56 protein-coding genes (1 of these 56 running past the window's edge) are annotated in these 56,951 nt (G+C 57.7%); 33 read left to right on the top strand and 23 right to left on the bottom strand.

Annotated elements, in window-relative coordinates; translation table 11 throughout:
- The 3 genes in view from xdhC to xdhA are tightly spaced (each overlapping or abutting the next) and all read right to left on the bottom strand, a layout consistent with a single transcriptional unit that may run on beyond the window.
- A protein-coding gene (xdhC, locus tag B2590_RS17015; protein WP_041334460.1) for a xanthine dehydrogenase accessory protein XdhC crosses the window boundary here: on the bottom strand, positions 1-465 show its 5' portion. The gene continues 414 nt to the left of window position 1, outside the view; the window shows 465 of its 879 coding nt (coding positions 1-465); the start codon lies at positions 463-465; its stop codon lies off the left edge, out of view.
- On the bottom strand, positions 450-2,816 hold the full coding sequence (gene xdhB / locus B2590_RS17010) for a xanthine dehydrogenase molybdopterin binding subunit (RefSeq protein WP_278366711.1): 2,367 nt from the start codon (positions 2,814-2,816) through the stop codon (positions 450-452). The genes xdhC and xdhB overlap by 16 nt, the downstream gene beginning before the upstream one ends.
- Positions 2,809-4,368, bottom strand: coding sequence for a xanthine dehydrogenase small subunit (xdhA, locus tag B2590_RS17005; RefSeq protein WP_286812028.1), 1,560 nt, complete (start codon positions 4,366-4,368; stop codon positions 2,809-2,811). Before xdhA ends, xdhB begins: the two co-directional genes overlap by 8 nt.
- Before the next feature lie 280 nt (positions 4,369-4,648).
- Here xdhA and B2590_RS17000 point away from each other — a divergent pair, with 280 nt between their 5' ends.
- The 13 genes from B2590_RS17000 to B2590_RS16940 all read left to right on the top strand — a co-directional run bounded on the left by B2590_RS17000 (position 4,649) and on the right by B2590_RS16940 (position 18,529).
- Positions 4,649-5,338, top strand: a complete 690-nt coding sequence (locus tag B2590_RS17000) for a TetR/AcrR family transcriptional regulator (protein WP_041334465.1) — start codon at positions 4,649-4,651, stop codon at positions 5,336-5,338.
- 190 nt (positions 5,339-5,528) lie between these two features.
- Positions 5,529-6,830 (top strand): guanine deaminase, encoded by a 1,302-nt coding sequence (guaD, locus tag B2590_RS16995; protein WP_041336680.1) that lies wholly within the window; start codon positions 5,529-5,531, stop codon positions 6,828-6,830.
- A 232-nt stretch (positions 6,831-7,062) separates the two neighbouring features.
- Positions 7,063-8,439 (top strand): NCS2 family permease, encoded by a 1,377-nt coding sequence (locus B2590_RS16990; protein ID WP_414673265.1) that lies wholly within the window; start codon positions 7,063-7,065, stop codon positions 8,437-8,439.
- Positions 8,440-8,506: 67 nt separating this feature from the next.
- On the top strand, positions 8,507-9,265 hold the full coding sequence (locus B2590_RS16985; protein WP_041334467.1) for an outer membrane protein OmpK: 759 nt from the start codon (positions 8,507-8,509) through the stop codon (positions 9,263-9,265).
- 76 nt (positions 9,266-9,341) lie between these two features.
- A complete protein-coding gene (gene uraH / locus B2590_RS16980) occupies positions 9,342-9,695 on the top strand; it encodes a hydroxyisourate hydrolase (protein WP_075195336.1) in 354 nt (117 codons plus the stop codon).
- A gap of 50 nt (positions 9,696-9,745) precedes the next feature.
- Positions 9,746-10,984 carry a urate hydroxylase PuuD gene (locus B2590_RS16975; protein WP_041334470.1) on the top strand — a complete coding sequence of 413 codons (1,239 nt, stop codon included), beginning with the start codon at positions 9,746-9,748 and terminating at the stop codon, positions 10,982-10,984.
- A gap of 110 nt (positions 10,985-11,094) precedes the next feature.
- A complete protein-coding gene (puuE, locus tag B2590_RS16970; protein ID WP_085681758.1) occupies positions 11,095-12,045 on the top strand; it encodes an allantoinase PuuE in 951 nt (316 codons plus the stop codon).
- Positions 12,046-12,056: 11 nt separating this feature from the next.
- Positions 12,057-12,893, top strand: coding sequence for a bifunctional allantoicase/(S)-ureidoglycine aminohydrolase (locus tag B2590_RS16965; protein WP_227517975.1), 837 nt, complete (start codon positions 12,057-12,059; stop codon positions 12,891-12,893).
- A gap of 20 nt (positions 12,894-12,913) precedes the next feature.
- The gene (locus B2590_RS16960; RefSeq protein WP_041334478.1) at positions 12,914-13,411 is read left to right on the top strand and encodes an ureidoglycolate lyase; all 498 of its coding nucleotides are present in this window, start codon (positions 12,914-12,916) and stop codon (positions 13,409-13,411) included.
- A gap of 110 nt (positions 13,412-13,521) precedes the next feature.
- Positions 13,522-15,297 (top strand): glyoxylate carboligase, encoded by a 1,776-nt coding sequence (gene gcl / locus B2590_RS16955; protein WP_213479961.1) that lies wholly within the window; start codon positions 13,522-13,524, stop codon positions 15,295-15,297.
- An 88-nt stretch (positions 15,298-15,385) separates the two neighbouring features.
- Positions 15,386-16,162: a hydroxypyruvate isomerase gene (hyi, locus tag B2590_RS16950; protein WP_085681755.1), complete on the top strand. Its 777-nt coding sequence runs from the start codon at positions 15,386-15,388 to the stop codon at positions 16,160-16,162.
- A 35-nt stretch (positions 16,163-16,197) separates the two neighbouring features.
- A complete protein-coding gene (locus B2590_RS16945) occupies positions 16,198-17,085 on the top strand; it encodes a 2-hydroxy-3-oxopropionate reductase (RefSeq protein ID WP_085681754.1) in 888 nt (295 codons plus the stop codon).
- Between the two features lie 130 nt (positions 17,086-17,215).
- Positions 17,216-18,529: a glycerate kinase type-2 family protein gene (locus B2590_RS16940; protein WP_286812029.1), complete on the top strand. Its 1,314-nt coding sequence runs from the start codon at positions 17,216-17,218 to the stop codon at positions 18,527-18,529.
- A 53-nt stretch (positions 18,530-18,582) separates the two neighbouring features.
- On the opposite strand, the gene B2590_RS16935 is transcribed toward B2590_RS16940, so the two are convergent.
- Positions 18,583-19,338 (bottom strand): GntR family transcriptional regulator, encoded by a 756-nt coding sequence (locus B2590_RS16935; protein WP_286812030.1) that lies wholly within the window; start codon positions 19,336-19,338, stop codon positions 18,583-18,585.
- Between the two features lie 524 nt (positions 19,339-19,862).
- Between B2590_RS16935 and uraD the strand changes: the two genes are divergently transcribed.
- The 4 genes from uraD to B2590_RS16915 all read left to right on the top strand — a co-directional run bounded on the left by uraD (position 19,863) and on the right by B2590_RS16915 (position 27,227).
- Positions 19,863-20,378 (top strand): 2-oxo-4-hydroxy-4-carboxy-5-ureidoimidazoline decarboxylase, encoded by a 516-nt coding sequence (uraD, locus tag B2590_RS16930; protein ID WP_286812031.1) that lies wholly within the window; start codon positions 19,863-19,865, stop codon positions 20,376-20,378.
- Between the two features lie 139 nt (positions 20,379-20,517).
- Positions 20,518-24,129: a CHASE domain-containing protein gene (locus tag B2590_RS16925; RefSeq protein WP_286812032.1), complete on the top strand. Its 3,612-nt coding sequence runs from the start codon at positions 20,518-20,520 to the stop codon at positions 24,127-24,129.
- A complete protein-coding gene (locus tag B2590_RS16920) occupies positions 24,119-25,030 on the top strand; it encodes a diguanylate cyclase (RefSeq protein ID WP_286812033.1) in 912 nt (303 codons plus the stop codon). The genes B2590_RS16925 and B2590_RS16920 overlap by 11 nt, the downstream gene beginning before the upstream one ends.
- A complete protein-coding gene (locus B2590_RS16915) occupies positions 25,011-27,227 on the top strand; it encodes a GGDEF/EAL domain-containing response regulator (protein ID WP_286812034.1) in 2,217 nt (738 codons plus the stop codon). Before B2590_RS16920 ends, B2590_RS16915 begins: the two co-directional genes overlap by 20 nt.
- Before the next feature lie 27 nt (positions 27,228-27,254).
- Here B2590_RS16915 and B2590_RS16910 read toward each other — a convergent pair whose 3' ends face one another.
- On the bottom strand, positions 27,255-28,940 hold the full coding sequence (locus tag B2590_RS16910) for a SulP family inorganic anion transporter (RefSeq protein ID WP_286812035.1): 1,686 nt from the start codon (positions 28,938-28,940) through the stop codon (positions 27,255-27,257).
- A 218-nt stretch (positions 28,941-29,158) separates the two neighbouring features.
- On the opposite strand from B2590_RS16910, the gene B2590_RS16905 reads away from it, so the two are divergent.
- The gene (locus B2590_RS16905; RefSeq protein WP_036202834.1) at positions 29,159-29,698 is read left to right on the top strand and encodes a cytochrome b; all 540 of its coding nucleotides are present in this window, start codon (positions 29,159-29,161) and stop codon (positions 29,696-29,698) included.
- 43 nt (positions 29,699-29,741) lie between these two features.
- Here B2590_RS16905 and B2590_RS16900 read toward each other — a convergent pair whose 3' ends face one another.
- The 9 genes from B2590_RS16900 to B2590_RS16860 form a co-directional block, all read right to left on the bottom strand.
- Entirely contained in the window at positions 29,742-29,996 is a 255-nt protein-coding gene (locus tag B2590_RS16900; protein ID WP_051946750.1) for a sulfurtransferase TusA family protein, read from the bottom strand.
- Positions 29,989-30,114 (bottom strand): hypothetical protein, encoded by a 126-nt coding sequence (locus B2590_RS16895; RefSeq protein WP_036202841.1) that lies wholly within the window; start codon positions 30,112-30,114, stop codon positions 29,989-29,991. The genes B2590_RS16900 and B2590_RS16895 overlap by 8 nt, the downstream gene beginning before the upstream one ends.
- Positions 30,111-31,283, bottom strand: coding sequence for a formate dehydrogenase subunit gamma (locus B2590_RS16890; RefSeq protein WP_126810689.1), 1,173 nt, complete (start codon positions 31,281-31,283; stop codon positions 30,111-30,113). The genes B2590_RS16895 and B2590_RS16890 overlap by 4 nt, the downstream gene beginning before the upstream one ends.
- 85 nt (positions 31,284-31,368) lie before the next feature.
- The gene (gene fdh3B / locus B2590_RS16885) at positions 31,369-31,977 is read right to left on the bottom strand and encodes a formate dehydrogenase FDH3 subunit beta (RefSeq protein ID WP_007153241.1); all 609 of its coding nucleotides are present in this window, start codon (positions 31,975-31,977) and stop codon (positions 31,369-31,371) included.
- A gap of 15 nt (positions 31,978-31,992) precedes the next feature.
- On the bottom strand, positions 31,993-34,878 hold the full coding sequence (locus B2590_RS16880; protein ID WP_286812036.1) for a formate dehydrogenase subunit alpha: 2,886 nt from the start codon (positions 34,876-34,878) through the stop codon (positions 31,993-31,995).
- Between the two features lie 86 nt (positions 34,879-34,964).
- Positions 34,965-35,153, bottom strand: a complete 189-nt coding sequence (locus tag B2590_RS16875; protein ID WP_007153239.1) for a twin-arginine translocation signal domain-containing protein — start codon at positions 35,151-35,153, stop codon at positions 34,965-34,967.
- Between the two features lie 41 nt (positions 35,154-35,194).
- Positions 35,195-35,806: a TorD/DmsD family molecular chaperone gene (locus B2590_RS16870; protein WP_136633200.1), complete on the bottom strand. Its 612-nt coding sequence runs from the start codon at positions 35,804-35,806 to the stop codon at positions 35,195-35,197.
- Positions 35,807-35,913: 107 nt separating this feature from the next.
- A complete protein-coding gene (locus tag B2590_RS16865; protein WP_136632855.1) occupies positions 35,914-36,546 on the bottom strand; it encodes a DUF3306 domain-containing protein in 633 nt (210 codons plus the stop codon).
- A complete protein-coding gene (locus B2590_RS16860; protein ID WP_036202858.1) occupies positions 36,546-37,124 on the bottom strand; it encodes a DUF3305 domain-containing protein in 579 nt (192 codons plus the stop codon). Before B2590_RS16860 ends, B2590_RS16865 begins: the two co-directional genes overlap by 1 nt.
- A gap of 149 nt (positions 37,125-37,273) precedes the next feature.
- Here B2590_RS16860 and B2590_RS16855 point away from each other — a divergent pair, with 149 nt between their 5' ends.
- From B2590_RS16855 to B2590_RS16840, 4 genes are read left to right on the top strand one after another with little or no spacing between them, the layout of a single operon-like run.
- Complete coding sequence (locus B2590_RS16855) at positions 37,274-39,253, top strand: 4Fe-4S binding protein (RefSeq protein WP_286812038.1); 1,980 nt, start codon at positions 37,274-37,276, stop codon at positions 39,251-39,253.
- 19 nt (positions 39,254-39,272) lie between these two features.
- Positions 39,273-40,118 (top strand): Mrp/NBP35 family ATP-binding protein, encoded by an 846-nt coding sequence (locus B2590_RS16850; RefSeq protein WP_075195319.1) that lies wholly within the window; start codon positions 39,273-39,275, stop codon positions 40,116-40,118.
- Complete coding sequence (locus B2590_RS16845; protein ID WP_091644562.1) at positions 40,115-40,819, top strand: biotin/lipoate--protein ligase family protein; 705 nt, start codon at positions 40,115-40,117, stop codon at positions 40,817-40,819. Before B2590_RS16850 ends, B2590_RS16845 begins: the two co-directional genes overlap by 4 nt.
- Complete coding sequence (locus tag B2590_RS16840; protein WP_091644564.1) at positions 40,816-41,292, top strand: DUF6505 family protein; 477 nt, start codon at positions 40,816-40,818, stop codon at positions 41,290-41,292. Before B2590_RS16845 ends, B2590_RS16840 begins: the two co-directional genes overlap by 4 nt.
- On the opposite strand, the gene B2590_RS16835 is transcribed toward B2590_RS16840, so the two are convergent.
- The 7 genes from B2590_RS16835 to B2590_RS16805 all read right to left on the bottom strand — a co-directional run bounded on the left by B2590_RS16835 (position 41,293) and on the right by B2590_RS16805 (position 46,881).
- The gene (locus tag B2590_RS16835) at positions 41,293-42,555 is read right to left on the bottom strand and encodes a molybdopterin-binding protein (protein WP_091644567.1); all 1,263 of its coding nucleotides are present in this window, start codon (positions 42,553-42,555) and stop codon (positions 41,293-41,295) included.
- The gene (gene mobB / locus B2590_RS16830) at positions 42,552-43,055 is read right to left on the bottom strand and encodes a molybdopterin-guanine dinucleotide biosynthesis protein B (RefSeq protein ID WP_091644570.1); all 504 of its coding nucleotides are present in this window, start codon (positions 43,053-43,055) and stop codon (positions 42,552-42,554) included. The genes B2590_RS16835 and mobB overlap by 4 nt, the downstream gene beginning before the upstream one ends.
- Positions 43,052-43,639, bottom strand: coding sequence for a molybdenum cofactor guanylyltransferase MobA (mobA, locus tag B2590_RS16825; RefSeq protein ID WP_036202872.1), 588 nt, complete (start codon positions 43,637-43,639; stop codon positions 43,052-43,054). The genes mobB and mobA overlap by 4 nt, the downstream gene beginning before the upstream one ends.
- Positions 43,632-44,501, bottom strand: coding sequence for a formate dehydrogenase accessory sulfurtransferase FdhD (locus B2590_RS16820; protein WP_036202874.1), 870 nt, complete (start codon positions 44,499-44,501; stop codon positions 43,632-43,634). The genes mobA and B2590_RS16820 overlap by 8 nt, the downstream gene beginning before the upstream one ends.
- Before the next feature lie 65 nt (positions 44,502-44,566).
- On the bottom strand, positions 44,567-45,373 hold the full coding sequence (locus B2590_RS16815) for a substrate-binding domain-containing protein (RefSeq protein WP_041332561.1): 807 nt from the start codon (positions 45,371-45,373) through the stop codon (positions 44,567-44,569).
- Between the two features lie 69 nt (positions 45,374-45,442).
- A complete protein-coding gene (locus B2590_RS16810) occupies positions 45,443-46,186 on the bottom strand; it encodes an ABC transporter ATP-binding protein (protein WP_278366718.1) in 744 nt (247 codons plus the stop codon).
- A complete protein-coding gene (locus tag B2590_RS16805; RefSeq protein WP_041332562.1) occupies positions 46,183-46,881 on the bottom strand; it encodes an ABC transporter permease in 699 nt (232 codons plus the stop codon). Before B2590_RS16805 ends, B2590_RS16810 begins: the two co-directional genes overlap by 4 nt.
- A gap of 116 nt (positions 46,882-46,997) precedes the next feature.
- On the opposite strand from B2590_RS16805, the gene B2590_RS16800 reads away from it, so the two are divergent.
- The 4 genes from B2590_RS16800 (at position 46,998) to B2590_RS16785 (ending at position 48,938) form a co-directional block, all read left to right on the top strand.
- The gene (locus B2590_RS16800) at positions 46,998-47,882 is read left to right on the top strand and encodes a helix-turn-helix transcriptional regulator (RefSeq protein ID WP_041332563.1); all 885 of its coding nucleotides are present in this window, start codon (positions 46,998-47,000) and stop codon (positions 47,880-47,882) included.
- A gap of 51 nt (positions 47,883-47,933) precedes the next feature.
- Positions 47,934-48,293: a putative sulfate/molybdate transporter gene (locus tag B2590_RS16795; protein WP_228301443.1), complete on the top strand. Its 360-nt coding sequence runs from the start codon at positions 47,934-47,936 to the stop codon at positions 48,291-48,293.
- Entirely contained in the window at positions 48,211-48,501 is a 291-nt protein-coding gene (locus tag B2590_RS16790) for a putative sulfate/molybdate transporter (protein WP_228301442.1), read from the top strand. Before B2590_RS16795 ends, B2590_RS16790 begins: the two co-directional genes overlap by 83 nt.
- A 227-nt stretch (positions 48,502-48,728) precedes the next feature.
- Complete coding sequence (locus B2590_RS16785) at positions 48,729-48,938, top strand: DUF3565 domain-containing protein (protein ID WP_041336418.1); 210 nt, start codon at positions 48,729-48,731, stop codon at positions 48,936-48,938.
- 53 nt (positions 48,939-48,991) lie between these two features.
- Here the strand turns inward: B2590_RS16785 and B2590_RS16780 are convergent, their stop codons facing one another.
- Complete coding sequence (locus B2590_RS16780; RefSeq protein WP_213479947.1) at positions 48,992-49,774, bottom strand: AraC family transcriptional regulator; 783 nt, start codon at positions 49,772-49,774, stop codon at positions 48,992-48,994.
- Positions 49,775-50,217: 443 nt separating this feature from the next.
- Here B2590_RS16780 and B2590_RS16775 point away from each other — a divergent pair, with 443 nt between their 5' ends.
- The 6 genes from B2590_RS16775 (at position 50,218) to B2590_RS16750 (ending at position 53,889) form a co-directional block, all read left to right on the top strand.
- The gene (locus B2590_RS16775; RefSeq protein WP_143071184.1) at positions 50,218-50,820 is read left to right on the top strand and encodes a hypothetical protein; all 603 of its coding nucleotides are present in this window, start codon (positions 50,218-50,220) and stop codon (positions 50,818-50,820) included.
- Positions 50,821-50,858: 38 nt separating this feature from the next.
- Positions 50,859-51,179: a hypothetical protein gene (locus tag B2590_RS16770; RefSeq protein ID WP_091644580.1), complete on the top strand. Its 321-nt coding sequence runs from the start codon at positions 50,859-50,861 to the stop codon at positions 51,177-51,179.
- 3 nt (positions 51,180-51,182) lie between these two features.
- A complete protein-coding gene (locus tag B2590_RS16765) occupies positions 51,183-51,623 on the top strand; it encodes a hypothetical protein (protein WP_143071185.1) in 441 nt (146 codons plus the stop codon).
- Positions 51,541-52,080 carry a hypothetical protein gene (locus tag B2590_RS16760; RefSeq protein ID WP_091644586.1) on the top strand — a complete coding sequence of 180 codons (540 nt, stop codon included), beginning with the start codon at positions 51,541-51,543 and terminating at the stop codon, positions 52,078-52,080. Before B2590_RS16765 ends, B2590_RS16760 begins: the two co-directional genes overlap by 83 nt.
- Positions 52,052-52,204, top strand: coding sequence for a hypothetical protein (locus B2590_RS16755; protein WP_158498346.1), 153 nt, complete (start codon positions 52,052-52,054; stop codon positions 52,202-52,204). Before B2590_RS16760 ends, B2590_RS16755 begins: the two co-directional genes overlap by 29 nt.
- Positions 52,205-52,821: 617 nt before the next feature.
- Entirely contained in the window at positions 52,822-53,889 is a 1,068-nt protein-coding gene (locus B2590_RS16750; RefSeq protein ID WP_041332568.1) for a BMP family ABC transporter substrate-binding protein, read from the top strand.
- A gap of 71 nt (positions 53,890-53,960) precedes the next feature.
- Here the strand turns inward: B2590_RS16750 and B2590_RS16745 are convergent, their stop codons facing one another.
- Positions 53,961-55,322 (bottom strand): amidohydrolase family protein, encoded by a 1,362-nt coding sequence (locus B2590_RS16745; protein WP_041332569.1) that lies wholly within the window; start codon positions 55,320-55,322, stop codon positions 53,961-53,963.
- A 532-nt stretch (positions 55,323-55,854) separates the two neighbouring features.
- Between B2590_RS16745 and B2590_RS16740 the strand changes: the two genes are divergently transcribed.
- A complete protein-coding gene (locus tag B2590_RS16740) occupies positions 55,855-56,886 on the top strand; it encodes an isopenicillin N synthase family dioxygenase (protein WP_041332570.1) in 1,032 nt (343 codons plus the stop codon).
- Positions 56,887-56,951 lie beyond the last annotated feature (65 nt).

Here is a 56,951-nt window from a genome sequence, read left to right as displayed (position 1 = left end):
GGTGCAATGAACCGTGGTGTTGTCGGGCGTCCTGTCCGGAAAACATTCCTGCCGGGAGTCGACCCAGGTGATCTGCCAGGGCAAATCACCCACGATACGCATCAGGGCATGGCTGACGTGACCCGCACCAAAGACCACAAGGCGGGCATCGCCGCCGGACTGGGCCTCCAGCAGGACCGCCACGCTACCACCACAGCATTGTCCAAGGCTGGCACCCAGAGGGAAGTGTGCCAGCTCGTAGCTGTATTCGTGGTTTGCCAGGCGCTCGCGGGCGCGGGCGATCACCCGGTATTCCAGGTGGCCGCCGCCGATGGTGTCGTAGCTGTGTTCCCGGGTGACGACCATCTTACTGGCCGGCTCCCGTGGTACCGAGCCTGTTACGCCCAGTACCGTGACCAAAACATAGGGGTGACCGCGACGTTCGCAGTCAGCAACGGCTTGGATCCAGGTCAGGCGTTCTTGCATGACGGTTCCCCCTGCGCTGCTACCCAGCGCTCGGTTGCTGTGACAGCCTGGAGCACCCGCTCTGGTGTCGCAGGCGTGTCCAGGGGCGGGCTGTAGCGATAGTCCGCCACGCTCGAAACAGCGTCACGCAGGGCAGACCATACTGCCATGCCCAGCATGAGTGGCGGTTCGCCCACAGCCTTTGAACGGAATACGGTGGCTTCCCGGTTGGGGCTGTGAGGCAGCAGGGCCACCCGGAAATCCGGTGGCGCGTCTGACACAGCCGGGATTTTGTAGGTCGCCGGGCCGTTGGACAACAGTCGGCCTTCGTCGCTGTATACCAACTCTTCGGTGGTGAGCCAGCCCATGCCCTGAACAAAGCCGCCTTCAATCTGGCCAATGTCCACGGCCGGATTCAGCGACTGCCCCACGTCGTGAAGGATGTCCACCCGCATGGTCTTGTACTCTCCGGTGAGGGTGTCAACCACCACCTCTGCGCAGGCAGCCCCGTTGGCGTAATACAGGAAGGGCCGGCCTTGACCGGTTTCTCGGTCATAGTGAATCTTGGGTGTACTGTAGAAACCGTTGGAAGACAGAGAAACCCGCGCCATGTAAGCCTGCTGCACGAACTCCGCCCAGCCGAACTGCTGCTCACCGACATGGACCTGGTTGTTTTCAAACCGTACCGAGTCCGCGCTCACGCCGTAGGTTTCGGCGGCAAACTCGACCAGGCGCTGCTTGATTTTCTCGCAGGCATCCAGGGCAGCCATGCCGTTCAGGTCAGTGCCCGAGGAGGCAGCCGTTGGTGAAGTGTTGGGCACCTTGTCGGTCCGGGTCGCGGACACTTTTACCCGGTCCAGGTCTACCTGGAAGGCCGCAGCCACGACCTGGGCTACCTTGATGTAAAGCCCCTGGCCCATTTCGGTGCCGCCGTGATTGAGGTGAATGCTGCCATCGGTGTAAACGTGCACCAGTGCGCCAGCCTGGTTGAGGTGCTTCGCGGTGAATGAAATGCCGAACTTCACCGGTGTCAGGGCCAGGCCCCGTTTCAGGACCGAGTTCTCTTTGTTGAACCTGGAAATCTCGGTACGACGCTGACGGTAGTCCGAGCTGGCCTCGAGCGTGTCGATCAGGTCCGGTAAAACGTGTTGCTCGACGGTTTGACCATAGTGGGTTACATCACGGCCAGGCCCGTACAGGTTGCGCTTGCGCACATCCAGCGGGTCCATGCCGAGATGGCGGGCGATATCGTCCATTGCCCGCTCAATGATCATCATGCCCTGGGGGCCACCGAAGCCTCGGAAGGCGGTATTGGACACCGTATGGGTTTTGCAGCGGTGGCCAACAACACGCGCCTGCCCCAGGCTATAGGCGTTGTCGGAATGAAACATGGCGCGGTCGACGATGGCATCGGACAGGTCCGGCGAAAAGCCACAGCGTCCGGCCACCATGATGTCGGCCCCCCGCAGTACACCCTCGTTGTCGAAGCCAATGTCATATGTGTTGAAAAAGTCGTGTCGCTTGCCCGTTTGTACCATGTCGTCGTAGCGCGCCATCCGGTATTTAACAGGCCGCCCGGTGCGTCGGGCAAGCAGGGCCGAGATACAGGCCAGCGGTGCAGCCTGGGTTTCCTTGCCGCCGAAGCCGCCACCCATGCGCCTTACTTCCACCTGGACTTCATGAATGGGGAGGTCAAGGACTTCGGCCACCAGCTTTTGCACCTCGGAGGGGTGCTGGCTGGAGGTATGAACAAACACGCCCGCGTCTTCGGTAGGCTCTACCAGGCACGCTTGTCCTTCCAGGTAGAAATGCTCCTGTCCGCCAACGTGCATCTGGGCCTGTAGGCGATTTGGCGCTTCGGCAAGCGCTTTATCCGGGTCGCCCCTCAGCTGGGTATGGCTGGGGCGCACAAACAACTGCTGATCAAGCGCGGCCTCCGCGGTCAACGCGGCAGGAAGGGGCTCGTAGCTGACTTTCGCAAGTCGGGCCGCCTGGCGGGCCGCGCGATGACTCGTTGCCGCAACGGCAAACAGCGGCTGGCCCACATGTTCGACCACATCTCCGGCCAGAACCGGATCGCCGGGAAAGACCGGCCCGATGTCGGTATGGCCGGGCACGTCCTCGACGGTCATGACCGAAACCACGCCGGGGTAGGCCCAAACCTCGCTGAGATCCATGGCGGTGATACGGGCGTGGGCGTGCGTACTCTGGCCGACGGCCGCGTGCAGGAGTTCTGCGGGCTCGGGGAGGTCGTCTATATAGCGGGCCTGTCCACGAACGTGCTTCCAGGCACTGTCATGAAATGCCTGGGTGCCTGTCAGCCCTTTCGCCGTTGTGGTGGGCCGCGGAATATTGGGAGGTAGTTTACGCATAGTCAGTCACCATGAGGGGCTGGTTTGTTGTTGTGGTGTCTTGAGTGCTCTCCAAAAACGCGCGGCGCAGCAGGTTGCCGGCTACTTGCAGGCGGTAGGCTGCGGACCCCCGCACGTCTGTCATGGGTTCAAATTCGAGTTCCAGTGCGGCAATGGCGGCCGCAACCGTGTCTGCATTCCAGGGCTGGCCTCGAAGCGCCGCTTCAGCACCACTGGCCCGCTTTGGCGTTGCCGCCATCCCGCCAAAGGCCAGTCGGCAGTCCTTGATTGTGTCGCCGTCGCGCTTGAGCCAAAAGGCACCCAGCACTGCGGAAATGTCGTCATCAATGCGCTTGGAGACTTTGTAGATGAACAGCTTTTCGTCAGGTGCCGGGTTGGGGATCCAGGTGCCCCTAATGAATTCGTGAGGCTGGAGGTCGGTCTGCTTGTAGCCGTGGAAGAAGTCCTCAAGGCGCAGGCGCCGGGTACCATCAACGCTGTCCAGGTCGAGCTCTGCGCCCAGTGCAATCAGCGCGGGCGGCATGTCACCGATTGGCGAAGCGTTCCCGATATTGCCCCCAACAGTCCCGCGGTTGCGGATCTGGCGTGAACCCAGGCGCTCCAGCATCGGCCCGAAGTGCGGCCAACGCTCCTCGAGCTTATGGAACATGGCGCGGTAGGTCACCCCGGCTCCGAGATAGATCCCGTCTTCGTCCTCTTGGATCTCCTGCAACTCCTTGATGCCACTCAGACCGATCAGGTGATCAAGGTCTTTGAGCTGTTGGGTGATTTCAAGGGACAGGTCGGTGCCGCCGGCAATCAACCGTGCCTTGGGAAACCGACGGCGCAGCCCACGAAGCGCGTCCAGAGTGACTGGAGCATCGTATCGGTAGCCGTGATCGTCGGTGAGTTCGCCTGCCGTATTCTGCACGCTTAACAGGTCGGCGATCATTTCGGGGTTCTGCAGCCAGGCTATGCCGCTAAGGCCCGGCGCGGGGTTGTTCGGAGCCGCGCCATCCGGGCCGCTGAGCGCACTGCTTCGGCTCAGAACGGCGTTACCGGTGCCGGGCTCCCACGTTTGCACACAAGCCCGACGCCCGGCCTCGATGATTGGCCGGTAACCCGTGCAGCGGCAAAGGTTGCCGGACAGCGCCTCCAATAAGGCGTCGTCGTCGGGCACGGAACCGTTGGCCGCGCTTTCTGTATGCAGGGCGAACAGCGACATGATGATGCCAGGCGTGCAGAAGCCGCACTGGGCTCCGTGACACTCCACCATCTCCTTCTGTACCGGGTGAGCTGGCTCCTGGGTTAGCGCGTCGACGGTCACCAGATGTTTGCCATGCAGGCTTCCGACGAGCGCGATGCAGCTGTTCACGCTGTCGTAGCGGAGTTGCCCGGACTGCTCAGGGTCGGGCGATCCGATCACCACGGTGCAAGCCCCGCAGTCACCCGATGCGCAGCCTTCCTTGGTGCCTGTCAGTCGCTTCCTGGTGCGCAGCCAGTCGAGGATGCTGAGATTCGGGTCGACTTGGTTGAGTTTTTGTAGTTGGCCGTTCAAGTAGAATCTGATCACAAATTTTCCCGCTCTTCTGCACTTGCGCCTGTCTCTTTCTGCTTTTCTCTTTGTTTAAGACTGAGCATCAGAGTCATTGGCGTAAGCCCTTGATTGATTTCAGTAGTTGCACAGGCGATGCCGCATCACGGATGCCAAAAGTCACATGGGCCCGTTATTCTTTTTACAATTTCCTGACCAAATAGTCCAGTTTTTTGTGTAAAGACTATTCCTTTGATTGCCGCACAGAGATCGGCTATCGTCGGAGCCTCGACGTTCCAACCTGAAGCTACTCGACACCATGACCCGTCAAATCGAACCAGACTTCCCCGAAACGAAGCGAGCAACGTCATCAGACAGCAAGCGCAAGAAAGTGCGCCCGGGCCGAATTCGTGAGCGCAATCGTGAGCGTATTCTGATGGCCGCGGAAAAGGAGTTTTCCCAGAACGGCTTCGGAGCAACCACCGTTCAGAAGATTGCGGACAGGGCGGGGCTGCCGAAATCCAACGTGCTTTACTATTTCAGCAATAAAAAGCGCATCTACTACGCGTTGATGGATGACATCATGGGGCGGTGGAACGAGGTGTTTTCGAAGATACAGCCAGAAGATGACCCCGCCACGACCCTGGCCAGTTTTATTCACGCCAAGGTAGAGCTATCCAGGACCCACCCCCTGGCATCGCGCCTGTTTGCGCTGGAAATCATTCAGGGGGCGCCGGTCCTCAAGGAGCATCTGTCCACGACCATGCGGGAGTGGGTGCAGGCGCGAGCGGGTGTGATTCAGCAGTGGATCGACGCGGGGCGAATGGCGCCCGTTGATCCGGTGCAACTCATCCTCCTGATCTGGTCATCCACGCAACACTACGCTGACTTCCAGGTCCAGATCCTCGCGATTGAGGACAAGAGCGAATACACCGAAAGTGACTTTCAGCACGCCGCGGATTTCCTGACGTCTGTCATCCTGCGCGGTTGTGGCCTCGCCGAGCCTTAACGCCTGACTCCGGAATGCCTGGCATACCGCCCGTCGTATGCCTTCGACGGCGCTCGGTTATGAAAATTTCCTGACTTATTGGTCAGTTTTTTATTGACCAGGCTACCAATCCTGTTTAAATTTCCCTGAGACACGCAATCCAATCGTCGCCAACAACACCAATGCGACAACAAGACTGACGAGAGTGACCATGTCCCAGCGCAAAGCCTACCGTGCCTCTGTTTTCCACTGCATCGCCGACCCGGGCGTGGTGGGTGCGGAACGTTCCTACGAGTATTTTGAAGATGGCCTGTTAGTGGTCGAGGACGGCACGGTCGTCGAGATAGGCACGGCGGAGAGCCTGTTGCCATCACTGTCTCCTGAAGTCGAGGTCGTTCACTACGAGGATGCCCTGATAACCCCCGGCTTCGTCGATACCCATATCCATTATCCGCAGGTGGGAATCATCGGCTCCTATGGCGCCCAGTTGCTGGACTGGCTGGAAACCTACACCTTTCCCTGCGAGGGACAGTTTGATGATTCACGGCACGCTCATGCTCAGGCTGAGATCTTCCTCCGTGAACTGTTGAGAAACGGGACAACGACGGCCCTGGTCTTCGGAACCGTCCATAAGCAGTCGGTGGATGCCTTTTTCGAACATGCCTCCAGGCTGAACCTGCGGATGATTGCGGGCAAGGTGTTGATGGACCGTTGCGCGCCTGACTATTTGGTGGATACAGCGGAATCCGGTTATGCGGACAGCAAGGAGCTTATTGAGCGTTGGCATGGAAAGGGCCGTTTGTCCTATGCAGTGACGCCCCGATTTGCGCCGACGAGCTCCGATGAGCAACTTGAGCTGGCGGGTAAGCTCTTCAAGGAATTCCCGGGCTTGTACATGCACACCCACATTTCCGAGAACCGACAGGAGATTGAGTGGGTAAAAGAGCTGTTTCCTGAGCGGGATGGTTACCTTGATGTATACGACCACCATGGCCTGATTGGTGAACGGTCAGTGTTTGCACACGGTGTTCACCTGCATGACGACGAGTGCAGGCGGCTGGGCGACACTGGCTCTGCGGTAGCCTTTTGCCCGACGTCGAACCTCTTCCTTGGCAGTGGTTTGCTTGACCTGGCGCACCTGGAGTCGCATGGGGTTCGCGTTGGCCTGGGCACGGATGTAGGGGCGGGTACCAGTTTTTCCCAGCTTCAAAGCCTTAACGAGGCGTACAAGGTGTTGCAGCTGCAGGGGCAGAAACTGGATCCTTTTAAAGCCTTTTACCTTGCAACACTGGGCGGAGCCCGGTCCCTCTACCTGGATGACAGGATTGGCAGCCTGCAGGCCGGGAAAGAGGCGGACTTTGTTGTACTGGATTACGAAGCCACGCCGCTGATCAGTTACCGCCTGAAGCAATCCAAAAGCCTGGAGGAAACACTGTTTGCCCTCATGATTCTTGGCGATGACCGCGTGGTGAAGGAAACCTTCAGCGCGGGCATGTCCGTTCACCGCCGATAGCGTGCCACTGGTGGGCTGCCCGTTGCCGCTGATGGGCACGCCCACCCTCGGTCCAGAACCTTTCTGCCACACCTCTTCGGGTCCTTCTTTTTTCTTGTGCACAATCGTTATAAGAATTTTGTTGCAATTGTTGTATACAAAAGCATAATCGGAGTTGTGGTTCCTGACCGATAAGTCAGGAAATGCCGATATGGCAAACCAGCCATCACCTGCCTCAAGGGCTCTGCTCTGGGTGATAGAAAACAACAATGATGAGGAATACCTTGTGGAAAACATCGATCAGCAGAAGCGCTCGCTCGGAGCGTTAGCGAGAACGGACTGGCTCGAGCGCATATTCAAGCTCCGTCAGCATGGAAGCTCAGTCAAAGTTGAGCTGATAGCGGGCCTGACCACCTTCGTAACCATGGCCTACATTATCTTCGTTAATCCCAATGTTATGGCTGCGGCCGGCCTTGATCATGGTGCTGCGTTCGTCGCCACCTGTCTGGGGGCGGCACTTGGCTGCCTGCTCATGGGGTTCTACGCCAACTGGCCGGTGGGACTGGCGCCGGGCATGGGGCTCAACGCGTTTTTTACCTACACCGTTGTTGGCGAAATGGGCTATACCTGGCAGGTCGCCCTCGGTGCGGTCTTTCTCTCCGGCATCCTGTTTATGATTATGAGCCTCTCGCGAATCCGCGAATGGCTGCTTAACAGCATTCCGATGAGCCTGCGTTTTGCCATGGGGGCAGGGGTTGGTCTGTTTCTCGGTCTCATTGGCCTGAAGACGGCGGGCATTGTCGTCGACAGCCCCGCGACTCTGGTGACGATGGGGTCTTTTGGTGAACCTTCGGCACTGCTGGCCGCCATCTGCTTTTTGCTGATCGCGGTGCTTAGCCACCGCAACGTGTTTGGCGCCATCCTGCTGAGCATGCTCGTTGTAACGGGGATCGGCTGGAGTATGGGGCTTGTGGAGTATAGTGGGGTTGTGTCGCTCCCTCCCAGCCTGGCGCCAACCTGGCTGGCGATGGATATTGCGGGCGCGTTGAACGTGGGAATGATCAGCGTTGTGCTCGCGTTTCTCTTCGTGAACATGTTCGACACTGCTGGAACACTGATGGGGGTGGCTCATCGTGCAAACCTGGTTGACGAGAACGGCAAGATAGAAAACCTTTCCAAATCCCTTAAAGCGGACAGTACATCCAGTGTCCTGGGCTCGTTTGTGGGTTGCCCGCCGGTAACCAGCTATGTTGAAAGCGCTTCAGGCGTGGCCGCGGGTGGTCGCACTGGTCTGACGGCCGTCACTGTCGGCGTGCTATTCCTGCTGGCAACCTTCTTTGCACCTCTTGCGGGAATGATCCCGGCCTATGCGACCTCAGGCGCGCTGATATACGTCGCTATGCTGATGATGAGTGGAATGGCTCACATCGACTGGAAGGACATCACCGACACCATCCCGGCCATCATTACTGTGGTGATGATGCCGCTGACCTTCTCCATCGCCAATGGCATTGCGCTGGGCTTCGTCACCTATGCCACGTTGAAGCTGCTTACCGGGCAGAGGAAGAAAGTATCCGTCAGCCTGTATGTTCTCTGTGTCATCTTCATCGCCAAGTTCGCCTTCCTGTGATCGAAGGCACACGGTTGACCCGAACCCGAGGTTTTACCCCAAAACAACAAAACGAGAGGTAGTAAAAATGAAACTGTTGCAAAAAATCCTGCTGGCGGCGTGCGTTTTCACCGCGTTTGCTCCGGTTGTTCACGCTGAAAAGTTCTTCGGCAGTTCCAGTGTGTCGCTGCTTTATAGCGATGACTATGAAATCTTTGGCTCTCAGAAAGAGTCCGCGACCGTGTTTACCTTTGAAAACGTGACCGCCCACAACTGGGGGGATACGTTCTTCTTCATTGACCGCTATCAGGTCCAGGGGAATTCCGGTAACGCTGACTCCACCTATGGGGAGTTCGCGCCCCGGCTGAGCCTGAGTTGGCTAAGCGGCCAGGATCTGGGCTTCGGGCCGGTTAATGACGTCTACCTGGCAACCCAGTATGAGTTCGATGGTGGGGTAGAGGCGAACAACTACATGTACGGTCTTGGATTGGGCTGGGACATCCCTGGATTCCAGTACTTCAACACCAATGCCTACTATGTTGAAAACAATACCGCGTTCGACACGCCGGACGACTGGCAGTTGACGGTAACATGGGGTGTGCCGTTCGAGCTGGGCAGCGCGGCGTTTCTCTTTGACGGTTTTATCGACTATTCATCGGGCGTAAGCGGTGCTCAGAGTGCGGAATTGTACATCAACCCGCAGTTCAAACTCGACCTTGGTCATTTCACGGGAGAGGCTGGCGTGTTGTATGCCGGTATAGAGTACTCGTACTGGCGTAATAAATTCGGTAGCCCAAACATAGATACGGAGAACGCTGTTAGCGCACTGGTCAAGTTCCACTTCTGACCCGCGCTATCATCATCGGATCCATTGGGCCGCTGGTTTCAGCGGTCCAGCTGCCATCACATGACAGGAGAACTTTATGGGACGCCTTACCACACACGTACTGGATACTTCGCTGGGACGCCCCGGACAGGGTATTCGTATCGAGGTTTACCGACTGGAGGGTGAATCGCGCACCTTGCTGAAAGAAGTCACCACTAATGATGATGGCCGTTGCGATGCCCCGATACTTGAAGGTGAGGCCTTTACCGAGGGCCAGTTCGAGCTGGTCTTTCACGCTGGAGACTACCTCCGGCGCCAGGGCGTAGAGGCTGACGAACCGCGCTTTCTCGATGTTATCCCATTGCGTTTCGGCGTGGCTGACGCCTCCCAGCACTTTCATGTGCCCCTCCTGCTTTCTCCCTACAGCTACTCCACCTACCGCGGTAGCTGAGTCGAGATGGTCAGTCATCAATACAACAGTGCGAACAAGAGAACAGGTTAATGGAAGCTTACATTCTGGATTTTGTGAATTTCATGTTGCGGTGGCTGCATGTGATTGCGGCGATTGCGTGGATTGGTGAGTCAATCTACTTCGTGATGCTGGATAACAGCCTCAAGCCGCCACAGGCCGAAAACTGCAAAAAGAAGGGGGTTTTTGGTGAGATGTGGGCCGTGCATGGGGGCGGTTTCTATCACAACCAAAAGTACGCCACCAGTCCGGGTACCTTGCCTGCCGACCTGCATTGGTCGTTCTGGAAATCGTACACCACCTGGCTGTCGGGTTTCGCGCTGTTCGTTATTCTCTACATGGTCAACCCAGGCTTCTACCTGGTGAACACCAATAGCAGTTGGCAGTGGGCTGCTGAGTTAAGTGGATGGCAGGCCAACGTTGCGGCGGTGCTTTTCCTGGCATTCGGGTGGGTTGTATACAATGAGCTGTGCAAGCGCATAAGCCCGAACATGGAGCGGGACGGCATTCTGAGTATTGCGGTTGGGGTGCTGCTTGTCATAGTTGCCTATGTAAGCACCCAATTGTTTGCTGGCCGTGCTGCGTTCCTTCTGACCGGTGCTGTCATGGCAACAGCCATGTCCGCGAACGTTTTCTTCTGGATCATTCCGGGCCAGCGCCGCATGGTCGATGCCATGAAGGCGGGCGAGGAGCCCAATCCGATTGATGGCAAGCGCGGTAAACAACGCTCTGTCCACAATACCTACTTCACGCTTCCCGTCGTTCTGTTGATGATCAGTAATCACTACGCCTTCGCCTATACAGAGGCTCAGGCATGGTTGGTCATGTCGCTGCTCATATTTGCCGGCGCCGTTATCCGCCAGTTCTTTGTACTGATGCATGCGGGCAAAACCCAACCTTCCTACCTTCTGGCCGGTGGTGTGCTGATCCTGCTGACGTTCTGGGTGGCCGCGCCCACGGGAGAGTCCCAGGTGGCAACGGCTCAGGCAAACGCCGAGCCCAATACGACGACGCATGAGACAAGTGAATCCCCCCTTGCTGCCAACGTGGGCGCGACCATTGAACAGCACTGTGCGGGATGCCATTCGAAGCAACCTGAGAACCCGGCGTTTTCGGCTCCGCCGGCGGGATTTGCGTTTGATGCGGTTGATCAGATCCTCAGCCATCAGGCCAAGATCCAGGAGGTTGTGGCGAACGGATACATGCCGTTGGGCAACGCCACGAACATGACCGAAGAAGAACGCGAAATCATCAAGAACTGGGGTGAATGAGTGTTGCGTTCATGTTGGATACAATATAGTATATTTAAGTATACAATTCATATTGAGGGCGAGCTGGTACCAACGGCCTGCCAAACGGATTGGAAGAAGGAAGTTGCTTGATGAATCCGGCTAATCCAGACCATTACCCCCGAGACCTGATTGGTTACGGTTCTGAGCCTCCCCATGCAAATTGGCCTGGCCGGGCACGCATTGCCGTGCAGTTCGTTCTCAATTACGAGGAAGGTGCGGAGAACTGCGTCCTGCATGGCGATACGCATTCGGAGCAGTTCCTGTCCGAAATCGCCGGGGCTGAGGCCTACCCAAGCCGGCACATGAGCATGGAGTCAATCTATGAGTACGGCTCGCGGGCAGGGGTATGGCGGGTACTGAAGGAGTTTCAGCGCCGCGGCATGCCGCTGACGGTATTTGGCGTGGCGATGGCCCTTGAGCGGCACCCCGAGCTTGCCCATGCGTTTAAAGAGCTGGGGCATGAGGTTGCCTGTCACGGTTGGCGCTGGATTCACTACCAGAATATTCCGGAAGGTATAGAGCGCGCGCACATGCGCCGGGCCATCGAGATCTTCGAGGCTTTATACGGTGAGAAACCGGCAGGGTGGTATACCGGTCGCGACAGCGAGAACACGCGCCGTCTGGTGCTGGACGAAGGCAGCTTTCTCTACGACAGCGATTACTACGGGGACGATCTGCCGTTCTGGACCCGTCAGTACGATAGTGAGGGCGAAATGCACAACCACCTGGTAGTGCCTTATGCCCTGGACACCAATGACATGCGCTTCGCTTCAGCGCAAGGCTTCGGTACCGGAGAGGACTTTTACCAGTATTTACGGGATGCCTTCGACGTGCTTTATGCCGAGGGTGAGGACTCGCCAAAAATGCTGTCTGTTGGTCTCCACTGTCGGCTGGTTGGCCGGCCGGGACGCTTCCGGGCCCTGCAGCGATTCCTCGATCACATAGAAGCCCATGATCGTGTCTGGGTTACGAGACGTGTGGATATTGCTCGCCATTGGGCCGAGCACCACCACCCGCTCTCATCCAAGGAGCAGCAATGAGCAATCGATCTGTGAACAAACCTACGTATTACGCTCCCGCTGGCGGGCATCCACCTCAGACCCAGTTGTTGTCTGACCGTGCGGTTTTTACCGAAGCCTACGCCATCATTCCCAGGGGCGTGATGCGGGATATCGTCGCCAGTGCCTTGCCGCATTGGGAAAAAACCCGGCTTTGGGTGCTTTCACGCCCGCTGTCTGGATTCGCCGAAACGTTCTCCCAGTACATCATGGAAGTGTCCCCTGGGGGCGGCAGCTCGCGACCAGAGCTGGACGCTTGCGCGGAAGGGGTTCTGTTTGTGGTTGAAGGCGAGATGACCCTGACCATCGCCGGCCAACAACACCGGATGCAAGAGGGCGGCTATGCCTTTATCCCGCCGGGTGCCTCCTGGCAGTTGTTGAACGAGAGCGATGCGCCGCTGCGTTTTCACTGGGTGCGAAAAGCCTACGAGCATGTGGACGGTATTGAGGTGCCTGAAGCTTTTGTCACCAATGAGACGGACATAACGCCCACCGAGATGCCGGGAACTGAGGGGCGCTGGACGACAACACGCTTTGTTGATCCGCAGGACATTCGACATGACATGCACGTCAACATTGTCAATTTCCAGCCCGGCGGAGTCATTCCATTTGCCGAGACCCACGTGATGGAACATGGCCTTTACGTGCTGGAAGGGAAGGCGGTTTATCACCTCAACCAGGATTGGGTTGAAGTGGAGGCGGGTGACTACATGTGGCTTCGCGCCTTCTGCCCACAAGCGTGCTATGCCGGTGGGCCGGGGCCGTTCCGTTACCTGCTTTACAAGGACGTGAACCGGCACATGAAACTCAGCGGATTCGGTTCGCGCTGAGCTGAGACGAGGACATTTTTATGCTGGAACTCAAAGCACAACCGTTGAGCCCGGAGGCATTCGCCGAATTCGGGGATGTTATTGACCGGCGCACGGCTGACTCCTTTCCCATCAATGCGGGGCGCACCCAGCGCCACCATGATCTGGCGAAAGTGGAGCTGCTCGGTGATGAGGCGCGGGTTCTGGTGAGTATTTTTGTCAGCCAGCCGGTGACGTTACCGCTGGAGCTGTCGTTCCTGGAGCGCCACCCGCAAGGCAGCCAGGCCTTTATGCCTCTGCACGAGGAGCGATTCCTGGTTGTTGTCGCACCCCCAGGCGACACGATCAGCCCTGATGAAGTTCGCGCCTTTGTCACCGATGGTTTCCAGGGAGTGAATTACCGCGCGGGTACCTGGCACGCCGTGCAGTCGGTGTTGGATCGGGAAGGTGAATTCCTGGTTATCGATCGCGGCGGCTCGGGGAACAACTGCGACGAGTACGGAATGGAGGTGCGTGTGCTCCTCGACCTATCTGACTGATCTACCGGCTGAATTTCCATTCAACCTTTACCGACGGTGCACATACGTTTCAGGCGCCGGGACGAGCTTCGCCTCGAATACAAGAACAACCTTACTTCGGAGGAAACACCATGACTCGCATGACCGCAGCAGAAGCAGCTGTTCACGTTTTGAAGAAAGAAGGTATCGACATTGCCTTTGGAGTGCCCGGAGCGGCGATTAACCCGTTCTATTCCGCCATGCGCAAGGTTGGAGGAGTTGACCATGTCCTTGCGCGCCACGTGGAGGGGGCCTCTCATATGGCAGAGGGTTACACCCGCACAAAAGCAGGCAACATCGGTGTCTGCATCGGAACGTCAGGGCCTGCCGGCACCGACATGATCACCGGGCTGTACTCTGCCACGGGCGACTCCATACCCATTCTCTGCATCACTGGGCAGGCGCCGCGCAGCAAACTGCACAAGGAAGACTTCCAGGCGGTGAACATCCAGGCCATCGCCGGCCCGGTGACCAAATGGGCGGTTACCGTCCTTGAGCCGGCTCAGGTGCCGCGGGCGTTCCAGCAGGCGTTCCAGTTGATGCGCAGCTCCCGTCCAGGTCCCGTTCTGATTGACCTGCCCATCGATGTACAGATGAGCGAGATCGAATTTGATCCGGACACCTACGAACCGTTGCCTGCCTACAAGCCGTCGGCTTCACGGGCGCAGATCGAGAAAGCACTGAACTTGCTGAACGAGGCTGACAAGCCCTTGCTGGTTGCCGGTGGCGGCGTTATCAACAGTGATGCGAGCGACCTTCTGGTTGAGTTTGCAGAGCTTACGGGTGTTCCCGTTGTTCCGACCTTGATGGGCTGGGGGACGATTCCGGATGACCATCCATTGATGGCCGGCATGGTGGGGCTCCAGACGTCCCATCGCTATGGCAACGCCACCATGCTCGCGTCCGACTTCGTGATGGGCATTGGTAACCGCTGGGCGAACCGGCACACCGGTAGCATCGAGGCCTATACCAAGGACCGGAAGTTTGTTCATGTTGACATCGAGCCCACCCAGATCGGCCGTATCTTCGGGCCGGATTACGGGATTGTCTCTGATGCCAAGGCGGCGCTGGAACTCTTCATTACCGTGGCCAAGGAGTGGCGCGCCGAAGGCAAACTCAAGGATCGCGGAGCCTGGGCCCAGGAATGCCAGGAGCGTAAGCAGACACTGCTGCGCAAGACTCACTTCGACGACGTGCCGGTCAAGCCGCAGCGCGTCTACGAAGAGATGAACAAGGTGTTCGGCAAGAATGTCCGGTACGTGACCGCCATTGGTCTGTCCCAGATCGCCGGAGCCCAGTTCCTGCACGTGTACAAGCCGCGGCACTGGATCAACTGCGGTCAGGCCGGCCCGTTGGGCTGGACCATTCCAGCTGCCCTGGGTGTATGCCGTGCCGATCCCGAGGCCGAGGTCGTCGCTCTCTCCGGGGACTACGACTTCCAGTTCATGGTCGAGGAGTTGGCTGCCGGGGCGCAGTTCAAGCTGCCCTACATCCATGTCCTCGTGAACAACTCGTATCTGGGGCTGATCCGTCAGGCGCAGCGTGGTTTCGACATGGACTACTGCGTGCAGCTGTCGTTCGAGAACGTCAACTGCCCCGAGATTAACGACTATGGCGTTGATCATGTCTCGGTTGTCGAGGGCCTTGGTTGCAAGGCGTTGCGGGTCACCAAGCCTGATGACATTGGCCCGGCGTTTGTACAGGCGAGGCAACTGATGCAGGAACACCGGGTACCGGTTGTGGTTGAGATCATCCTTGAGCGTGTGACCAACATTGCCATGGGGACCGATCTTGACGGCGTTAACGAGTTCGAAGCACTGGTAGAGAACGTCACCGATGCGCCGACCTCAATTGCCAGCCTGACTTAAGCAACGCAATCAATCGCCCCCAAACCTGTGGAAAAACAACAGGTAGAGGGGGCGAAGACCCAAAAATGGACGAGTAGGAGACCCCAAAATGCCTAAGTTTGCAGCGAATCTAAGCATGCTGTTCACCGAGGAGGATTTTCTCGACCGCTTCCAGGCCGCCGCGTCGGCAGGCTTCCAGGGCGTAGAGTACCTCTTCCCCTACGATTTTCCCGCGGCAGACATCAAAAAGCAGTTGGATGCCCATGGCCTCACCCAAGTGCTGCACAACCTTCCCGCAGGGGACTGGGCGGCTGGTGAGCGCGGTATTGCCTGTCACCCGGACCGGGTCGAAGAGTTTCGTGAAGGCGTGGATCTGGCCATTGACTACGCCACCGTGCTCGGGTGTAAGCAACTGAATTGTCTGGCAGGTATCCGGCCTAACACGGTGAGCGAAGAACAGGCCCGTCGCACACTTATCGACAACCTCCGCTTCGCCGCCGAAAAGCTGAAAGCGGCAGGCATCCTGTTGCTCGCCGAGCCCATCAACACCCGGGACATCCCCGGCTTCTTCCTCAACCGGACGGAGCAGGCCTTGGCGCTGTTTGAGGAAGTGGGCAGCGACAACCTGCAACTGCAGTACGACATCTATCACATGCAGATCATGGAGGGCGACCTGGCCCCGACCATCGAAAAGCACCTTTCGAAAATCGGCCATGTGCAGCTGGCGGATAATCCAGGGCGCCACGAACCCGGCACCGGGGAGATCAATTACCCGTTCCTGTTCGGCCATCTTGATCGCCTGGGTTACCAGGGGTGGATCGGCTGCGAGTACAAGCCTGCGACGACGACGCTTGAAGGGCTCGGCTGGCTGGATAACGCACGATAAGGTCATTCAACAAAAAAGTTAGTAAGGAGAGGATTATGAGCAAGATCGGATTTATTGGTCTCGGAATTATGGGGCGGCCCATGGCCGGACACCTGATGGAAGCAGGCCACGAGCTGGTGACCTACGTTAAGTACGGCTCCCTGGACGAAGGCCTGGCGGCCAAGGGCATGAAAGAAGTCGATAGCCCCAAGGCAGTTGCGGAACAGGCCGAGATTATCATCACCATGGTCCCGGATACCCCCGATGTTGAGGAAGTGCTGATTGGTGAGGGCGGCATCGTTGAAGGTCTCCAGCCCGGTACGCTGGTTATCGATATGAGCTCGATTGCGCCGATCCCCACCCAGGCATTTGCCAAGCGCATCACCGAGGCTGGTGGTGAGTACGTCGATGCCCCGGTATCTGGTGGCGAGGGTGGCGCTGTTAACGCAACCCTGACCATTATGGTAGGTGGTACCAATGAAGGCTTTAACCGGGCTCTGCCCGTTCTTGAGGTCATGGGTAAGACCATCACCCATATTGGCGATCACGGCGCCGGTCAGATCTGCAAAGTTGCCAACCAGATCGTGGTAGCACTGACCATCCAGGCCGCGGCTGAGGGTCTGCTTTTCGCGTCGAAAGCCGGAGCGGATGTAACGAAAGTGCGTGAGGCCCTGCTGGGTGGTCTGGCCCAGTCGAAGATCCTCGATGTCCACGGAGAGCGCATGATCAAGCGTACCTTTGACCCTGGCTTCCGTATTCGCCTGCACCAGAAGGACCTCAACCTGGCCCTGGAAAGTGCACGCAGCCTGAACCTGTCGCTGCCTGGCACCGCCAACGCCCAGCAACTGTTCCAGGCCTGCGCCGCGAACAATGGCGCGGATTGGGATCACGCAGGCATTGTGAAGGCCCTGGAAAAACTGGCAGACCACGAGATTGGTGCCTAGTTAAGCAGCCGGCGCTGCACTCAAACCCAGTGGCCGGTGTCGATTCGGCACCGGTCATTAGGGCGCGATTGGGGGCGCGCCGGCGTACCACGTCGTTTCTTTAATTTCTATCCGTTGCGAGGAGCCGCAGATGCACGCCTTGTCCAATTCGCTGTCCTTTGATCATCCGACAGAAGTGAATGTCTGGCTCAGGCAGCTTGCCGCAACGGCGGTCTCCGCCGTGCATCCCGATACGCTGCTTTCGGCTGGCCAGCTACCGCCGCGCCCGGCCGGACGCACCGTCGTGATTGGGGCTGGCAAAGCGGCGGCGGCAATGGCTGCGGCCTTCGAGCGCACGTGGGCTGATACCTACGATGACGCCGACCTTTCCGGCCTCGTTGTTACCCGGTATGGACACGGTGCGGAATGTCGTCACATCGAGGTATTGGAAGCTTCTCATCCCATGCCGGACGAATTGGGCGAGAAGGCTGCCCAGCGGATGCTCGAGTCGGTGGCCGGGCTGACCGGGAATGATCTTGTTGTCGCTTTGATTTCCGGTGGCGGTTCCGCACTCATGACGCTGCCGGCGCCAGGGCTGACACTGCAGCAAAAGCAGGCCATCAACAAGACGTTGTTGCGTTGCGGGGCCCCGATCCGGGAGATCAACACGGTGCGGCGCCACCTTTCGCGCATCAAGGGTGGGCGCCTGGCTGTCGCAGCCCATCCGGCGAGGGTGATTACCTACCTGATTTCCGATGTGCCCGGCGACGATCCTGCGCTCATCGCCTCAGGACCAACCATTCCAGACGCGACAACGCCACTGGATGCCCTGGAAATACTGGAGCGGTACTCCATTGATATTCCAGAGGCTGTGCGTAGCCACCTGGTCAGCGACGATACCGCCCCCAAGCCGCATTCACCCGAATTTGGGCTTGACCGCACGATTGTTCAGGCCAGGGCCTGTGATGCACTTCGAGCCGCCGAAGCGTCCGCCAACCTGGCCGGTGTAGACGTTCGTGTGTTGGGTGACGATCTTGAAGGAGAGGCGAGGGAGCTCGGAGGTGAGCACGCGACAATGGCGTTGACGCTGCAAAAAGACCTCAAAGAACCTCTGTTGATCCTTTCAGGCGGCGAGACCAGCGTTACGGTGTCCGGTGAGGGGCGAGGAGGTCGCAACGTCGAATACCTCCTGGGCGCCATCTCGGTCCTTCAGGGAGCGTCCAATATTCACGCTTTGGCCATCGACACGGACGGTATTGATGGCTCCGAGGATAACGCCGGGGCCATTTTCGGACCTAATGACTGGTCGCGGGTCCAGGCCCTGAAGCTTGACCCTGCAACCTATCTCGCCCGCAACGACGCCTACAGCTTTTTTGAAGCACTCGATGGCTTGATCATCACGGGTCCGACTCGCACCAATGTTAATGATTTCCGCGCCATTCTGGTGCTTCCGAAGTCCATGTGAGTAAAGCACCGAGCACTAACATCGGGCCTGTACGCGGATACCCTGGCAGGACCTTATTGTTTGGTGCCGGCTTTTTTGCGGGCAAAGCCAATGTGTGAAAACACCGCATGCAGGTCATCGGTTGTGCTTTCGTTATCAAAGTTCAGTTTCGCATCGATATGATCCATGTGATGCATCATCAACGAAACGGCTTTGTCGGTGTCACGGGCGGATATCGCATCCAGTAGCTGGTTGTGCTCATCATAGGAACAGTGCGAACGGGTTCCTTTTTCGTATTGGGCGATGATCAGTGAGGTCTGCGAAACCAGGCTGCGCTGGAAGCCAACGAAGGGGGCGTTGTTCGCCGCCTCGGCCAGTTTCAGGTGGAACTCGCCAGACAAGCGAATTCCGGCGCCCCGATCCCCGCGGGCGAAGCAATCATGCTCCTCTGTCACCATCCCCCGCAGCTCATCGATCTGTTCTTCAGTAGCGTGCTGAACCGCAAGCTCTGTGATGGCACGTTCGACCAAGCGCCGTGCGTAGAGAATCTGGCGGGCTTCCTCCACGCTTGGGCTGGCCACCATCGCGCCCCGATTGGGGCGAATGGAAACGACACCCTCATGTGCCAACTGTGACAGCTCCCGCCGGATAATCGTGCGGCTGACTCCAAAAATTTCTCCCAGTGCCTCTTCGCTCAACTTGGTTCCCGGAGCCAGGCGATGCTCAAGAATAGCGTCGAACATGTGGGCGTATATGGTGTCGCTTGTCGCCCCCGTCCGTTTTTTCTCGGCTCGGTTCGGGCTTTTGGTGGGCTGGGCTTGTTTGCTCATAATGTCTCGCGAATGAGGTGGTGGAAGTACGGAATCCGGTAGTGGGATAGTATACGAGAAATGACCCCGTTTAGCCGAGCCTGATCCAATCATGTGCCGCCTTTCGGAGCTCCCGGCCATCACTGGGGTTTGGGAAAGGGTAAAAAAAACCCGCCAGAAGGCGGGTAAAAACACACTGAGGCAAGTCGAGTGTGTTGCAGGAGGGCGGGTGAGGTTCGCAGATCGAATGTCACAAAACCTCCCCGCCGTGGCCACGATGACCTGATCAAAGAGTAACATAATTCAATCATAACTGAATACACAATTTGTATATATTGTATCCCATAAATTGATATATTTCGTATTTTTAGATCTATTATGGATTAAGGGTAGTGAGTGAGAGCCATGTTGAAGCCAGAGATATCGCCGACCTGCAAAAAGAATTGCCTCACATTGGCGCCTATGTTAATTGTATACGATGTATATGGCATGGTGTTTTATAACGCGGGCACCGGCCGCATTCAATAAGGTATCAGGAGCAAACAATGAGCCGTTTTCGAACCCTGACTCCGTCCAGCCTTGGGCGCGAGGAATTTGTGGCCGCATTTGCGGACATCTATGAGCATTCACCGTGGGTAGCGGATAAAGCCTATGAGATGGGCATCGATGAAACATGTGATGAGATCGAAAGCCTGCATGAGCGGATGGCCAACATCCTTCTCAGTGCGGATCGCGACACCCAGTTGGCCTTGATCAATGCCCACCCTGACCTTGCAGGAAAAGCCGCAATGCGTGGAGAGCTGACGGCCTCCAGTACGTCCGAGCAGGCCGGTGCCGGTATTCAGGATTGCAGCCCGGAAGAGTTTGAACGCTTTGTCAGGCTGAATGAGGCATACAAAGCCAAGTTTGGGTTTATTTTTGTCATGGCCGTGCGAGGCAGTAATCGACACCAGATACTGGCGTCGTTCGAAGAGCGCATTCACAATTCTCCCGAGCAGGAATTTCAGCGTGCACTGAGCGAGATCAACAAGATTGCCCTGTTCCGCCTGGAAGCCATGTAGCCGATTGATTACCGAACCGATTTGCTTCAAGTTCCAAGTGTGAATCTTTTAGGCGTTTGAGACGTATATCCCTTCGTTCTCCCTCCGAAACTGAACTACACTAGCCGGTGTAGTTCGCTAACAGGATGTGGGCCGAGATATGTTCAACGCATGGAAATCCTTTCAGTCACTGTCCGTACTCCATTGGGTAGTGATTTCCCTCTCGTTACTTCTTACCCTCACCGCCTGGCAGGTTTCGTCTCGTATTGCCGAGGAGAAGGCCAGGGAGCAGTTTGATCACCAGGTTGAGCAGCTTAACGAACTCCTGCGGGACCGGATGCAGAAATACGAGTTTGCATTGATGTCCGGTGCAGGCGCTATCCGGGCTTCAGAGGGCAATGTGAATCTGGAGATGTGGAAGCGCTTCAGCGAAGTGCTGGCGCTTCAGGAGCGTCTGCCCGGCATTAATGGTATCGGGGTTATTGAGCGTGTTACCGCGGAGAATCTGGACGACTATATCGCGGAAAAACAACAGGAGCGGTCCTACTTCCGGGTGCACCCTTCCCATGGCGGCGATGATTTCTGGCCCATTGTCTATATTGAGCCGGAAGCATCCAATTGGGCGGCGGTCGGGCTCGACATGGCTCATGAGTCGAATCGGTATCAGGCGGCGCTCAAAGCGATGCGAACTGGGCAAACCCAGATAACAGGCCCTATTGTATTGGTACAGGATGAGGAAAAAACACCTGGGTTCCTTTTCTACCGGCCTTTTTACCAGTCAGCCGAAGTACCGCCGGCCGATCAACGTGAGTCGTTGTTCAGTGGGCTGGTTTACGCGCCATTCATCATGTCGAAACTGATGGAAGGCACGCTCGCCAACGTCAACCGGCTTGTTCATTTTCGGGTCGTGGATGGTGAATCCCGCCTGTACAGCGAACTCGATGAAACCCGCGGCGATAATTACGACGCGACACCCATGTTCGAGACGTCGTATGCGATGGATATGTATGGTCGTCAGTGGCATTTCGATGTCCAGACCACCCGGCGCTTTGAAGCGTTCAATGGCGGTAAGCAGCCCGTCATCATTCTGGTCAGTGGCCTTGCCATCAATGCTTTGATATTCCTTGTCTTTGTGCTCATGGTCGACGCTCGCCGTCGCGCCGAGAGTGAGGTTGTTGAGAAAACGTCTGAGCTGCGGGAAAGCCTGGATTTCATCAATACGCTGACCGACCACCTGCCGCTGACAGTCTCCGTCTGGGACTCCCGGCTCACGTGCCGTTTTATGAACGCCTACGGAGAACACTGGTTTCCGTTCAGTAAAGACGCAGTCATTGGCCAGAATCTGGAGCAGATGCTTGGCCCCGACCTCGTCAAAGAACGCAATACACTCTATCAGCAAGCGCTGGGTGGAAAGAGCGTTCAGGCCAGTGCTTCGCTTGAAAACCGCGAAGGCGAGATCCGTGATGTTGTGGTCAGTTATCACCCGGTGACGTTGCAGGGCGAGCAATGTTTCATGGCGACCACGATTGATGTGACCGATATCGTGCAGCGTGAAAAGGAGCTGGAAGTTCTGAACGCGGAACTTGAGGAGCAGAAGCAGGAGGCGGAATCGGCGGTGACCGTCAAAACGGCTTTCCTCGCGAATATGAGCCACGAGATCCGCACACCCATGAACGCGATTATCGGTGTGCTGGTGCTGTTGCAGGAAGCTGGGCTGGAGGACCATCCTCGGCGGCTCGTAAAGAAAGCCTTCTCGGCGTCAGAGGCCCTGCTGCAGCTCCTGAATGACATTCTGGATCTCTCCAAGATCGAAGCGGATCACATTGAGCTGGATATCCATTCATTTGACATCGACGCGCTGGTTCATCGCAGCGTCGACCTGTTTGCCATTGTGGCGGAAGAAAAAGGCCTGAAACTCAGGGTGTCCATTGACCCCGCGACACCCAATCGGGTCGCAGGCGACCTGCTGCGTATCTCTCAGATATGCACCAATCTGGTTGGTAATGCTGTCAAATTTACCCACAAGGGCGGCATCGATGTCAGCATTACCTACCGGTCTGAGAGTCATGCTAGGGGGCATTTGTGTATCGAAGTCGAAGATACCGGAATGGGGATCCACCCGGATGATCAGGGCCGGATTTTTGAGAATTTCCGGCAGGCGGATGAATCCACGAGTCGGAATTTTGGGGGAACTGGGCTGGGCCTTGCCATCAGCCGCAGACTGGCACGATTGATGGATGCGGAATTAACCCTGGAGAGCGACGTTGGTAAGGGCTCCACGTTCCGGCTATTGGTACCGGTGGGTGTCTCTCAGGACGATGGCACGGTGAGTTCCGCGAGAACGGGAAGGCCGATTCATGTCTTTCATTACGGTTTTCGCGCCAATCTGGCCTTGCTCGAAGACTATCGGGACCACTGGCGCCTGAGACTTGAAGCCGTCGATGATATCACCCGATGGCCTGGTATCCTTGAACATATCGCGCAGGTTGAAGACGCCGAAGACAGGTTCCTTCTGATTGACCTGGAAGGCATGGAACAGAGCCTGCTGGACAGTTTCGTGACCGAGATCTTATCCGATCCCGACAGGTACCCGCTCTGGGCCCTCCTGATCATTGCCCCTGCCGGTTATTGGCGGGAATGGACCGCGGACCTCGAGCGTTCCGGCGGGCACATTGCCTTTGAACCCCTGACACCGTCAAAACTCTTTGAGCACTTCTCCCAAAGGCATGGAAATACTCAGGATTCGCTGGGAGGGGGGAAGCCCCAGTTCGAGGGACTATCTGCAATGGTCGTTGATGATGTGCCCTTGAATTGTGAGATCGTTGAAAGCTACCTGAGGTCGTTTGGTGTCGATGTGCAGTCTGTCCAGACAGGGGATCAGGCCGTCGAGCGCCTGGGGCAACAGGCCTTCGATCTCATATTGATGGATCTCCACCTGGACGGTGAAACCGGACAAGAGGTCACCGAGCGCATCCATGGGTGCGCCAACGCGGATGATTCGATCATCGTTGCACTCTCGGCCTCTATCTCCGATTATGACCGCATGACAGCCAAGGCTGCGGGAATGCAGGACTATCTCACCAAACCCGTGGTTCCCAAGGATATCCAATTACTGTTGGAAACCTATTTTGAAGAGGGTCGGTCAGTGGTTTACACGCCCAACGCATCCGACGACACAGAGATTACGGCAACGGGCGTGCCGGAGTTTATTTCACGCCAGGCTTACGACCGTCTTTTCAGTGACGACCGTGCTTTGTTCACACGGTGTGTCAGAAGTTTTATCGCCAGTTCTGCGGAGATGGTTGCTGACGTCCGGCAGGCAACGCTGGCGGAAGATGCCCGTCTCATGGCGCACAAGATCAAGGGAGCCGCCGCCAGCATTGCCGACACAGAGCTTGCTCAGGTGGCTGGTCAGGTCGAGAACGCCGAGGAGGACCGTACGTCGCTGTCCATGTTACCCCGACTGCTCAATCTGCTTCTTGATCATAGTCGTCGTTTGGAGCGGCATTTTGAGCTGATCGCTCCTGCGGACAATGCCGATAACTCCGCAGTGGAATTACAGGTAGCACTCTCTCGTGTGAAGACGAAACTGAGTGGCAATCGTATCGCTGAAGATGAAGATCTGAGGGTGATCCTGAATCATCTTATCGCCAGCAGCCAGATGAAACTGGCGAACAGACTGAGGCAAGCGTTGGAGGTCTATGACTTTCAGCAGGCACTCGCACTATTGGATGATGTCCAAACGGAGTACCCACCAGATAATGAGCCATAAAAAACAGCCAGTTGTGCTTGTTGTGGAAGATAACCCTACGGGTATTGCCAGTCTGGTGGGGATATTGGGGGCGGCCTGTGAACTTGTTGTTGCCAAAACGCTGGCAGAGGCAAAGCGCTGCCTCTCACCGGACATGGACCTTGTGCTTCTTGACCTCTATCTGCCCGACGGCAAAGGCATTGAGTTCCTGAAGCGCTTGAAGTCGGCCCCGGCCTACCGGGAACTGCCGGTGATCTGTATTTCGGCTTCCGACCAGAGCAGCGACATTGAGGAGGTGTTCAGAGAAGGTGCTATTGATTATGTCCTCAAACCTTTCAACAAAACCATTCTGAGTGCCAAGGTTTCAACTTTTGTTGATTTCAAGCGAAAAACGGATCTGCTGGCGGCTCAGGCGTTGCGGGATACACTGACCGGGATCGGAAACCGGCGGATGTTTGAGCAGCAATTGGGCATGGAATGGCGGAGGGCACTTCGACAGGAACTTTCCCTCGGCCTTGCACTGGTGGATATGGATCATTTCAAGAACATTAATGATCAATACGGGCACGCCCAGGGTGATAGGTGCCTGCAACTTCTGGCGACGTCCATGGAGAAAGTGTTTGGCCGCGCTGGCGATTTGGTGGCGAGACTCGGCGGCGACGAATTTGTAGCAATGCTGCCCGGTGCCACACTTAACGGTACAGTTCAGGCGGCCAAGCGTCTGGAGCAGGTTCTTGAAGCAGAACACGAGAAGTGCCGACGTAGTGGGCAGGCTTGCCCAAACTTTTCAGCGTCAATCGGTTGCTTCGCTATTGTTCCTCATAAAGAGACGAATTCTTCAGAGTTGAAGGAAACAGCGGATCAGTATCTTTATGAAGCAAAGAGGGAAGGGGGGCGCAACTGTGTCAGACCTGACATCTAAGCTGGAACGGGACGACTCGATAGGAACGCACTTTTCTCAGGTAAAACCCAGAGTCATGGTCGTGGATGACGAGCCCACCAATATACGCGTGTTGTCGGAGGCACTGAAAAACGATCATGACGTTATCGTGGCCACCAGCGCGGAACAGGCGTTGGGTCTTCTCGATAAGGGGGAGCGTCCCCATTTGTTGCTACTGGATATCATGATGCCGGACCTGGATGGTCTGGAAATGTGTCGGCGGCTGAAGAAACGCCAGGAGCTTCAGCATATCCCGGTTATCTTCATCACGGCACTCATTGACACCGACAGCGAGGAAAAGGGGTTTGAGGCAGGAGCTGTGGATTTTATTCGCAAGCCAATCAACATCCCCTCCGTGCGGGCAAGAGTGCGCACGCACATCTCCCTGAAGGGCAAGCTCGATCATATGGTCGAGCTCAATCAAACGTTAAACGAACGATTGCATCAGATGGACCAGTTGAACTGGCGTTTGAGGCAGGAGCAGAAACGGGACCGGGCCGCTGACTCAGGGAACCTCTATGAGCAGGCCTTCATGTCGACCTCGGAAGGTATCGCGGTGCTTGATCATGAGGGCAAGATCACCGCAGTGAATCCCTCCTACAGCCGTATTACCGGTTACTCTGAAGACGAAGCGTTAGGTCGTTATCATGACGTTCTTGATGTGCGCGTGGACAAACGCCATGACAGCACCAGTATCCTGGGTTATTTAGGGGTACATAACCACTGGTCGGGGGAGATCTACAACCGGAGGAGGAATGGCGAGGTTTATCCGGAGCTGAGGACGATCAGCACGATAAGGGCTGATGACGACCAGGTGACCCACTACGTGACGGTCTTTAACGATATCACCAACCTGAAAGAGACCGAACAGCGACTGGAAGAGCTGACCTGGCGCGATCCTGTTACCGGGTTCCCCAATCGGGCTCTTTTCCTGGACCAATTGAGTACCGTATTGAAGTTGTGTCATCACGGTGGCATGGCTACGGCTGTTATTGTTATTGATATCAATAACTTCCGATATATAAATGAGAACTATGGGTTCGACTGCGGTGATATTGTTATTCAAACCTTTGCCGAGAGGCTCAGGAATGCCTGCCATGAAGACGATTCCATCGCTCGTCTGTCGGGCGATGAGTTTGGAATAGTGCTGGCACCAAAGCAGTGGACGTTGGACGAAGCCTACCGGATAGCGCTGCAGTTGTTCGAGCGTATTCAGAGGGCTTTGCGGGAACCCGTACCTTATCGCTCGGAAGGGGCGTTAACGATAGAGGCTACCGGTGGCTTTGCGCTGTACCCAACAGAAAGCTCCGATATGCCATCGCTGGCTTTGCGTCATGCCGAAACAGCGCACCGAAATGCCAAGGACTCGAACCGGGCTATTGCGATGTTTGAAGATTCCATGAGCGAGAATATCCGGCGGCAAATGGCAGTGGAGTCGGAACTGGCCCGAGCGATTACCGAGAACGAAATTGCAATGTATGCTCAATCTCAGCATAGCCCGGACCGGGAACTGGCGGGCATCGAACTTCTGGTTCGCTGGGATCATCCGGAAAGAGGGTTGTTGGGGCCCGGTGAATTTATTCCTTTTGCCGAGCGAACCCGGCAGATTGTCGCCCTGGAGCGCCATATCGTTCGCGTGTGCCTGGGAATGTTGGCTCAGATGAGAGCAGATTCGCGAAAGCTCCGCTGCTCGATCAATATTTCCGCCAAGCACATGGCGGAAGAGGATTTTGCTGAGGCGATCCTCGGGTTGGTTGCAGACTCGGGTTACCCGCCCGCGCTGATTACGTTCGAGCTGACGGAAAGCGTGATGGTGAAAGATGTGGACGCCGTTGTCGAAAAGATGGAGAAGATACGGAACTTTGGCTGCACGTTCTCGCTGGACGATTTCGGAACAGGTTATTCCTCGCTTTCCCAATTGCGCCGATTGCCCATATCGGAAATCAAGATTGACCGGTCGTTTGTGCTTTCGGCGCTAAACGATTCCACGTCCGCCGATATCGTCGATATGGTGAAACGTATAGGTGAATCCATGAATGTTCGAGTTGTGGCGGAGGGAGTGGAAACGCAAGAACATGCTGATTTCCTGAAAACCCACCATCCGGGGGTGTATTTACAGGGGTACTTCTTTGGGCGCCCGGCACCGTTATGGACCTTTTTCGTCGAGAAGTCGCACTGAACGCTGCGTCTGGGATGGCCCCGGCTTTTACGTCAATGCCTCAATCGCTTTCGCGTCGGTCGCGAAAATATTCTCCTCTTTGATCAGTTGGGCCAGCCCTGTCCTTGAAAGGGCCTCCCTCAACGGAAGTTTTGGGCCGGACAGGTAGAGGGTAATGCCTCTTGCATCCAGAAAGGACCAGATGTCCTGCAGGGTATCCAGGCCAGTAGAGTCGACCTGATTCAGGGAGGATGCAGAAATCAGCACGGTTCTCAGATCCGGGGCGGCATCCACTCGCTTGCGGATGGAGCGCTCCAGAACCGGTGCCGTCAGGTAAGTGAGTGAGGCGTCCATACGCACCCCGAGAACCCCTTCGGCAATGGGCGGCAGCTGATAAAGATGTCGGTCACGAAACCCACCTGACTCATGAACCCCCAGTTCAATGATTCGCGGCACGGCATGATGATGAAGGAAGGCGAGCAAAGACGCCGCTATGCCCGCCAGAATTCCCCAGTACAGGTTTGGCACGGTGACCAGTGTCACCACCAGGGTGACGAGAGCTACCATGCCATCCTTGGGGTTTTCACGGCTCAATCGGGTAAGCGAGCGGACATCAATCAGCCGGGTGACGGGCACAATGATGATGGCGGCGAGGATCGCGGTCGGCAGGTGATACAGGAGCTCGGTAAACCCGAAAAGAGAGATCAGCACGAGCAGTGAGGCGATCAGGGACGCCCTCGCGGTTTTGGCGCCACTGTAGGCGTTCAGCGCCGTGCGGGAGAACGAACCGCTGACAGGAAAGGCACCGCTGAAGCCGCTGGCCATTTTGGCCAGACCCTGACCGATTAACTCCTGATTCCGGTCCCACGGTTCTCCTGTTATTCGCGACATGGTGCGGCAACTGGACATCGCTTCGGTAAAGCTGATCAGTGCAATGATCGCAGCGGGCAGCAGAAGCGCCAGGTGCTGGTCAACGGAGAGTGTCAGAGGCAATGAAGGCTGGGGAAGTCCGCTTCCGACCGGACCGATGACCGAGCCGCCAAGCTCTCCAAATCCCAGCAGATAACTGCCGGCGATGCCAATCAGTGTAACGACCATCACCGCAGGCAGGCGCGCGGTCAATTTTCCGAGTAGCAGCAGCGCTGCCACGCCACCGAGGCCGAACCCGGCGGTTGCGACCAGCCGCCAGGGGGCGTGTTGCCATTCCTGCCAGAGAGTGGATAGCCAGTTTTCGCCGGCGCCTGTATCGAAGCCCAGTAGGGCAGGGATCTGTGAAACGATAATGATGACGGCAGCCGCATTCACGAATCCCTGAACGACAGCGTTCGAGATCAGGTTGGCAAGAATGCCCATGCGGAACGCGCCCATAAGAAACTGCATGAGCCCGGAATAGAGGGCGAGCCATATGGCCATCACCACCCATTCCGGGGACCCCGCTTCGGCCAACGGTTGCAGCGCCGCGAAGGTCAGCAGGCTGGTTAATGCCACAGGCCCGACCGCAAGCAGTGACGATGAACCGAACAATGCCCCAACAATGCCCGGCAGCAGTGCCGCGTAGAGACCGGTAACGGGCGGCATCCCCGCGAGTTGGGCGTATGCCAGGGCCTGGGGGATCAGTACCAACCCGACCGTGATGCCGGCAATGGCGTCCGCCCGGTTCTGCCGTCTCGTGGGTCTGGCCCATGTCAGGAAGGGGAAGAGCCTGACGATCAGTTTACTTGAGGATGCCCGCATAACAATTCCAATTGGCAACGTGTCGGTGTAACGCACGTATCCGGTCCGGCTCTCCATTTAAGGGGCTTTGATAACCGTATAGCACATTACCAGCATCGGGATAGAGAAAGTAGAATTCGACTCAATGATCTATGCTGTCATTAGGCTGCATGGCACCGCCTCTGGCCTCTGCTGGCCTCTGGAGAGTGCACGAATAAATTCGCTGATGGAGAAGGCGTATGCAACAGATCCAGAAATACCCCGCGGGCTGGCGGGTACTGCATTGGGTAATGGCGCTGATGGTCCTGACGTTGATACCCGTCGGGCTCTGGATGGCGTCGCGTGCGGAAGCTGATATCTGGGGGGCGCTGACGAATACCTTGTACAGTGGGCACAAAGCCATAGGTTTTACCGTGCTCCTACTGATGATCCTGCGGATCGTGGTTAAGATACGGGTAAAAAGCCCACCCTATCCCGAGAGCATGCCCCGCACATTGCAGATTGCAGCCAAGAGCATGCACCACCTGATCTACGTCATGTTGGTGGTTACGCCTTTGTTTGGCTGGGCCGGTGTGACGGCGTATCCGGCTTTGGGCATCGTGGGCGATGTCAGACTGCCCGCCATGCCTTTTGTGCCGGAGGACAAGGAATTGGCTGGGAGCTTGTTTGCGATACACGGGTGGCTAGCCATAACGCTAGGTGTTCTGGTCGCAGGCCATATCGCGGCGGCCTTTCGCCATATGCTCCGTGGGGATGGTATTTTCCGCCGAATGGTTTGAGTAGGCATGCGAGGACCGCAGCCGGCCTGTTCCGGTGCGATCGCTAAGCCAGACAGATGCGGTACCGAAGCACCCCGGCATCCTCCTCACGGACCCATTCAATCCGGTGCCCGGTCAGCTCGCACAGCACCTGTAAATCCCGACGACCGCTGGGATCATCGGCCAGGAAGTCAACCTGCGTGCCGCTGGGAAGGCCCTGGGTGCGCTTCTTAAAACGCAGAACGGGCAGTGGGCATACCAAACCGATGGCATCGATCTGGTAAACCTCTGTTTCATGCATCTGGGACTGTTCAGTCAAGCCGCACATTCTCACTGCTGGTTTGCGTGGCGGAGGACCACCCGAACTGGTCAAGAACGGGCGGGGCGGCAAAGGCAATCACCAGCGCCGCGACAAACGCTGAAATCATGACTTTCACGATGACCCTCCTTTACCCTGTTTGGCTTCAACCTCGGCCACCCACAGATCGTGGTGCTGGCGTGCCCACTCCACATCAACCTGGCCGTTACCCATGGCATCGAAGGCGCCTTCCATGCCAACCGAGCCAATATAAATGTGGGCAATGATGGCCAGCATCATCACGAATGCGACAATCGAGTGCCAGAGGTTGGCGTATTGCATCTCTTCGTGGGGCGCCAGATCGGTCGGGAAGCTGGTACCCAGAACACTGTTCATGATGCCGAAGGTATCGGCAAACATGGGCATCTGAAACGGGAACAGCAGCGACAGCCCGGAAAGGGACACTGAGACGCCCAGCACCATCACGGTCCAGAAAATGATCTTCTGGCCGGCGTTGAATTTCTTCGCGGACGGATGGCTCTTGGTAAAGATACCGCCGCCGGCCTTGAGCCATTGCCAGTCCAGCTTGTTGGGAATGTTGTGGGCCACCCACATGACAAACGTCATCACCAGCCCCAGCATGAACGCCCATGCAACGTTATTGTGGACCCACTTGGAGCCGGCAGCCAGGGTGGCAAAGGCGTCGGCCCCCATGACCGGGATCAGGAAGCTTCGCCCCATCAGGGTGATCAGCCCCGTCAGGCCCAGGGCGATAAACGAGCCTGCCAGCAGCCAATGGCCGAACCGCTCGACGGCTTTGAACCGTTCAATTGTAGTGCCCGCAGGGCCGCCTTCGATTTTGATCCTGCCGCGAATGAGATAGAACACCACCAGCAATGCGATGAAGCCCAGAATGGCACCGCCGCCGTAGGTGATGACCGGCCCTTCACGCAACTGGTACCAGCGCATGCCGCCGTCCTGGATCAGAACATCGGCCGCCGGGTTGCGAACCTGGGTTTCAATGTCGATGTTGTCGTAGCGAATGCCGCGCCAGGCATCAGCATCGGAACGCCCGCCACGGGTGCCCAGTGGCTCGTTGATCGGCGCCGCATTGGCGGGATTACCTGTTTCTTTGGAACGGGATTCCCCGTCAGCTTTCAGTCTTTCCTGCCGGGCCATGATGTCTTCGAGGGTTTGGCCGCCCCCGGTAGACATCTGGTCAGACTCGGGAACGTCCTGCGCCCACACAGGGTTGAAGACCAATGTCGCCAGCACAAAAACGGCGGCACCGAATAGTTTACAGTTCATGAAAGCACTCCAGCGGAATGAACAAAAAGAATCCGTTGCCTTAACGAATGCCGGGGCCCCAGGGCCCCGGAAACATCCAATGGGCTTACGCGCCCTTCTTCTCGTAGGCTGTGCCCCATCCCCATGCGCCTGAACCAAAACCACGGTTCACCACACGCTGGCGGTAGATGTCCGCTACCTCGTTGCCGTCACCGGCCAACAAGGCTTTGGTGGAGCACATTTCCGCACAGATCGGCAGCTTGCCCTCCGCAATACGGTTGCGCCCGTACTTGGAGAACTCCGCTGTGGAGTTGTCTTCTTCCGGACCGCCCGCACAGAACGTGCATTTGTCCATCTTGCCACGGCTGCCAAAGTTGCCCGCTTGCGGGAACTGAGGGGCGCCGAATGGGCAAGCGTAGAAACAATACCCACAACCAATGCACAGATCCTTGGAGTGCAAAACCACACCGTCTTCGGTCTGGTAGAAGCAATCCACGGGGCAGACGGCCATACAGGGCGCGTCTGAACAGTGCATGCAGGCTACCGAGATCGAACGCTCACCGGGCTTGCCATCTTCAATGGTCACCACGCGTCGACGGTTGATGCCCCAGGGGACTTCATGCTCATTCTTGCAGGCCGTTACGCAGGCATTACACTCGATGCAGCGTTCGGCATCGCAAAGGAATTTCGCTCTTGCTTGTCCTTCAATGGCCATGATCTACACCTCTTGTTATGCCGGCATAATCGAACACAGGGTGCACTTGGTCTCTTGCATCTGTGTGACCGAGTCATACCCGTATGTTTGAACTGTGTTGGTGGATTCACCCAATACGTAGGGGTCGGAGCCTTTCGGATACTTGTCCCTCAGATCCTTGCCCTCCAGGTGTCCGCCGAAGTGGAACGGCATGAAGGCGACGCCCTCGCCGACCCGTTCGGTCACCATGGCCTTGACTTTGATGCGTGCGCCTTCCGGGCCAGACACCCAGACATCCTTACCGTCACGAATGTTCATGTTGTTCGCATCACGCGGATTCACTTCAATGAACATGTCCTGCTGCAATTCCGCCAGCCACGGGTTGGACCGGGTCTCGTCACCACCACCTTCATACTCAACCAATCGGCCTGAGGTCAGAATGATGGGGAAGTCCTTGCTGAAGTCCTTCTTCTGGATGGACTCGTACAGGGTCGGGACACGCCAGAAGGTCTTGTCCTCGTAGGTCGGATAGTCCTCCACCAGGTCTCGGCGGTTGGTATAGAGGGGTTCGCGATGAAGCGGCACGGGGTCCGGGAAGTTCCAGACGATGGCGCGGGCCTTGGCGTTACCAAAGGGCGCGCACTCGTGTTTGATCGCCACACGCTGGATGCCGCCAGACAGGTCGGTTTTCCAGTTGGTTTCGGGGCCGGCAACGGCATCAATGCTGGCCCGCTCTTCGGCCGTCAGGTCGCCATCCCAGCCCAGGTCCATCAGCATCTGCATGGTGAATTCTGGGTATCCGTCCTTGATCTCGGAGTTTTTCGAGTAAACGCCGTCCGCCAGCAGGTTTTCGCCGTTGCGTTCAACGCCAAAGCGGGCACGGAAGGTAAGGCCACCTTTGGACACCGGCAAAGACATGTCATAGAGCACGTGTGTGCCCGGATGGTTCATTTCCGGTGTGCCCCAGGATGGCCATGGCAGGCCGTAGATATCACCATCGCAGGGGCCACCCACCGCACGCAGTGTGGTCTTGTCGAAGTGGTGCTGGTTGGCCATGTGCTTTTTCAGGCGCTCGGGCGACTGACCGGTGTAGCCGATGGTCCACATGCCACGGTTGAATTCACGGGTGATGTCCTCGACGACCGGTTCATTGCCTTCAATGGCAATATTGCGGAACATGCGATCGGTGAAGCCGAACTTGTCCGCGAACAGCTTTATGATTTCGTGATCGACCTTCGACTCGAACAACGGCTCAACGACTTTCTCACGCCACTGCAGCGAACGATTGGAAGCGGTAACTGAACCCGAGGTCTCGAACTGGGTGGTGGCGGGCAACAGGTAGGCGCCGTCCTTGCGATCATGTAGCACCGCTGACACGGTAGGGAAGGGATCCACCACGACCAGCAGGTCGAGCTTTTCCATGGCTTCCTTCATTTCCAGCATCCGGGTCTGCGAGTTGGGCGCGTGGCCCCACAGCACCATGGCCCGGGTATTGTCGGGCTGCTCCAGGTTTTCCTTGGCTTCCAGAACGCCGTCAATCCAGCGCGATACGGGAATGCCTTTCTCGTTCATCATGGCTCTGGATTTGCCATCCTTGTCCCACACGGCAAAGCGCCCCTTGAGCCAATCCAGGTCCTCTTCCCAGACGCGGGCCCAATGAGCCCAGGAGCCAGCGGCCAGGCCATAGTAGCCGGGCAGGGTATCGGCCAATACACCCAGGTCAGTGGCGCCCTGAACGTTGTCATGGCCACGGAAGATATTGGTGCCGCCGCCAGGAGCGCCCATGTTGCCCAGTGCCAGTTGCAGCACACAGTAGGCGCGGGTGTTGTTGTTGCCATTGGTGTGCTGGGTACCACCCATGCACCAGATGACCGTGCCAGGGCGGTTATTCGCCAGGGTACGAGCGACGCGCTCAAGCTGTGCTCCAGGCACACCGGTTACACGCTCGACTTCCTCAGGGTTCCATTTCTTTACTTCCTGCCGGATGTCGTCCATGCCGTACACCCGGGTGCGGATGAACTCCTTGTCTTCCCAGCTGTTCTCAAAGATGTGCCACAACAGGCCCCAGACCAGCGCGACGTCTGAGCCCGGACGAAACCGTACATACTCGTCCGCGTGCGCGGCGGTGCGGGTGAAGCGAGGGTCGCAGACAATCAGCGGCGCGTTGTTTTCTTCCTTGGCTTTGAGAAGATGCAGCAGCGACACCGGGTGCGCTTCCGCAGGGTTACCACCGATCAGGAAGATCGCTTTCGAGTTGTGGATATCGTTGTACGAATTGGTCATCGCACCGTAGCCCCAGGTGTTGGCTACGCCGGCAACCGTGGTCGAATGGCAGATCCGGGCCTGGTGATCAACGTTGTTGGTGCCCCAGTAGGCAGCGAATTTGCGGAAAAGGTAGGATTGCTCATTGTTGAACTTTGCGCTTCCCAGCCAATAGACCGAATCCGGACCGCTTTCCTCGCGGATCTGTAGCATCTTGTCGCCGATCTCGTTGATCGCTTCGTCCCAGGAGATTTTCTGCCACTGTCCGCCGACCATTTTCATCGGGTACTTGAGACGGCGTTCGCCGTGAGCGTGTTCACGTACTGAGGCGCCTTTTGCACAATGCGCACCCAGGTTGAAGGGGCTGTCCCAACCAGGCTCCTGCCCGATCCAGGTGCCATTCTGCACTTCAGCCTCGACCGTGCAGCCAACCGAGCAGTGGGTACACACGGACTTTTTGCGAACAATTTTCCCACCTTCCGTCGATGGGGTGGCGGCCTCAACGCGGCCGGATGTTAGTGACAGAGCTGCCAGACCACCCACTGTGACACCGGAGGCGGCCAGGAAACCACGACGATCCATGGTTTTGGCAGCGAGGGATGAAAGTAAAGAACCAGCACGGGGGCCTTTCGCTACCCCGTTGGTTTTCTTTCTTAACATGTCAATTACCTCTCTCTTTTTATTCTCGTTTTACGGAGGTGTGGCCATTCAAGAGCCTTTCGCAACCTTGAATGACGCACGCTTCCTTAAAAGCGAGCCGATTCGAAGTACTTACGTGTGTGTTCAGTGTCACGCAGACCGCGGCTTTTCGGGGCTTCTTTCACCACCTCGGCTGCGGCGTTGGGGGAAACTGCCAGCGCAACAGCCGCAGGCGCTGCAGCTGCTGCCACCTTCAAGAAACGGCGGCGGCTGTTTTCACGTTTCGGGTTGTCCATTGGACACCTCCACCTGAGTTAAGGGACCAGGCAGGTCCCAGTTATTGAATGGCAAAAGCATCAGCCTCAACGGCCATGAAAGCCCGGCCCAGCGAGCCCACAGGCGCGTAGAAAACCGCGCTTTGCGCTTCTTCCAGATCGGTAAAGAACAGTGCCGCCCACTTCGCCAGGTGTGCGTCGAAAAAGGCTTTTTGAGAAGGCTGGTCACTGTCACACAGGAACTCGCCCGCAATAATGCCGGCCATGATTTCGCACAGCGTGCCCATGTGATCTTCCGGTTCTTTAACGTTGTCTCTTGCCTTGATGCCCCTGGCCATCAGGTCGCTGCGCAGATCCGCAAGGGGCTTCTCGTTGAGAAAGCCGGTCAGGTAATAACTGGTGTAGGGCAGTAATTCCCCACGACCAATGCCAACGAAAAGGTTGTTGAACTCCCGCTCGGCATCCTTGGACGTGGTGCGTTGGGCAAGGGCAGCGAGGTTTCTGGAGGCGGTTCCTATCGGAGTGTCGTCGCCCTTTAAGGTCGCCAGTCCCCGCAGCAACTCACTTGAAGGTGGGCCGCCCAGCAAGACACCCAGCAACTGATACATTTGGGCACGGGCTCGATCTTCGTCGCTGATCGAGCGAGGGCACTGAACTTCTGCAGTGTTGGCCAAGACGTCTCTCTCTTCTTGTCTCTTGTTTATTGTTGTCTAATTTTTAATCACCGATCTACTGTATATAGCTCCGATTTGTGTCGGGCGCAACTACAGTTGCTAACGATTCACGAATCGCCAAAACGCATTCGTGGGCGGTAGCGCGGTGTCGATTCTTCCCCGGTTTTGGTGACCACTGGTTGGGTATGGCCAGCAGTATCTGATGGAACTTCTTCGAAGTCGGACTCGGATTCCTCGATGGCTTCTGCAGGTTCCGGAGGCGCCATCGTTACCGCAGTTTCGGCCTGCTCCGTGTGCTCTGTGATGGAGTCCCCGCGTTCTTTATCAGCCTGCTCCCCCGCCTTTTTGGTTCGGTCGATCAGCCCTTGTCCCACCTTGTAGAGGGTCTTTACGGCCCCGGTCGCGCTAGCCGCGCTGGTGAAATCCTCATCGTAGTCATTGAGCCCGTCCAGCACGGCAAGTACGGGGTTGGATTTCCAAAGTGATCGCAGGGCCCTGCGGCGTAGCAGCTCGGGGATTTCTTTGCGCATGAACCCGGTAATATCGGTACCCAGCTCAATGGCATCAGGATCTGGTAAGCCGTATTTCTCCAATACATCGTGCTCGGGCAAGGTCTGATTGATGGCGAGTTCCTGTTCTTCCGGTGACGGCTCGGACTCGACCGAGGGCGCCGCCGGCTCAGTTTTATTACCGGTTTCTGCTTTCTTGCGCGACCAACGTTGCAGGCGTGACTCAGCCATCACTGAATCCTCGGTTTTTTGATGTTGGCGGGTGCGCGAAAGACGTCGCTCTCCTGACGGATACGCGGATCGCCTTTGGCGTCTTCGATACCATCGACTTGGACACTGTCACGACGCCGTTTCTTGAAGGGCTCTTCGATGTAGTGCATATCGACAAACTCTTTGATCCAGGCCGCCAGAGACTCGGGAATGGGCACAGGCTCGACGATACTTTCGCCACTGTCCTGTGCATCCAATGCCTCATGGGCACTGGCGGTAATGGAACTGACGGCCCACCCTGAGGGAGAGCGACCGGTCTGGTCCTTATCCATGACAATCCAGACGGAGGGAACGGCCATGTTCAGGGATACAAGGTAGCCTTCCACGTCGGCGCGAAAGAGCTCCATGGTCACCGTGCCTGCGTGGTAATCCACGTCATCGCCTTCACGGATCAGTTCTTTCCAGAACGCCTCGGGGGCGCCCGGTATGACCGCCACCGGCTTCCAGATATACCGCGCCCACTGGGTTACGCCAGGGGACTGGCGAACGACGGCACCGACTTGTAACGCGCGTTTCCAATGATCTGTGCGACTGCTCATGGCTGCTCTCTTTTGTTATTCCTTCAAGCTAGCAGGAGGTCAAAAAATATCCAACTTTCCAATTGTCCAAAAACAAACGGCTGTGGCATGCTCGAAGAGCTATAGTGTTTCGTATACGTATAACAACAATGAAAAGAGTCGAGTTCCTGATGACGGCACACAAGACCTTACTGCTATGCAGCTGCGATAAAACACAGTCCTTTGATCCTGAGGCGCTGCGCAAGGCCGCAGCCGCTGAACAGGTAATCGCGGTGGATCAATTGTGCGGCCACGACATGAAGATGGCCGCTGAGCACCTGGGTGGTGATGCAGACGTACTCATTGCCTGTGGCCAGCAGGCTGCCCTGTTTGAGCGTCTGGGCGAGGATGTGCAAGCTGAAATCGGGCACTCCGCGCCGCTGGGCACCATCGACATCCGGGACCGGGCTGGTTGGGGGAGCGCGAGTGCAAACCCCAAACGTCAGCATGCCAAGCAAGCGGCCCTGGTTGCCGCGGCCCAGCTGCCAGCTCCGATTGCGCCTGCGAAAACGATCCGCTCCAGCGGGGTGTGCTGTATCGTTGGCCCCACCGAACAGGCCGTAAGAATGGCCGAGCTGGTACAGGACGAGCTGGGGGTTACCTGTATCGTCAACGATGCCGGCCCCATACAGCTTCCCTCTGCCGCCTACGACGTGGCCAGGGGCCGACTGACGTCAGCCTATGGCGCACTGGGCAATTTCAGAATGGAGTTTGCCCAGTTGCAAACCCTGAATCCCGCCGGCCGTGGTGCACTGGGTTATGGCGAGGTGCAGGCCACCGCTAGTAGCGAATGTGATGTGTTTATCGACCTCCGTGGTGGCGCTCCGGCCTTTCCCAGCCATCAGAAGCGCAACGGTTATTTCTGGGCCGACCCCGCCAAAACCGGGGAATTGGAGCGCATTGCCCTGACAGCCCGGGAGCGGGTTGGTGAGTTCGAGAAAACCGTCTACTTCAGGTTGGAAGAGTCCCTGTGCGCCCACTCCCGGGCCAACAAAACCGGCTGTACCCGCTGCCTGGATGTCTGCCCTACCGAGGCCATTTTTTCGTTCGGTGACCACGTGCAGATTGATTCGGATATCTGTGCCGGTTGTGGCTCCTGCGCGGCTGTTTGCCCGACCTCAGCCATCACCATGAACGAAAGCCCGTTCGAAGCCCTGACCAAAGCCGTGGACGTGATGGCCAGGGTGTATCGTGAACATACCGAAGAATCCCCTCGGCTGGTGTTCCATACCCTGGACGCCGGTGGTGAGGCCATGGCGCACCTGGCACGGTACGGCGATGGGCTGGCGGACGACCTGATTCCGATGGGGCTTGAGCATATCGATCGTATCGGCCATGCCGAGATCCTGGCCGCACTGGGCGCCGGCTATGCGGAAGTCCTGCTGCTGGCGGACAACGAGACTGACCGCCAGGCCGTTGCCGCGGAAGTGGAACTGGCTCAGGCCATGGTGAGCGGTGCCCACCATTCGCCCACCCGGATCCGGGTGGTTGCGACTGACGAGCTCAGTGCAGAAGGGGACAATGCGGGCCGCGTCAGTGAGCCCGTGTTACTGGTTGGCGGCCGCCGTGACATCACACGGGTTACCGTCAGTGCGATGGCGGACGGTGTTGAAGCGCCGATCCCCCTGCCACAGGGCGCGCCCTATGGTGCTATCGAAATCGATTCCGATAAATGCACGCTCTGTCTGGCCTGCGTGTCTCTGTGTCCGACTGGCGCCCTTGGCGACCATCCGGACCGGCCGGAGGTTCAGTTCACGGAAAATGCCTGTGTTCAGTGTGGCATCTGCGACAGCACCTGCCCCGAGACAGCCATCAACCTGAAGCCGCAACTGGATCTGTCCAAGGGGGCGCTAAGCGCCCGGGCACTGCACGGCGAGGAGCCTTTCGAATGCATCAAGTGTGGAAAGCCCTTCGGTGTTGCCAGCACCATCAACCGGATCGTTGAAAAACTGGAGAATCAGCACTGGATGTACAAAAACGCCGATAACGTCCAGCTTATAAAGATGTGTGACGACTGTCGGGTGAAATCTCAGTTCCACGGGGAAAACGCGCCTCTGGCAGGAGGAGAGCGCCCAAGGGTTCGCACCAGAGACGACTACCTGGACAGCTAGAATAAAAACAGGACGCGACATGGTTGAATACACCGAAGTAGGAAAACCGAACCTGATTGGTACCGACGCTCCCCGGCCTCAGGACAAGAACCCTAAAGGCGTTGACCGCATCATTGCCATCGCCTCCGGCAAAGGGGGAGTCGGAAAGTCGACCGTGGCCTCCAACCTGGCGGTTGCACTGGCTTCGAAAGGTCTGAAAGTGGGCCTGTTGGATGCCGATGTGTACGGTCCCAGCCAGCCCCGCATGATGGGTGTTTCAGGTCGGCCGTCCAGCCCTGACGGAAATACCATACTGCCGCTGCGCAATCACGGGGTGACCCTGATGTCCCTGGGCCTGATGGCCTCCGATGATGAAGCCATTGTCTGGCGCGGGCCCATGTTGATGGGCGCCCTGCAACAGATGATGAACCAGGTGGACTGGGGCCGGCTGGATGTCTTGCTGGTGGACTTACCCCCGGGCACCGGTGATGTCCAGATGACCCTGAGCCAGAAATTCTTTGTCGCAGGGGCGGTTGTGGTCTCAACCCCCCAGGACATCGCGTTAATGGACGCGCGCAAAGGCATCGATATGTTCAAACGGATGGATGTGCCCCTGTTCGGCCTGATTGAAAACATGGCCTCTTTTATCTGCGATGGTTGCGGCAAAGAGCACCATCCTTTTGGGCACGGGGGCGCCAGGGCGGAGGCTGAAAAATTGGGCTCGCCCTTCCTGGGCGAGATTCCGCTGGATCTGGACATCCGCGTTGGTTCGGATGGCGGTGTCCCGATTGTGGTATCGAAGCCGGATAGCCCTCAGTCGAGGGCTTTTCAGCGCATCGCCGATGAACTGATCGCCTCCGAAGTGTACGCCGAGGCCATGCGATGAGCGTGTCGCCGCGCTTACCACCGCTGTTTACGGGCGAACGGGTGCCAAACCAGACGGATCCGTTTGATAAGGCCGTCAGCCGTGCCATTGCCGGAGTTGATTCCGGCACGATCTTCTATTCCGACGCGGTGGACGTTTTGCGCGCGGCCCTGGTGCTGGCGCCGGAAACCTCATTGGAAGAGGCTGTCCAGGTGGTCTACGTGGCCCAGATAGGCCTGGCTGAAAGTCTGGGCGCGCTGGCCCCGCCCGAAGTGCCGGTGTTCTTCCAATGGCCCGATCGTATCAAGGTCAATGGCGCGGTGTGCGGCGGTGTCCGTTTTGCTGCGGATGTGTCAGATCCCAGCGCTCATCCAAACTGGCTGGTTGTCGGCATCGATGTGCCTTTTTTGCCGGTGGGCGGCGAGCCGGGCGAGACGCCGAACCAGACCTGTCTGCACGAGGAAGGCTGTGTTGAGATCACGCCCATGGCGCTTCTGGAAAGCTGGTCCAAGCACACATTGTTGTGGCTGACTTACTTCATGGACAGTGGCTTTGAGCGTATACACAATGAGTGGCGGCCACGCTGTGACACCCTGGGTAAAATGATCGACCTGCCAAAGCCCGGGCTCTTTGTGGGCCTGGATGAAAAGGGCCGGATGCTGTTGCGCCAGGATGTCATGACCGAAACAGTGAGTTTGATCGAATTTGCGGAGCACGTATGAAACTGGCCCGAACCCTGCGACTGGATGTATCCGATGACAATGTATTTGACCTGCCGGCTCCCAGCGGTGAATGGGCGATATCCGGCGGGTTTGAGTTTTCCAACTGGACCGAAGCGGACCTGAAGGGCAAGGCCCGGCAGGCCTTCAGCAATGGTTGGTACAGCATCGAGTCAGGCGGTCGTGCCAGTTTTGTGGGCGTGTGCGACATCACCGAAGCGGAGTTGGAGCAGTTACGCCAGACCTTGGCGCAGACGTTTGTTGAGTGTTACGGCGCTCCGGATATCGATGCGGCCTATCCGGTCGCCTGTGAGGAAATCGACCAGATGCGCAGCATGTGTGAGGACTTCGAGGACAACACGCTGTTGATGGTCAGCCGCACGCTCACCGAACTGGGTGTTGAGGAAACCTACCGCTCCCGGGGCCCGCAGGATGCATCGCTGGAGGCCTTTGCCGTACATGGCAGCGTTGACTGATTACAGTCCGAAACTGCCATAGGGAATAAACCGCACCAGGGTGCCCGGTTCTATCTGCTGGGCGCTTTCGTCCAGCTCCACCAAACCCTCGGACCAGGCCAGGCCGGTTACACGTCCAGAGCCCTCAGAGCCAAATACCTCAACCTGCCCATCCCGAACGCGGGCCCGCAACATCTCGCTGCGCCCCGGTTTCTTATTCTTGGAAAAACCAGCGGGCACGAGATAGCCCTGGGGTTCGAACCAGTTCCCTCCTGCCAGCAAGGCCATCGCCGGCGCGCCAAAACGCAGTGCGCAGACCCAGGCGGCGACCGGGTTTCCCGGCAAACCCACCACAGGCGTTCCCTGGAACATGGCCAGCGCCAGCGGGCGGCCCGGTTTGATCGCAATGCGCCAGTTACTGATGTCACCGTGTGCTTTCAGCATTTTCGACACATGATCCTCGTCGCCGGCAGACACGCCGCCGCTGGTGAGGATCAGGTCGCATTGTTCCGAGCCTCGCTCCAGCGCCGCTTTGACTTCTTCGGCCCGGTCGAGCACATGACCAAGGTCCACCAGCTCATAGCCCAGTTGTGCCACCAGAGCATTCAGCATTGGCCGGTTGGCGTCATAGATCTGCCAGTCGGTGACGGCTGAGCCGACGGGCTTTACTTCATCCCCCGTGGATAAAACGCCGACGCGCAGGCGGTGATAGACGTCGACCGAGTCGACACCCACGCTGGCAAGTACTGAAATCTGGGTTGGCGTCAGGCGGGTGCCTGCCGTGAGGATTTGATCCTGTGCCTTGATGTCCTCGCCGGCTTTGCGCGCGTTGGCGCCGGCTTTTAACGTGCCGTTCAACTGCAGTTGGCCATCTCGGACTTCGCAGTCTTCCTCGAGGACCACGGTATCCGTGCCGGCCGGAATCACCGCGCCGGTCAGAATCCGGATGGCGTGGCCCGCAGGCACGTTCCCCATATACGGTTCCCCGGCGGCGCTGCGGCCCTCAATCAGGGGCAGGCTGCAGGGTACGTCCGTTAGCGGCCCTGCGAAGGCATAGCCGTCGACCGCGGAATTGTTGCTTGGGGGATGAGCGCGAGGCGCAGAGACGTCGCTTGCCAGGATTCGCCCATTGATCTGCGACAGCGAAACGGCGTGTTCCACCTCCACTACCGGATGTAGGCGTGAGCGCAGCCGCTCCAGTGCCTCTTCCACCGGCGTCCAGTTCACCCCGGGGGGCAGGGCGAAACAATCGTTACGAAGTGGAGTCGTTGTTTTCCCGTTCATGATGTCCCTGGGCTCAGAATAAAGTCAGCGATGGCGGGTACATTGTTTACATCGAAAACGGGGCCCGGGAAATCCGCAGCGTAGTCCACTACATAGTCCGCCACCAGGGCAATGATACTGTCGTCCTCCGGGTAGAGGGGCGCACGGGCGCTTTCCTGCCTGTGCACTTCAATCTTGGGATGCGGGTGGGTTTTAAAGCCCTCGACCACCACCCAGTCGCAGGGGCCCAGCCGCGCCAGCAATTCATCCAGCGTTGGCTCTTCAGCGCCGCGCAGTTCGTGCATGATGGCAAAGCGTCGCCCGCCCGCCAGGATAACCTCGCGAGCGCCGGCATCGCGGTGCTTGAAGCTGTCGGTACCGGGTTGGTCGACATCCACCCCGTGATGGGCGTGCTTGATCGAGTTAACCGTTAACCCCCTGCTGGACAGCTCGCGAATCAAGGCTGCTGCCAGCGTGGTTTTTCCGCTGTTCTTCCAGCCCACAATGCCGATGACATTCACTTCAGGTGCTTCTCCGCCCAGGCCAGGTCTTCCGGTGTGTTGATGTTGAAAAAGTCGTCCTCGCCGAACACCACCAGGGTTTCACCCTGGGCTTGTGTCCACTGGCGGATTTTGCGCACGCCGTCGTTCAGGGCGGCTCGAAGATCATCCCGCAACGCGACCCGCCAGCGGCCAAACGTTGGCTGGGGCAGGCGACCACGTTCCGGATCCGGTGTCGCTGCGAGCACCACGGGCGTGTCATGCCCGGCCAACCGTGCAGCGAGGTCCCGGGGGAACGAGGGGGTGTCCGCAGCGACGCTGATCAGCCATTCATGCCCTTGTTCGGCCGCCCAATCCATGCCCGCCAGAACACCTGCCAGCGGGCCTGGAAAATCAGCGATTGAATCAGCCACCACTGGCAGACCCAGATCATCAAACCGACTCAGATCGCCGTTGGCGTTCAACACCACGGCGTCCACCTGCGGTGTGATCCGGTCGATGACCCGCTGGATCAACGACTGATCACCCAGCATCAACCGTCCCTTGTCGCCGCCGCCCATCCGGTTGGCCTGGCCGCCCGCCAGAATGACCGCGCAATCAGTCATGCTCGGCCCCTTTTCGACGGTGCTTTTTGTCCTCGTCAGGAACCTGTGACAAGTCCTGATCGAACACCAGGCGGTGTTGCCCACTGAGGCACGTGAACTTTTTACCGCGCATCCGACCGATCAGGGTCAATCCGACCTGCCGGGCAATATCGACGCCCCAAGCGGTAAAGCCCGACCGGCTGATCAGGGTCGGGATTCCCATCAGGGAGGTTTTGATGACCATTTCGGAGGTCAGGCGGCCCGTGGTGTAGAGGACTTTGTCGGCGGCGGTGATGCCGTTCAGGTACATCCATCCTGCGATCTTGTCCACCGCGTTGTGGCGCCCGACATCCTCCATGTAGGCCAGAATCTGGCGATCCTGACACAGAACCGTGCCGTGAATGGCGCCGGTTTCCATGTACAGGCTGGGAGTGTGGTTGATCTGGTAGGAAAGATCGTAAAACGTGCTGGTGTGCACCGGTGTGTCTGGTAGCGACAGGCCTTCAAGCCCTGCCATCATGTCACCGAACACCGTACCCACGGCGCAGCCGGACGTCCGGGTTTTCTTTTCCAGTTTGTCTTCGACATCGGTAACACCTGCGGTACGCACCACGGCGACTTCCAGCTCTTCGTCGAAGTCAATTCCGGTGACCTGATCGTTTTCCTTCAGCATACCTTGATTCAGGAGAAAGCCGAGGGCCAGATACTCCGGGTGATCGCCAATGGTCATGGCGGTGACGATCTCCTGGCTGTTCAGATAGATCGTCAGAGGGCGCTCTTCGATCACGCTGATGGACTTTGATTGACCGTTTTCATCAACGCCCTCGACGGCGCGGGACAAACGAGGGTCTTTGGGATCGGGCAGTATCGGATTAATGGTCATTGTTGTTATAGCTCTTCCAGGAACGCCACGGATTTGAATATCGATGCACGTCCCCAGAGATTAGCCTATTTGGCATTCGGGAAAAACAGCTGTTGTCCGTCCACCTCGAAGTCCGCGATCGCTTGCTGGCCATCCCCGGAAATCAGCCAGTTATGCCATTGTTTCGCCAGATCGTGTTTAAGGTGCGGGTGCTTCTCTTCGGAGATCAGCAAGCTACCATACTGGTTGAACAGCACTTCGTCGCCGGCAAAAAGCAGCGTCAGGTTCTGGCGGTTGCCAAACGCCACCCAGGTGGCGCGGTCCGACATCACGTACGCATCCATGGCCGCAGCGGTGTTGAGCGTTGGCCCCATGCCGCTACCGAGTTCGCGGTACCAGTCGCCGTCGGGTCTGACGCCGGCGTTCTCCCAGAGGCGCAGCTCGGCGCGGTTGGTGCCGCTGTCATCGCCGCGTGAGGTGAAGGGTGCCTTGGCATGGGCAATCGCCGCGAAGGCCTCGGCGGCACTTTGTGCTTTCCCGATATTCGCCGGATCGTTCGCAGGGCCAATCAACACGAAATCGTTGTACATGACATCGGCCCGCTCGCTGGCGAAGCCGTTTTCGACAAAGCGTTTTTCCCCGGCGGTATCGTGTACCAGGAGGCTGTCGGCGTCGCCGCGGCGGGCGATTTCAAACGCCTGACCGGTGCCCACCGCCACCACCCGCACGTCGATGCCGGTGGCCTCTTCGAACTGCGGTAAAATGGCGTCGAACAGCCCCGAATTCTGGGTTGAAGTCGTTGAGGCCAGGGTGATGTAGTCATCGGCATAAGCGCCGAGCGCCACGCTCATGCCGGTGACACTTGCGAGTACAAGGATTAATGCCTTTTTCATCTTGCTGTCTCCTTTTGCGTGTTTCGAACGTCCAATGAGTAACGCGTCGGCAAAACCGTCAGAGCCGAACTATTCCATCAGTTCTCCGGCAATAAACGCTTGCCCCTCCCGCGAGACGGGGCTATTGAAAAAGGTTTCGGCAGAGGTGTGTTCACACACTTTCCCGCCAGAGAGAAACAACACATCCCCGGCAAGGCGCCTCGCCTGATGCAGATCGTGAGTGGTCATGACGATGCGCGTTCCCCGCTGATGAAACTCGCGTACCGCGGCCTCCACGCCTTTAATCGCCGCCGGGTCGAGTGCGGAGGTAGGTTCATCCAGAAACAGCACCTGGGGAGCAAGTACCCAGGCACGGGCCAGTGCCAGGCGCTGCTGCTCGCCGCCGGAGAGTACGCGCGCGGGCGTGTTTGCGCACGGGGTCAGCCCAAAATGCTCAAGCGCCTCACAAGCGATCTTTGTACGTGTCTTGCGGGGGACATTATTCACCGCTAACGCGTGAACGAGATTCGCCAAGGCTGAGCGGCGCAACAGTACCGGTTGCTGGAACACCATCGCTTGGCGGGGGCGTCTCTCAATTGACCAGGCCACCCGTCCCTGAGTCGGTGGGAGCAAACCGTGAGCCAGCCGCAACAGAAGACTCTTGCCCGCCCCGTTAGGCCCCATCACCAGGGTGGGGCCGGTGCCGTCCAGGGTGAATGAGCAGGGGCCCAGCAGTGCCTTACCCTGCTGGCTGAAGGCTACGCCATCAAAACGCAGCGTTGGTGGCGGAAGGAGGGCAGCCGAAGCAAGGAGTGGAACGTTAAATGAAGTCATCCTATCCGCCTTCTGGTCAGTTCACCTACCAAAAAGGCACCTGCGTTGATCAGCATGACCAGCGTCAGCAGCACGATTCCCAGCCCCAGCGCCAAGGGCAGGTTGCCCTTGCCGGTTTCCAGCACAATGGCGGTGGTCATGACCCGCGTGACCCCATCAATATTGCCGCCCACCATCATCACCGCGCCCACTTCGGCGCTGGCGCGGCCAAAGCCGGCGAGCAGAACAGTCAATAGCGCAAAACGGGCATCCCACAGCAGGGTGGGCATCATGCGTGAACGGGACATACCCAGTGACATAAACTGCTCGCGGTATTCACCCAGAAGCTCTTCCACCTTCTGGCGCGAGAGCGCGGCCAGAATCGGTAACACCAGTACCACCTGGGCAATGACCATGGCCCCGGGTGTAAACAGGAACCCCCACTCACCCAGCGGGCCGGCTCGCGAGAGCAGTAAATAGACGGCGAGCCCAGCCACCACCGGCGGCAATCCCATCAGGGCATTGAGCACGACAATCATGACGCTGCGCCCGGGGAAGCGCCACAGTGCCACCGCCGCCCCGAGGGGAAACCCCAGCACAGCCGCGATCAGTACCGCCAGAAGCGACACCTGCAGCGAAAGCGCCACGATCTGAAAGAGCGAAGCGTCGAGGTTTAGCAGTAGCGACAGCGCTACGTAAAACGCATTATTTTCCACAGCTGCGTCTCCTTGTTATTGAGCATCGTGGAGTTTCTGACTACGCTTTGCACAGCCTGTTGAAAAATATGCAGCTAAAAACAGTTTAGTGCTTTTCCAGGCGGCAGGAGAGATCAATGACGCTTCCCGCTTACCTCACCACGGCCGAAGCTGCCGAGTATCTGCGCCTGAAAGAGCGCAAAGTCTATGATCTGGTCAGCCAGGGCGTCATTCCCTGTGTGCGGGTGACCGGAAAGCTGTTGTTTCCACGCCAGCGTATTGATCTGTGGTTGATGAACCACCTGGAAGGTGACGACGCTGTCAGTTCGCCGACCCCGCCGGTCCTGGCAGGCAGCCAGGATCCATTGTTGGAGTGGGCGGTGAAAGAGAGCGGCGCGGAACTGGCGCTGCTGTGCCAGGGGAGTGGTGATGGCGTACAACGGTTAATCGCCGGTCGCGCAATGCTCGCGGGGATGCATATCTGGCACGCCGATAGCCGGGACTACAATGATCCTGTCACGTTGGGGCTGAGTGGCATGCGTGACCTGGTGCTGATTCGCTGGGCGAAGCGCCAGCAGGGGCTCCTGTTAGCCGCCGATAACCCTCACCGACTCGCCCGCTTGGAGGATATCGCCCGCCCGGGCATACGTCTCGCGCATCGCCAGCCTGATGCCGGCGTTAGCCATTTACTGCAGAGCTTGCTTGCTCGACACCGCATAGATGCCGAACACCTCACGTGGGCAACACATCCGTCGCTTAGCGAAGACGATCTCGCCTTGGCCATTCGACAGGGCGAATCGGATGTTGGCGTGGGAATCGAAGCGGCGGCGCGGCGCCAGGGGCTCGCTTTTATACCTTTGCAGCAGGAGCATTTTGATCTGGCTATGCGCCGGCGCCACTATTTTGATCCGGCCATGCAGAGGCTGCTGGCGTTTGCCGGTAGCGAGCGCTTCGTCCAGCGCGCCGAGGCGTTGGGCGGTTACGACATCACCGAGTTGGGACATGTCGTCTATAACGCGTGAGAGTTGCCAATAATAACGTTAATAAAAACTGGCCAAGAATCAGGAGCGCGCATGCCCTTGAACCCGAAAGATTCAGTGAAGGAGGTCAGCGGGGCGCTGGGTGACATCGGTACCTTGCTGCCACTGAGTCTTGGAGCAATTGGCGTGGCAGGGTTGGCACCGATACCCGTAATGCTGGGGTTTGCCGCGTTCTACATTGCAACGGGGTTGTACTATCGGCTGCCGATACCGGTACAACCCATGAAAGCGGTTGCTGCGCTGTTGCTGACCACCGAGGTGACGTCCCAGAGCCTGGTCGCCAGCGGTGTGCTGGCAGCAGGCGATGTCCATGCTGGTGTTCCCTCAACTGGCGCTTACGATCACCAATGCCATCGTACTGACCGCCTTGGTGGTTGGGGATTACTTCGGTGAGCAATCTCATCGCGTGTCGCCAGCCCGACTGTCGGTGACGACGGGCTTGGCGAACCTGTTTCTCGTTCCGCTCGGCGCCCTGCCCATGTGTCATGGCGCCGGAGGCGTGGCCGCGCACCATCGTTTCGGTGCCGGAACCGGCATGGCTCCCATTGTGCTGGGAACCGCTTTGCTCATGGTTGCTTTCCTGCCGGGGGGCTATCATTGATCGCTGCCATTCCGGTGGTGGGTCTCGGGGCCTTGTTGTTGGTAGCGGCTGTAGAGCTTGCCATGTCCAGGCGTCTCTGGGCCGCGAAGCCGTCTTGCTGGCCGGTTATCGCGACAACCGCACTGGTGACCGTCTGGGCCGACCCCTTGTTCGGGCTTCTGGCGGGTGTGGTTGCGGAAACAGTTCGGGCGGCTTGGGTGCGAGGAAACAGGGTAGGATCGGAACTTATGAAACAACCCATCACTGGCTATCACAAAGACAAGGAAAACCACTGGGTCGCTCAGTTGGCATGCGGCCATAATCAGCATGTGCGTCATTCGCCGCCTTGGGTGAACCGCCCTTGGGTCACTTCGGCGGTAGGTAGAGAGTCGATGCTGGAGCTTGAGCTTGACTGCAGGAAATGTGAAGAAGGTGCGCTGCCGGATGATCAACCGTGATCAGGTTATCGATAGTGTCCACTTATTCTCTAGCGGATACGGGTTCTACCCCGTTACTCGGACGCACCGCGACGCAGAGTCCGTGCTGGTGTTTCACCAAAACGGGCTCGGTAGGCGCGGGAAAAGTTACTCACATAACCGTAGCCGACCTTGTCTGCCACGACTTTGACAGGGTGGCTGCCGTCTTCCAGAAGACGAAGAGCCAGCTTCATGCGTTCATTGCGGATAAATTCGGCGCAAGTCTGGTCGTGCTTTTGTTTGAACAACTGGTCCAGTCGGCTTTCGGTCAGTCCCACCCGATCGGCCAGGGCCGGGATGGACAGCGTGGAGTCCAGGGCGCCGCTAATCTGATCCAGAAGATCCTGGTAGGCCTGCTCTTCCCACGGCGGCAGTGTGTCATCGGCGTCGGAGCCTTCCTCAAATCCTTCAATCAGTTCAGACAAAAAGAGGTTGGCGATGGCTTCCAGCTTCAAGTCGCGGCAAGCGCCATTGGCGTGGTGAGAAAACAATCCAGAGCCCAGTTGCCGTAAACGCGCGCTCGGCGTCATGGTGCGAATATGGCAGCTATCCCCATAGGGCACGTCAAATGCCTTGAGGGTGGCGGGCAAATTGCCGCCGAAGCGTGGGCGCAATGTGCTCAATGTGGAAGACGCACCAACATGACGAACCAGTTGCCCTTTGTGCAGTTGGAACTGCGAGCCCTGCTGGTCAACGCGCATCAGCAAGGCCGCGTCAGGGTGGAGCGTATGGCGCTCCCCATTGGGGCAAGCCAGTTCCGACTGTCCCTGTAGATGCAGGGCGCTCTCGATCCAGGGTTCGGTAGAGGATCCCTGCATGTCAAGAAAACAGTCTTCCAGCACCTCGTATTCCAGCCGGTCAACACAATGCCACTGGCAAACTGAAGCCGCTCCATGCGCCCACGAACGCCGGGGATATCAAAAGTGTTCCCGCCGGACATATTCAAAGTATGAATGCTGCCCTGCAATGAAAGGTCGTCCAGCTTTTTCATGATGATGCGCCATGATTTGTGTTTCTAGGGTTTCCCGCCCTTGGCCGGCGTATGACTGCGGCGAAAAATGATAAAACTCCGGAAAGTGATAAAAACAATAAGTAGTTCTTGCCCATCCCGCCTTCTACCCTACATCGCTTATAACAGAAAATTATATGTCGGAGTCGTTATGTCGCTCATCATTCAGCGCCGTATTGGGGGCATTGCCTTGCCCGTGTTGGATTCTACTCTGTTTCCAGCGCGACTTTTTCTTTCCTGTTGTTGATCTCGGTGCCGGCCTGTTCCGCGCCGGATGGTGCTGATGGCACAGGCCATGACGGTACCACCGGGGGGCGTGGTGAGAATGGCTACCATGGCAGCCTGTTCAGTAACGGCGGAGACGGCGGCGACGGCATGAGCCTGCTGTTTACCGGGGCGCGCCGATATTTGGCTGCTGAATTACCTGCCGGGGTAGATTGGGCAACGGACCTGACAACGCTGGCCGGCATCAATGATGGTGATCAGTTCAGTGTGACGGTCGACGGTGTTATATCGATTATTACCATTAACACCAATGTCCGATTTATCGCACTGGCGAGTGCGATTGATACGGTGCTGGAGCCCTATGGAATGAGCAGCTACGGTTTCAATCGCGCATCGGATGGCTGCACGCTGGATCTGCAGGGCAGCAGGAACTTTCTGTCTATGGAGCTGGCGAATGTAACCGGAACGCCGCTTTCCACCACAGGGTTCGACTTTGGTGCCGTGCCGGTGATTGTGGGCAGCAGCCCTCCGCCTTTTGAGCATTGCGGTAACGGCGGGGCCGGCGGGAAGTCTGACTATTTAATGGTAACGGCGGCTAAGGTGGCGATGGCGGCGCAGGGATCCTGGTAGACGCCAGCGCCAATATTCGTATCGACGCCGGTGCTCAGGTGCTGGGTGGTTACTGCATCACCGATTCCGCCCTGGCGGTGACCCAGGTCGGTACGGTCAATGCGGGTGCCAACCAAGCAACGGCGGCTCACTTTGTCAGTGGTGACAATCGCCTGACCCTAGAAAACGGTTATAGCCTGGGCGGCAATGTGCAGGCTAATGGCAATAATGATGTGTTGGCACTGGGCGGCAGCGCTGATGGCACCTTTGATACTTCGTTAGTTGGAACGGATGCCTCCGATATTTTTCGTAGATTCGAATCTTTTGAAAAAGCCGGTGGCAGCGCCTGGACGTTAACGGAAGGCACTGCTCAGGACTGATGGGTGAGTGAGGGGGGGGGGCACTTCGGTCTGATTGGCTCGGACGTCATCTGGACTGGCGACCATACCTTTACTGGCTCTGCCGTTCTTAACAATGGTGCGAGCCTTTCCCTTGGTGCCGCCGGCAATACCGGTTCCATTGTGGGGGATCTGCACTTCAGTCGTGTCAGCACCCTGGAAATCAATCGGGCCAACGACTACCTCTATGACGGTGCAATTTCTGGTGACGGTAACCTGATCAAGAACGGCGCCATGAATGGGGTGGGTTTTACCGTGAACAGAGGTGGCCTGCTGGGCGGCAGCGGCGCACTGGGCAATACCACGGTGCAATCCGGCGGCCCCCCTGGCGCCGGGCGAAGGCTTGGGCACGCTCACCGTCGACGGCAACCTGACCCTGGCCCAGGGCAGCCTGCTGGATTTCGAGTTTGGTGCGCCAAGCGTTGATTTCTCGACACCGGGCTCCAGCGACAGTGTTTCCATCAACGGCGATCTGGCTATCAATGGTGCCACGCTGACCCTGAACGACACCGGCAGCTTTGGTCGGGGCCTGTACCGCCTGTTTGATTACACCGGCTCCCTTTCCGGAAGCAACGGTGGCCTGCAGCTGGCCAGCCCGGATCCGTCCTACGGCCTGCAATACCTTACCGGCGACAAACAGATCAACCTGATCAACACCGGTGGCACCACGTTGAATTTCTGGAACGCCAACGGCTTGGCCAGCGGCACTACCCAGGGCGGCGGCGACGGCACCTGGACAGCGACGAATTCCGTCTGGACCGATGCCAGCGGTTCTGTCACCGGTCCCATGATCCCCAGCCCCGGCTTTGCCATCTTTGCGGGGGATGCCGGCACCGTAAAGGTATCTGATGTGGATGGCGCGGTGGAAGCCGACGGCCAGTAGTGGCTATCAGGCCACCATCGACAGTGTGATCAGCGGCAACAACGGCTTGATGAAAACCGGCGAAGGCACGCTGGTTCTGGAGAACCACAGAGTGGACGAAAGAACTGGCTGTGTCGGAATGTGATGTGAGCATCACCGGGCAGCCACAGGTCGTGGCTGAGCTCGCACCAGAGCATGAACCAGAACCTGAAGAGCTTACGGTAACGACACGGCCCACGGCGAGGATAGCTCGGTGACCGGGCAAGGTTGCAAAGGCAAGAGAGGTGATGATCTTAAAGACTGCCACAAGCCCGATCGCCGGGTCACGTTGTTGTTGGCTTCGCGAGTTCCGAGTTTTGGCGAAGAGGCAGGCATTAGCGCAGATGAACCATGACGAGCTGGAAAAGCAGATTTTCCGATCAAGATTGAAAAGGGATCTGTCGTGGTAAAATCGGTTGTGGAAAGGGCTGGAACCCCGTGGTACTCCCGAGTGAGAATTTCTGATTCCTCAAGAATGACCTTTGATTCGCTGCGCTGGATGGAGTTCACCCTAGCGAAGGTAAACGAGTCGTTGAGGTGCAGTCAGAAGAAACTGATCCAAGTTGGTGCCCGGTATTTCTTGGAGCGGGGTGAAGCTTTCATAAATGTTAGTTAAAACAATGGACTGAAAAACCTGAGCAGTTGGCCAGCTTTTTGCTGTGACCGTCTAGTAAGCGATTTAAACCAAAACGCGAAATGAAACAAAAGCTCAGGAGATTATCCATGAAACCCAAATCTAGCCTGGTACTTGCTGCCACACTCAGTATGTCCATGTCCGTACTGGCAGAAGACCCCATGAAGGTTGGCTTCGTTTACGTTGGTCCCGTCGGGGATCACGGCTGGAGCTATCAGCATGACTTGGGGCGTCTGGCCCTTGAAGAGCATTTTGGCGATAAAGTGTCTACCACCTATGTCGAGAACGTGAGTGAGGGTGCTGACGCAGAGCGTACCATTCGGCGACTCGCTCAGGCCGGCAATGATGTAATCTTCACCACCTCCTTTGGATTCATGAATCCGACGGCCCGTGTAGCAGAGCAATTTCCCGACATTACCTTCCTGCATGCCACGGGGTACAAGCGAGGTGAAAACCTTGGCACCTACTTGTCCGTCACCTATGAAGGTCGCTATGTCACTGGAACGGCCGCTGGTCTGGTGACCGAAACCGATACCCTGGGCTATATCGCCTCTTTCCCTATTCCAGAAGTCATTCGCGACATCAACGCCGTGTACTTGGGTGCCAAGGAGGTGAATCCGGATATTGAGCTCAAGGTCGTTTGGGTCAACACCTGGTTCGACCCGGCTAAAGAAGCTGATGCAGCCAATGCCCTGATGGACCAGGGGGTAGACGTGATTATTCAGCACACCGACAGCCCGGCACCGCTGATTGCAGCAGACAAGCGAGGCAATTGGGGTGTTGGTCAGGCCTCTGATATGCGGAAGTTTGGTGGCGATGCGCACCTGTTGTCTGTGGTAAATGACTGGGCGCCGTACTATATCGATACCGTGCAGTCGGTCATGGACGGGGCCTGGGAGCCGGCCGATTACTGGGGCGGGATTTCTGACGACGTGATTCAGGTGGTTGGTATCTCAGAGCGCCTGACCGATGAACAGCGCGCCAAAGTGAATTCGGTAATGGAGTCAATCGACAAGGGTGAGTTCCATCCGTTCACTGGTCCCCTGAAAGACCAGTCGGGCGAACTTCGGGTGCCTGAAGGTGTTTCAATGACCAAGGAAGAGTTGGCTGGCATGAACTGGTACGTTGAAGGTATGACCGCTACGCTGCCGCAATAAAAGCTTGCGCTTTTGCCCATAAAAAGCCAGCAGGTAAGTGGCCTGCCGGCTTTATTATGGGAAGTGCTTGTTCAGGCGTTTTTCAGGAGTGCCGCAACGCTATTCCGGACGCTTCGTGTCAAGTCCGCTTCGTCAAGGCCGGCGACACATCCGTCGCTGACGATGCGCTTGCCGTGTATAAAACTGTGCTTGACGTGTACCGGCTCACCGCACATAAGCGGTGACATCAGTGGAGCGTGCACGCCTGCAAAGCGTGGATTGTTGACGTCATACAGCACCAGGTCCGCCGCTTTTCCGACGGCCAGGCTACCGGTATTTTCCAGACCAAGGAGGTCTGCGCCACCCTGGCTTCCCCATTCAAGAACCTGCTCCAGTGTCGTGGCATCGGGCCCGTTCTGAGCCCGGTGAATTAACCAGGTCAGGTTCAGTTCCTGCAGCATCGATCCGGATTCGGCAGAGGCCGAACCGTCTACTCCCAGGGAAATGGGCACACCGGCTTCAGCCATCAGGATCACCGGGGCAATCCCGCTGCCAAGGCGGCAGTTTGAGGTGGGGCAGTGCGCGATGCCGGTCTGGGTGGCGGCGAGGCGTTCGATGGCATGAGCGTCACTGTGAACCAGATGCGCGTACCAGACGTCCTTCCCCAGCCAACCGCAGGATTCCGCATAATCGATCGCGCTCTGACCATATCTCTTATGGGCCTGAATTTCGTCGAAGTCTACCTCCAGCAAGTGCGAGTGCATTCTCAGTTTGTTTTCCCGTGCCCATTGCGCCTGGGCTTTCAGGCCTTCCGGAGAACTGGAATGGATCAGGCTGGTCGGCGCCACAACCAGTTTTTTCATGGCGTCTGGCCCGGCTTGATGGTGTTTTTTTCGGGTTGTGTCGAGGCGGTCGATGATTTGGTCGATACTTTCCGGCTCGATCTTGTGTTCGATCATGCCTTCATGGGAGCCGGTTTCCGTGGCGCTGCCCCGGCACAGAACCATCCGGATGCCGAGTTCCTCGGCGGCCTGCCAGACGGCGTCTTCCAACTCCGAGCTGGTGGTGCTGTGGTAAAGGTAATGGTGGTCGGCACAAGTGGTGGCGCCGGAACGAATCAGTTCATACAGTCCCAGACGAGCGGCATGGTACATAAGTTCTGGCGTCACCTTTGGCCAGAAGCGGTAGGGTACGCTGCTGAGCCAGCCTCCAAGATCCTGATTCAGCCCTTCCGGTACGCCCTTCATGATGGACTGGGCAAGGTGATGGTGGGTATTCACCAACCCTGGCCAGACCACGCAGCCGGACGCATCAATGACGGTTTCCGGGGCCTCCTGTGTGGGGGCGAGGGCGTTGCCCAGCTCGGTAATGTATCCGCCCCGGATGCGCAGGTCCCGGGCATCCGAAAACCCGGTGGACGCGACTGCGACGGCGTTCTTGATAAGGTAGTCCAATGGTTGCTCCTCTCGATGTTCAAGAGCAATGTCCCGAGGTGTTGCCGGTATCGCGCGTTCCTCTGACCGCTTCTACTCTTCTGAATGGTGGTTACCCCGGACTGCAATGCAAGATTGCGGCCATTTGCTGACCGGTTGGTCAGAGTAGGTGCTGCCTCGTTGTCGGCGGTTTTAATGCGCCACGCTGGTGCGAGGCTTCCGAAGGCTGCACTCGAATGGCTCTCCTGAAGCTCGCCCTGATACGCCGTGCAGGCCCGGGCCCCTGAATTTCAAAGCGGTTGCAGAGCTAGTCATATGGCACAAATGCTGCATCTTTTTGCATGGCAGGTCAGGTTCCTCCGGGGATCGCCTGCGAGTCTGAGTAGAAGCAGTCAGGAATCGCCAGACACGCGACTTCGGGTCATTGCTCAGTCGTCGACCGAAAGTGCCTGCAGGCGCGGTTGGCGGCGATGGCCATGCACTGCCTCCCGCATTCCTGCCATGTTTGCTTTCGGAAACCGTTCTAATCATTGGCGATATGCCGGGAGGCACAATGACTCACACTGCAGAAAAATACGCGCTGAAAGAACTGGACCTGGAAACGACCTTTGGTGGTATGGGTCGGGAGGTCGAAGGGGACATACCCGTTATCGATCTGTCCGACTTTGATCGCCGTAGAGAAGAGATCACTGATCAGCTTTGGCAAGCTGCCACTGACGTGGGCTTTTTTCAACTGTCCAATCACGGGCTTGAACTCGACCTGATCAAGCAGGCTTTTGCATTGTCCGAGTGCTTTTTTGCGTTGCCGGAAAGCAGCAAACAACAGTATCCGCTGAAAAAAGGACTGAATTCCGGTTGGGAGTTCAAGTCACAGGTACGGCCGTCCACCGGAACGGCGGATGAGAAAGAGTCGTTCCAGATTACGCTCCCACACATGGATGATCTCTGGCCGAACCAGACGGTGGTCCCGGAATTCAGCCGGGTGATGCTGGATTTCGAGAACCGCGCCTGGCAGCTGGGTATGACGGTTCTGTCGTGCTTTGCCGATCGTCTCGGGTTTGAGAGGGACTTCTTTGGCCGGGCCCATGATCGCAGTTTGGAGGATTATCAGAGCACGCTCCGGTTGCTGCACTATTTGCCCCTGGCCGACGATGCCCGCCTGGATGAATCCATCTGGCGCGCCGGGGCCCATACCGATTTTGATTGCCTGACCATGGTGTTCCAGCAGGAAGGCCAGGGTGGCCTGCAGGTCAGCCCGGGCAAAGACGCCGAGGGCAAAGGTGATGACCGGGAGTGGTTCACTGTGGCGCCGAAAGAGGACCGGATTACCTGCAATATCGGCGACATGCTGATGCGCTGGAGCGATGACCGTCTGAAGTCGACCCTGCATCGGGTCAGGATGCCGAAAGAGGGCGAATACAAGGGGCCCCGATACAGCATGGCGTTCTTCTGTCAGGCGAACAAAGAGCAGGTTATTCAGGGGCCGGGAAAGAAATACCCGCCGATCTCTGCACGGGACTACCTGTTGCAGCGAATCCAGGCCAACTTTGATGCCGCAGAGAAGGCGGCCGAAGCCCGGAAGTAATCGGGATAGAACGTTCCAAAGTGAAAAAGGCCTCCTTCGGGAGGCCTCAGATTGCTGACAAACCC

Source organism: Marinobacter sp. UBA3604 (assembly GCF_002375325.1).
GTDB lineage: Bacteria > Pseudomonadota > Gammaproteobacteria > Pseudomonadales > Oleiphilaceae > Marinobacter > Marinobacter salarius.
This window is presented reverse-complemented; position numbering and strand designations above follow the sequence as displayed.

What these genes read in the sequence shown, in the direction of transcription:
- B2590_RS16795 (WP_228301443.1), top strand. Translation starts at nt 47,934, where the DNA reads ATGCCCTTGAACCCGAAAGATTCAGTGAAGGAGGTCAGCGGGGCGCTG.
- B2590_RS16845 (WP_091644562.1), top strand. Translation starts at nt 40,115, where the DNA reads ATGAGCGTGTCGCCGCGCTTACCACCGCTGTTTACGGGCGAACGGGTG.
- uraD (WP_286812031.1), top strand. Translation starts at nt 19,863, where the DNA reads ATGAGCCGTTTTCGAACCCTGACTCCGTCCAGCCTTGGGCGCGAGGAA.
- xdhB (WP_278366711.1), bottom strand. Translation starts at nt 2,816, where the DNA reads ATGCGTAAACTACCTCCCAATATTCCGCGGCCCACCACAACGGCGAAA.
- B2590_RS16815 (WP_041332561.1), bottom strand. Translation starts at nt 45,373, where the DNA reads ATGAAAAAGGCATTAATCCTTGTACTCGCAAGTGTCACCGGCATGAGC.
- B2590_RS16910 (WP_286812035.1), bottom strand. Translation starts at nt 28,940, where the DNA reads ATGCGGGCATCCTCAAGTAAACTGATCGTCAGGCTCTTCCCCTTCCTG.
- B2590_RS16875 (WP_007153239.1), bottom strand. Translation starts at nt 35,153, where the DNA reads ATGGACAACCCGAAACGTGAAAACAGCCGCCGCCGTTTCTTGAAGGTG.
- B2590_RS16755 (WP_158498346.1), top strand. Translation starts at nt 52,052, where the DNA reads ATGGCGCGGTGGAAGCCGACGGCCAGTAGTGGCTATCAGGCCACCATC.
- B2590_RS16975 (WP_041334470.1), top strand. Translation starts at nt 9,746, where the DNA reads ATGGAAGCTTACATTCTGGATTTTGTGAATTTCATGTTGCGGTGGCTG.
- puuE (WP_085681758.1), top strand. Translation starts at nt 11,095, where the DNA reads ATGAATCCGGCTAATCCAGACCATTACCCCCGAGACCTGATTGGTTAC.
- B2590_RS16740 (WP_041332570.1), top strand. Translation starts at nt 55,855, where the DNA reads ATGACTCACACTGCAGAAAAATACGCGCTGAAAGAACTGGACCTGGAA.
- B2590_RS16750 (WP_041332568.1), top strand. Translation starts at nt 52,822, where the DNA reads ATGAAACCCAAATCTAGCCTGGTACTTGCTGCCACACTCAGTATGTCC.
- B2590_RS16785 (WP_041336418.1), top strand. Translation starts at nt 48,729, where the DNA reads ATGAAACAACCCATCACTGGCTATCACAAAGACAAGGAAAACCACTGG.
- B2590_RS16840 (WP_091644564.1), top strand. Translation starts at nt 40,816, where the DNA reads ATGAAACTGGCCCGAACCCTGCGACTGGATGTATCCGATGACAATGTA.
- B2590_RS16960 (WP_041334478.1), top strand. Translation starts at nt 12,914, where the DNA reads ATGCTGGAACTCAAAGCACAACCGTTGAGCCCGGAGGCATTCGCCGAA.
- B2590_RS16925 (WP_286812032.1), top strand. Translation starts at nt 20,518, where the DNA reads ATGTTCAACGCATGGAAATCCTTTCAGTCACTGTCCGTACTCCATTGG.
- B2590_RS16985 (WP_041334467.1), top strand. Translation starts at nt 8,507, where the DNA reads ATGAAACTGTTGCAAAAAATCCTGCTGGCGGCGTGCGTTTTCACCGCG.
- hyi (WP_085681755.1), top strand. Translation starts at nt 15,386, where the DNA reads ATGCCTAAGTTTGCAGCGAATCTAAGCATGCTGTTCACCGAGGAGGAT.
- B2590_RS16940 (WP_286812029.1), top strand. Translation starts at nt 17,216, where the DNA reads ATGCACGCCTTGTCCAATTCGCTGTCCTTTGATCATCCGACAGAAGTG.
- B2590_RS16890 (WP_126810689.1), bottom strand. Translation starts at nt 31,283, where the DNA reads ATGAACTGTAAACTATTCGGTGCCGCCGTTTTTGTGCTGGCGACATTG.
- B2590_RS16860 (WP_036202858.1), bottom strand. Translation starts at nt 37,124, where the DNA reads ATGAGCAGTCGCACAGATCATTGGAAACGCGCGTTACAAGTCGGTGCC.
- B2590_RS16905 (WP_036202834.1), top strand. Translation starts at nt 29,159, where the DNA reads ATGCAACAGATCCAGAAATACCCCGCGGGCTGGCGGGTACTGCATTGG.
- B2590_RS17000 (WP_041334465.1), top strand. Translation starts at nt 4,649, where the DNA reads ATGACCCGTCAAATCGAACCAGACTTCCCCGAAACGAAGCGAGCAACG.
- gcl (WP_213479961.1), top strand. Translation starts at nt 13,522, where the DNA reads ATGACTCGCATGACCGCAGCAGAAGCAGCTGTTCACGTTTTGAAGAAA.
- B2590_RS16780 (WP_213479947.1), bottom strand. Translation starts at nt 49,774, where the DNA reads ATGCAGGGATCCTCTACCGAACCCTGGATCGAGAGCGCCCTGCATCTA.
- B2590_RS16820 (WP_036202874.1), bottom strand. Translation starts at nt 44,501, where the DNA reads ATGACCATTAATCCGATACTGCCCGATCCCAAAGACCCTCGTTTGTCC.
- B2590_RS16835 (WP_091644567.1), bottom strand. Translation starts at nt 42,555, where the DNA reads ATGAACGGGAAAACAACGACTCCACTTCGTAACGATTGTTTCGCCCTG.
- uraH (WP_075195336.1), top strand. Translation starts at nt 9,342, where the DNA reads ATGGGACGCCTTACCACACACGTACTGGATACTTCGCTGGGACGCCCC.
- B2590_RS16850 (WP_075195319.1), top strand. Translation starts at nt 39,273, where the DNA reads ATGGTTGAATACACCGAAGTAGGAAAACCGAACCTGATTGGTACCGAC.
- fdh3B (WP_007153241.1), bottom strand. Translation starts at nt 31,977, where the DNA reads ATGGCCATTGAAGGACAAGCAAGAGCGAAATTCCTTTGCGATGCCGAA.
- B2590_RS16920 (WP_286812033.1), top strand. Translation starts at nt 24,119, where the DNA reads ATGAGCCATAAAAAACAGCCAGTTGTGCTTGTTGTGGAAGATAACCCT.
- mobA (WP_036202872.1), bottom strand. Translation starts at nt 43,639, where the DNA reads ATGACTGATTGCGCGGTCATTCTGGCGGGCGGCCAGGCCAACCGGATG.
- guaD (WP_041336680.1), top strand. Translation starts at nt 5,529, where the DNA reads ATGTCCCAGCGCAAAGCCTACCGTGCCTCTGTTTTCCACTGCATCGCC.
- B2590_RS16810 (WP_278366718.1), bottom strand. Translation starts at nt 46,186, where the DNA reads ATGACTTCATTTAACGTTCCACTCCTTGCTTCGGCTGCCCTCCTTCCG.
- B2590_RS16800 (WP_041332563.1), top strand. Translation starts at nt 46,998, where the DNA reads ATGACGCTTCCCGCTTACCTCACCACGGCCGAAGCTGCCGAGTATCTG.
- B2590_RS16935 (WP_286812030.1), bottom strand. Translation starts at nt 19,338, where the DNA reads ATGAGCAAACAAGCCCAGCCCACCAAAAGCCCGAACCGAGCCGAGAAA.
- B2590_RS16945 (WP_085681754.1), top strand. Translation starts at nt 16,198, where the DNA reads ATGAGCAAGATCGGATTTATTGGTCTCGGAATTATGGGGCGGCCCATG.
- B2590_RS16790 (WP_228301442.1), top strand. Translation starts at nt 48,211, where the DNA reads ATGCTGGTGTTCCCTCAACTGGCGCTTACGATCACCAATGCCATCGTA.
- B2590_RS16855 (WP_286812038.1), top strand. Translation starts at nt 37,274, where the DNA reads ATGACGGCACACAAGACCTTACTGCTATGCAGCTGCGATAAAACACAG.
- B2590_RS16880 (WP_286812036.1), bottom strand. Translation starts at nt 34,878, where the DNA reads ATGTTAAGAAAGAAAACCAACGGGGTAGCGAAAGGCCCCCGTGCTGGT.
- B2590_RS16865 (WP_136632855.1), bottom strand. Translation starts at nt 36,546, where the DNA reads ATGGCTGAGTCACGCCTGCAACGTTGGTCGCGCAAGAAAGCAGAAACC.